At 64.3% G+C, this 56193-nt stretch carries 52 protein-coding genes (2 of these 52 cut by a window edge); 36 read left to right on the top strand and 16 right to left on the bottom strand.

From position 1 onward, the window contains the following. A protein-coding gene (locus CS1GBM3_RS09665; RefSeq protein WP_244534699.1) for a polyprenyl synthetase family protein crosses the window boundary here: on the bottom strand, positions 1 to 864 show its 5' portion. Its footprint begins 72 nt before the window's first position; the window shows 864 of its 936 coding nt (coding positions 1-864); it begins with the start codon at positions 862 to 864; its stop codon lies off the left edge, out of view. Between the two features lie 182 nt (positions 865 to 1046). Between CS1GBM3_RS09665 and CS1GBM3_RS09660 the strand changes: the two genes are divergently transcribed. The 3 genes from CS1GBM3_RS09660 to CS1GBM3_RS09650 are packed head-to-tail and all read left to right on the top strand — an operon-like array spanning position 1047 to position 2978. After that, entirely contained in the window at positions 1047 to 1895 is an 849-nt protein-coding gene (locus CS1GBM3_RS09660) for a tRNA1(Val) (adenine(37)-N6)-methyltransferase (RefSeq protein WP_244534612.1), read from the top strand. 3 nt (positions 1896 to 1898) lie between these two features. After that, a complete protein-coding gene (locus CS1GBM3_RS09655; RefSeq protein ID WP_072394932.1) occupies positions 1899 to 2744 on the top strand; it encodes a S49 family peptidase in 846 nt (281 codons plus the stop codon). Positions 2745 to 2765: 21 nt separating this feature from the next. After that, on the top strand, positions 2766 to 2978 hold the full coding sequence (locus tag CS1GBM3_RS09650) for a hypothetical protein (RefSeq protein ID WP_072394930.1): 213 nt from the start codon (positions 2766 to 2768) through the stop codon (positions 2976 to 2978). 4 nt (positions 2979 to 2982) lie between these two features. On the opposite strand, the gene CS1GBM3_RS09645 is transcribed toward CS1GBM3_RS09650, so the two are convergent. Then, positions 2983 to 3456: an SRPBCC family protein gene (locus CS1GBM3_RS09645; protein WP_072394928.1), complete on the bottom strand. Its 474-nt coding sequence runs from the start codon at positions 3454 to 3456 to the stop codon at positions 2983 to 2985. Next, a complete protein-coding gene (locus tag CS1GBM3_RS09640) occupies positions 3453 to 3809 on the bottom strand; it encodes an ArsR/SmtB family transcription factor (RefSeq protein ID WP_072394926.1) in 357 nt (118 codons plus the stop codon). The genes CS1GBM3_RS09645 and CS1GBM3_RS09640 overlap by 4 nt, the downstream gene beginning before the upstream one ends. A 173-nt stretch (positions 3810 to 3982) precedes the next feature. On the opposite strand from CS1GBM3_RS09640, the gene CS1GBM3_RS09635 reads away from it, so the two are divergent. The 4 genes from CS1GBM3_RS09635 to CS1GBM3_RS09620 all read left to right on the top strand — a co-directional run bounded on the left by CS1GBM3_RS09635 (position 3983) and on the right by CS1GBM3_RS09620 (position 8081). Then, the gene (locus CS1GBM3_RS09635) at positions 3983 to 4939 is read left to right on the top strand and encodes a glycine--tRNA ligase subunit alpha (protein ID WP_072397388.1); all 957 of its coding nucleotides are present in this window, start codon (positions 3983 to 3985) and stop codon (positions 4937 to 4939) included. Further along, positions 4936 to 5325, top strand: a complete 390-nt coding sequence (locus tag CS1GBM3_RS09630; protein WP_072394924.1) for a hypothetical protein — start codon at positions 4936 to 4938, stop codon at positions 5323 to 5325. Before CS1GBM3_RS09635 ends, CS1GBM3_RS09630 begins: the two co-directional genes overlap by 4 nt. Positions 5326 to 5500: 175 nt before the next feature. Beyond that, the gene (gene glyS / locus CS1GBM3_RS09625) at positions 5501 to 7783 is read left to right on the top strand and encodes a glycine--tRNA ligase subunit beta (RefSeq protein WP_072394922.1); all 2283 of its coding nucleotides are present in this window, start codon (positions 5501 to 5503) and stop codon (positions 7781 to 7783) included. Between the two features lie 79 nt (positions 7784 to 7862). Beyond that, the gene (locus CS1GBM3_RS09620; RefSeq protein WP_072394920.1) at positions 7863 to 8081 is read left to right on the top strand and encodes a hypothetical protein; all 219 of its coding nucleotides are present in this window, start codon (positions 7863 to 7865) and stop codon (positions 8079 to 8081) included. An 86-nt stretch (positions 8082 to 8167) separates the two neighbouring features. Here the strand turns inward: CS1GBM3_RS09620 and abc-f are convergent, their stop codons facing one another. The 3 genes from abc-f to CS1GBM3_RS09605 all read right to left on the bottom strand — a co-directional run bounded on the left by abc-f (position 8168) and on the right by CS1GBM3_RS09605 (position 12097). Then, positions 8168 to 10072: a ribosomal protection-like ABC-F family protein gene (gene abc-f, locus CS1GBM3_RS09615; protein ID WP_072394918.1), complete on the bottom strand. Its 1905-nt coding sequence runs from the start codon at positions 10070 to 10072 to the stop codon at positions 8168 to 8170. Positions 10073 to 10183: 111 nt separating this feature from the next. Next, positions 10184 to 10534, bottom strand: coding sequence for a DUF3147 family protein (locus CS1GBM3_RS09610; RefSeq protein ID WP_072394916.1), 351 nt, complete (start codon positions 10532 to 10534; stop codon positions 10184 to 10186). 12 nt (positions 10535 to 10546) lie between these two features. Next, entirely contained in the window at positions 10547 to 12097 is a 1551-nt protein-coding gene (locus CS1GBM3_RS09605) for a DUF4339 domain-containing protein (protein WP_072394914.1), read from the bottom strand. Between the two features lie 374 nt (positions 12098 to 12471). Between CS1GBM3_RS09605 and ndk the strand changes: the two genes are divergently transcribed. Continuing rightward, positions 12472 to 12894, top strand: a complete 423-nt coding sequence (gene ndk, locus CS1GBM3_RS09600; protein ID WP_072394912.1) for a nucleoside-diphosphate kinase — start codon at positions 12472 to 12474, stop codon at positions 12892 to 12894. A 78-nt stretch (positions 12895 to 12972) separates the two neighbouring features. Here the strand turns inward: ndk and CS1GBM3_RS09595 are convergent, their stop codons facing one another. Continuing rightward, positions 12973 to 14337, bottom strand: a complete 1365-nt coding sequence (locus CS1GBM3_RS09595) for a cytochrome P450 (RefSeq protein ID WP_072394910.1) — start codon at positions 14335 to 14337, stop codon at positions 12973 to 12975. Positions 14338 to 14681: 344 nt separating this feature from the next. Continuing rightward, positions 14682 to 15353 (bottom strand): phosphoribosylglycinamide formyltransferase, encoded by a 672-nt coding sequence (purN, locus tag CS1GBM3_RS09590; protein ID WP_072394908.1) that lies wholly within the window; start codon positions 15351 to 15353, stop codon positions 14682 to 14684. A gap of 251 nt (positions 15354 to 15604) precedes the next feature. Between purN and CS1GBM3_RS09585 the strand changes: the two genes are divergently transcribed. After that, complete coding sequence (locus CS1GBM3_RS09585; protein ID WP_072394907.1) at positions 15605 to 17170, top strand: OpgD/OpgG family glucan biosynthesis protein; 1566 nt, start codon at positions 15605 to 15607, stop codon at positions 17168 to 17170. On the opposite strand, the gene purM is transcribed toward CS1GBM3_RS09585, so the two are convergent. Beyond that, a complete protein-coding gene (gene purM / locus CS1GBM3_RS09580; RefSeq protein ID WP_072394905.1) occupies positions 17171 to 18301 on the bottom strand; it encodes a phosphoribosylformylglycinamidine cyclo-ligase in 1131 nt (376 codons plus the stop codon). It lies immediately after the preceding gene. A 176-nt stretch (positions 18302 to 18477) separates the two neighbouring features. Between purM and CS1GBM3_RS09575 the strand changes: the two genes are divergently transcribed. The 7 genes from CS1GBM3_RS09575 to CS1GBM3_RS09545 all read left to right on the top strand — a co-directional run bounded on the left by CS1GBM3_RS09575 (position 18478) and on the right by CS1GBM3_RS09545 (position 27266). Then, positions 18478 to 19590: a DUF2066 domain-containing protein gene (locus CS1GBM3_RS09575; protein WP_072394903.1), complete on the top strand. Its 1113-nt coding sequence runs from the start codon at positions 18478 to 18480 to the stop codon at positions 19588 to 19590. A gap of 139 nt (positions 19591 to 19729) precedes the next feature. Then, entirely contained in the window at positions 19730 to 20260 is a 531-nt protein-coding gene (locus CS1GBM3_RS09570; RefSeq protein WP_083567822.1) for a CDP-alcohol phosphatidyltransferase family protein, read from the top strand. A gap of 59 nt (positions 20261 to 20319) precedes the next feature. Next, positions 20320 to 21414, top strand: a complete 1095-nt coding sequence (locus CS1GBM3_RS09565; protein WP_072394899.1) for an AI-2E family transporter — start codon at positions 20320 to 20322, stop codon at positions 21412 to 21414. After that, complete coding sequence (locus CS1GBM3_RS09560) at positions 21411 to 22142, top strand: P-loop NTPase family protein (protein WP_072394897.1); 732 nt, start codon at positions 21411 to 21413, stop codon at positions 22140 to 22142. Before CS1GBM3_RS09565 ends, CS1GBM3_RS09560 begins: the two co-directional genes overlap by 4 nt. Before the next feature lie 70 nt (positions 22143 to 22212). Continuing rightward, complete coding sequence (locus CS1GBM3_RS09555; protein WP_072394895.1) at positions 22213 to 24399, top strand: RNA degradosome polyphosphate kinase; 2187 nt, start codon at positions 22213 to 22215, stop codon at positions 24397 to 24399. Positions 24400 to 24658: 259 nt separating this feature from the next. Continuing rightward, positions 24659 to 26194 (top strand): Ppx/GppA family phosphatase, encoded by a 1536-nt coding sequence (locus CS1GBM3_RS09550; protein ID WP_348533604.1) that lies wholly within the window; start codon positions 24659 to 24661, stop codon positions 26192 to 26194. Positions 26195 to 26363: 169 nt separating this feature from the next. After that, entirely contained in the window at positions 26364 to 27266 is a 903-nt protein-coding gene (locus CS1GBM3_RS09545) for a DnaJ C-terminal domain-containing protein (RefSeq protein WP_072394893.1), read from the top strand. Positions 27267 to 27284: 18 nt separating this feature from the next. On the opposite strand, the gene rnd is transcribed toward CS1GBM3_RS09545, so the two are convergent. After that, a complete protein-coding gene (gene rnd, locus CS1GBM3_RS09540) occupies positions 27285 to 28442 on the bottom strand; it encodes a ribonuclease D (protein ID WP_072394891.1) in 1158 nt (385 codons plus the stop codon). A gap of 546 nt (positions 28443 to 28988) precedes the next feature. On the opposite strand from rnd, the gene CS1GBM3_RS09535 reads away from it, so the two are divergent. Continuing rightward, a complete protein-coding gene (locus CS1GBM3_RS09535; RefSeq protein ID WP_171946471.1) occupies positions 28989 to 29432 on the top strand; it encodes a hypothetical protein in 444 nt (147 codons plus the stop codon). Positions 29433 to 29641: 209 nt separating this feature from the next. Then, on the top strand, positions 29642 to 31606 hold the full coding sequence (aspS, locus tag CS1GBM3_RS09530) for an aspartate--tRNA ligase (RefSeq protein WP_072397386.1): 1965 nt from the start codon (positions 29642 to 29644) through the stop codon (positions 31604 to 31606). A 9-nt stretch (positions 31607 to 31615) separates the two neighbouring features. Here aspS and CS1GBM3_RS09525 read toward each other — a convergent pair whose 3' ends face one another. Further along, positions 31616 to 32251: a TetR/AcrR family transcriptional regulator gene (locus CS1GBM3_RS09525; RefSeq protein WP_072394887.1), complete on the bottom strand. Its 636-nt coding sequence runs from the start codon at positions 32249 to 32251 to the stop codon at positions 31616 to 31618. A 59-nt stretch (positions 32252 to 32310) separates the two neighbouring features. Between CS1GBM3_RS09525 and CS1GBM3_RS09520 the strand changes: the two genes are divergently transcribed. After that, positions 32311 to 32766 carry a YaiI/YqxD family protein gene (locus CS1GBM3_RS09520; protein WP_072394885.1) on the top strand — a complete coding sequence of 152 codons (456 nt, stop codon included), beginning with the start codon at positions 32311 to 32313 and terminating at the stop codon, positions 32764 to 32766. 27 nt (positions 32767 to 32793) lie between these two features. Here the strand turns inward: CS1GBM3_RS09520 and CS1GBM3_RS09515 are convergent, their stop codons facing one another. Then, positions 32794 to 34503, bottom strand: a complete 1710-nt coding sequence (locus tag CS1GBM3_RS09515) for an ATP-dependent Clp protease ATP-binding subunit (RefSeq protein ID WP_072394883.1) — start codon at positions 34501 to 34503, stop codon at positions 32794 to 32796. Positions 34504 to 34786: 283 nt separating this feature from the next. On the opposite strand from CS1GBM3_RS09515, the gene CS1GBM3_RS09510 reads away from it, so the two are divergent. Together CS1GBM3_RS09510 and CS1GBM3_RS09505 are read left to right on the top strand one after the other, a co-directional pair. After that, on the top strand, positions 34787 to 35212 hold the full coding sequence (locus tag CS1GBM3_RS09510) for a TIGR02301 family protein (protein ID WP_244534610.1): 426 nt from the start codon (positions 34787 to 34789) through the stop codon (positions 35210 to 35212). 188 nt (positions 35213 to 35400) lie between these two features. Beyond that, entirely contained in the window at positions 35401 to 35649 is a 249-nt protein-coding gene (locus CS1GBM3_RS09505) for a hypothetical protein (RefSeq protein ID WP_072394881.1), read from the top strand. Between the two features lie 71 nt (positions 35650 to 35720). Here the strand turns inward: CS1GBM3_RS09505 and CS1GBM3_RS09500 are convergent, their stop codons facing one another. Further along, positions 35721 to 36383, bottom strand: coding sequence for a LysE family translocator (locus tag CS1GBM3_RS09500; RefSeq protein WP_072394879.1), 663 nt, complete (start codon positions 36381 to 36383; stop codon positions 35721 to 35723). Between the two features lie 231 nt (positions 36384 to 36614). Here CS1GBM3_RS09500 and CS1GBM3_RS09495 point away from each other — a divergent pair, with 231 nt between their 5' ends. The 11 genes from CS1GBM3_RS09495 (at position 36615) to CS1GBM3_RS09445 (ending at position 47834) form a co-directional block, all read left to right on the top strand. Then, on the top strand, positions 36615 to 37184 hold the full coding sequence (locus CS1GBM3_RS09495; protein WP_171946470.1) for a hypothetical protein: 570 nt from the start codon (positions 36615 to 36617) through the stop codon (positions 37182 to 37184). Positions 37185 to 37353: 169 nt separating this feature from the next. Beyond that, positions 37354 to 38208, top strand: coding sequence for a L,D-transpeptidase (locus CS1GBM3_RS09490; RefSeq protein ID WP_072394875.1), 855 nt, complete (start codon positions 37354 to 37356; stop codon positions 38206 to 38208). 240 nt (positions 38209 to 38448) lie between these two features. Next, complete coding sequence (locus CS1GBM3_RS09485) at positions 38449 to 39981, top strand: amidohydrolase family protein (protein ID WP_072394873.1); 1533 nt, start codon at positions 38449 to 38451, stop codon at positions 39979 to 39981. A gap of 180 nt (positions 39982 to 40161) precedes the next feature. Next, positions 40162 to 41055: a CAF17-like 4Fe-4S cluster assembly/insertion protein YgfZ gene (locus CS1GBM3_RS09480; protein ID WP_072397383.1), complete on the top strand. Its 894-nt coding sequence runs from the start codon at positions 40162 to 40164 to the stop codon at positions 41053 to 41055. Further along, positions 41042 to 41659: a DNA-3-methyladenine glycosylase I gene (locus tag CS1GBM3_RS09475; RefSeq protein WP_072394871.1), complete on the top strand. Its 618-nt coding sequence runs from the start codon at positions 41042 to 41044 to the stop codon at positions 41657 to 41659. Before CS1GBM3_RS09480 ends, CS1GBM3_RS09475 begins: the two co-directional genes overlap by 14 nt. Before the next feature lie 107 nt (positions 41660 to 41766). Beyond that, complete coding sequence (locus CS1GBM3_RS09470) at positions 41767 to 42342, top strand: HD domain-containing protein (protein WP_072394870.1); 576 nt, start codon at positions 41767 to 41769, stop codon at positions 42340 to 42342. 169 nt (positions 42343 to 42511) lie between these two features. Then, positions 42512 to 43528: an NUDIX hydrolase gene (locus CS1GBM3_RS09465; protein WP_072397382.1), complete on the top strand. Its 1017-nt coding sequence runs from the start codon at positions 42512 to 42514 to the stop codon at positions 43526 to 43528. Positions 43529 to 43777: 249 nt separating this feature from the next. Next, complete coding sequence (gene nadA / locus CS1GBM3_RS09460; RefSeq protein WP_072394868.1) at positions 43778 to 44863, top strand: quinolinate synthase NadA; 1086 nt, start codon at positions 43778 to 43780, stop codon at positions 44861 to 44863. Positions 44864 to 44953: 90 nt separating this feature from the next. After that, entirely contained in the window at positions 44954 to 46627 is a 1674-nt protein-coding gene (locus CS1GBM3_RS09455) for an L-aspartate oxidase (RefSeq protein ID WP_083567391.1), read from the top strand. Beyond that, a complete protein-coding gene (gene nadC, locus CS1GBM3_RS09450; protein ID WP_139247867.1) occupies positions 46624 to 47508 on the top strand; it encodes a carboxylating nicotinate-nucleotide diphosphorylase in 885 nt (294 codons plus the stop codon). The genes CS1GBM3_RS09455 and nadC overlap by 4 nt, the downstream gene beginning before the upstream one ends. A gap of 89 nt (positions 47509 to 47597) precedes the next feature. Continuing rightward, positions 47598 to 47834, top strand: coding sequence for a hypothetical protein (locus tag CS1GBM3_RS09445; RefSeq protein ID WP_072394866.1), 237 nt, complete (start codon positions 47598 to 47600; stop codon positions 47832 to 47834). 53 nt (positions 47835 to 47887) lie between these two features. Here CS1GBM3_RS09445 and ppdK read toward each other — a convergent pair whose 3' ends face one another. Beyond that, positions 47888 to 50599: a pyruvate, phosphate dikinase gene (gene ppdK, locus CS1GBM3_RS09440; protein ID WP_072394864.1), complete on the bottom strand. Its 2712-nt coding sequence runs from the start codon at positions 50597 to 50599 to the stop codon at positions 47888 to 47890. Positions 50600 to 50801: 202 nt separating this feature from the next. Here ppdK and CS1GBM3_RS09435 point away from each other — a divergent pair, with 202 nt between their 5' ends. The 4 genes from CS1GBM3_RS09435 to CS1GBM3_RS09420 all read left to right on the top strand — a co-directional run bounded on the left by CS1GBM3_RS09435 (position 50802) and on the right by CS1GBM3_RS09420 (position 54208). After that, complete coding sequence (locus CS1GBM3_RS09435; protein ID WP_072394862.1) at positions 50802 to 52205, top strand: M20/M25/M40 family metallo-hydrolase; 1404 nt, start codon at positions 50802 to 50804, stop codon at positions 52203 to 52205. Positions 52206 to 52208: 3 nt separating this feature from the next. After that, positions 52209 to 52946, top strand: a complete 738-nt coding sequence (locus CS1GBM3_RS09430) for a ribonuclease T2 family protein (RefSeq protein WP_083567389.1) — start codon at positions 52209 to 52211, stop codon at positions 52944 to 52946. A gap of 132 nt (positions 52947 to 53078) precedes the next feature. Then, entirely contained in the window at positions 53079 to 53573 is a 495-nt protein-coding gene (locus CS1GBM3_RS09425; RefSeq protein WP_072394860.1) for a hypothetical protein, read from the top strand. A gap of 248 nt (positions 53574 to 53821) precedes the next feature. Next, complete coding sequence (locus tag CS1GBM3_RS09420; RefSeq protein WP_072394858.1) at positions 53822 to 54208, top strand: hypothetical protein; 387 nt, start codon at positions 53822 to 53824, stop codon at positions 54206 to 54208. Between the two features lie 40 nt (positions 54209 to 54248). Here CS1GBM3_RS09420 and CS1GBM3_RS09415 read toward each other — a convergent pair whose 3' ends face one another. Together CS1GBM3_RS09415 and CS1GBM3_RS09410 are read right to left on the bottom strand one after the other, a co-directional pair. Further along, positions 54249 to 55007 (bottom strand): hypothetical protein, encoded by a 759-nt coding sequence (locus CS1GBM3_RS09415; RefSeq protein WP_072394856.1) that lies wholly within the window; start codon positions 55005 to 55007, stop codon positions 54249 to 54251. Between the two features lie 497 nt (positions 55008 to 55504). Beyond that, positions 55505 to 56193, bottom strand: partial view of a TorF family putative porin gene (locus CS1GBM3_RS09410; RefSeq protein WP_072397378.1) — the 3' portion only. The gene runs 121 nt beyond the window's last position; only the last 689 of its 810 coding nucleotides appear in the window; its start codon lies beyond the right edge, outside the window; the stop codon is at positions 55505 to 55507.

Raw genomic sequence — 56193 nt, 5'->3', positions numbered from 1 at the left:
CGCGAGCGCGTCGGCGGCGATCGAGCCGTAGGAGCGCGCGCGCTCGAGCGTTGCCTCGATGGCCTTGTGCTTCTGCATGAGGCCGATGGCGTGCTCGAGATCGCCGTCTGCAATCTCACCTTCGACGATAGTGCGGTTCCAGAACGCGCGGTCGCGGTCATTGCCGCGGCGGAACGATAGGATGACCGGCAGCGTGATCTTGCCTTCGCGGAAGTCATCACCAACGGACTTGCCGAGGCGCGAGCTGTCGCCGTAATAGTCGAGCGCATCGTCGACAAGCTGGAAGGCGAGCCCCAGGTTGCGGCCGTAGGAGCGGAGCGCCGCCTGCTCGTCCGCCGGACGGCCGGCGATGGCTGCGCCGACCTCGGCTGCTGCCGCGAACAGGGCAGCCGTCTTGGCGTCGATGATCGAGAGGTAAGCGTCCTCGGTGGTGGCGGTATTCTTAGCGGCGGCGAGCTGCATCACCTCGCCCTCGGCGATCGTCGCCGCGGCGTTGGAGAGAATGCGTAGTACCGGCAGCGATCCGACGTCGACCAGCATGCGGAACGCCTGGCCGAGCAGGAAGTCGCCAACGAGGACGGTCGCCTGGTTGCCCCAGATCAGTCGCGCGGTCTTACGGCCGCGGCGCGTGTCGCTCTCGTCGACCACGTCATCGTGCAGCAGCGTGGCAGTGTGCATGAACTCGATGGCGGCAGCCGTCTGCACGTGGCCGCGGCCCGTGTAACCGCAGAGCTTCGACGCGGCGATCGCGAGCATCGGCCGCAGTCGCTTGCCGCCGGAGGCCACGAGGTGATGGGTGAGCTTCGGAATGAGGTCGACGTGCGAGACGGCCTTGTCGAGGATGATGCGGTTGATCGCATTCATGTCCTCTTCGACCAGCTCGAGGAGGGGGGCCAGGCTTTGTGAGGGCTCGCGTGCCTCGTCGAGGGGGACTACAACTCCCACGGTCGTTTCCTCAGTTTGTTTACAACGGCTTCTTGATATCTAATGAGCCAGCGCACCATAACCAGTGTTGGAGCTGTGCGCACCGAAAAACGAGGTGACGAGTGACCCTGCTGATGGCGGTCAGCGATGACGCGTTCCTGGACGGCCGGCTCAGGATCCTGCAACCCAAGGAGGGTTACCGGGCCGGGCTCGACGCCGTCTTGCTCGCTGCTGCCGTCGCGGAGAGGGCCGGCCGTTCGTTTCGCGTTCTCGACGCCGGCGCAGGGGTTGGAACGGCGGGGCTTTGCGTCGCGTGGCGGTGCCCAAACGCCCGTGTCGTGCTCGTCGAGCGTGAGGCCGAGCTTGTCGCTCTGGCGCGCGAAAATGTGCTCCGAAATGGTCTCGATGGGCGCGTCACCGTCGTGATGGCCGATCTTGCCGATGTGTCGCAGGCTGAGCTTTCCGCACAGGGGATTGCCGAGGCGAGTTTCGATCAGGTGATCGCCAATCCGCCTTATCACGCCGAGGGCGCCGGCACGGCCGCGCCGCACGCCCTCAAGGCTGCCGCGCACGCCATGCCGGAGACGGGGCTCGGAGACTGGTGTCGCTTCCTGGCGCGCATGACGCGGCCTGCGGGTGAAGCGCTGATCGTGCACAAGTCGGATGCGCTTCCGGATCTGTTGGCTGCGCTTTCCGGACGCTTCGGTGGCCTTGCGGCGTTGCCGCTCCATTCCTTCGCCGGCGCGTCGGCTTCGCGCATCCTACTCAGAGGTATCAAGGGGTCGCGGGCACCGTTCCGGCTTGACGCGTGGCTCGTTCTGCACGATGCGGAGGGCCGTTTCACGCCCGGCGCGGAGGCCGTGTTGCGGCTTGGCCAATCTCTGGCAGCCGCCTATGGACTGCCGTCGTTTCCGTCCAATGACGGGCAGAGGCGCGGCCGGACCGCAGAGCAAAAGAGCGAGAGGGTTTGATCGATGGGTTGGTTCAACCGCGGTCCCGTGGTTCCCGTGTTGCGGCTCTCTGGGCCCATCGGCATGGCGGTTCCACTCAGGCCCGGTCTTTCGATTGCCTCACTCGCGGGCCCGATCGAGAAAGCGTTCTCGATGTCGAAGGCGAAGTCCGTGGCGGTGGTCATCAACTCGCCCGGCGGCAGCCCGGTGCAATCCAACCTTCTGTTTCGCAGGCTGCGCCAGCTTGCAGAAGAAAAAGAGAAGAAGGTCTACGTCTTCTGCGAGGATGTGGCAGCTTCGGGTGGCTACTACGTGGCGGCCGCGGGTGATGAGATCTATGCAGATCCGTCGTCTATCGTAGGCTCGATCGGTGTCATCTCGGCGAGCTTCGGCTTCGAGCGTGCGATCGAGAAACTCGGCATCTCGCGCCGCGTGTACACGGCCGGCACGAACAAGGGTTCGCTCGATCCGTTCCGGCCCGAGAACGAGGATGACGTGGAGCGTCTGCGCGCGATCCAGCGCAGCGTGCACGACGTGTTCATCGGCGTGGTGAAGGACAGCCGCGGTGCCCGCCTCAAAGGACCCGATGCCGAGCTCTTTTCCGGGGCGTTCTGGTCGGCGGCGCAGGCGCTCGACCTGGGGCTGATCGACGGCATCTCGGACGTGCGCACGAAGATGCGCGAGATCCACGGCGAGAATGTGCGGCTCAAGGTGGTGCCGGTCGAGCGCGGCTGGCTGGCCTCACGTTTGCGGCGGCTTCCGTCCATATTTGGCGGGGGCGGCTCCGATAGTGTGCTGGGTCTTGCTTTCGCCGATGAACTGGTGTCGGCTGTGGAAATCCGGGCGCTTTGGTCGCGCTTTGGATTGTGAGGTGCAAGCCCGGAGCTGGTTATGCCCCACGTTTTCGCCCTTCTGATCGCAGGCGCCGGTCTCTATGCGGGCTACCGGTGGCTGTCGCGCACGCTCGCCGACGCGCAACGCACGGCGGTCAAGCGCGAGGCTGAGCTGCGTGACGCCATGGCGCGGCGCGGCGGAGCACCAAAGGATCTCGGGACGCTCGAGTACGATCCCGAGACCGGCGTCTACCGCCCGCGCTCCGAGTAGCTGGCTACTTTTCACCCAGCTCCCGCGCGAGGGCTTCGTAGAGCTGGCGCGTCCCTTCCTCGCGTTCAGACACCGCGTCGTGTCCGTCGAGATAGGCGCCTTGCTCTGTGAACAAGAGCTTGGTGCCTTTGCCATTCGATCTCAGCTCCGTGGTCGCGAGCGACGCCGAGATACGCGTGTCGCCGATCATCATGGCGTAGCTCGCAATGATGCGTTCGTCAGGAACGATGTCGTAGAAGACAGCATCGTAGCGGATGAGGTCACCGCCCTTGAAGCGGAAGCTCGACGACTCGGTGCCGCCGATGCGGAAATCCAATTCGTAGGTCTCGATATCCCAGCCCTCGCCTTCGGCGAACCAGCGCCGCTTGATGATGGGATCGGCGAAGGCGTGGAACACCTTCGCGCGGGGTGCCTCGTAGGTGCGCTCGATCTTGAACGTGGCATGCGTGACGGAACGGATGATGGCACGATCACTCATGACTTGGTTTCCTTCCCTTGCTCGTCATCCGGTAGCGTCGCCAGAAGATCGCCGAGGCGGTCGAAGCGGCGCTCCCACAGCCCGCGGCGCTGATTGATCCACTTCTCGGCCATGCTGAGTGCCTTCGGCTCGACGCGGCAGGTGCGCACGCGGCCGACCTTTTCCGTGCGCACGAGCCCGCTTTCCTCGAGCACCTTCAGATGCTGGACGACGGCCGACAGCGTCATGTCGAGCGGCTCGGCAAGCTCGCTGACCGAGGCCGGGCCTTTGATCAGGCGGTCCAGCATGGCGCGGCGGCCCCCGTCTGCGAGGGCGTGATAGAGGCGGTCGAGCTGGGTCGATTGCTGAAGCATACGCTTAAGTATCCTATCCGACGGATAGGTGCAAGAACAGTTTAGCGATCTCTTTAGTGTTTTGGTTTGGAAGCCCCTGGGGACGTGGCCTTTGTCCTCCGTCGGGCCGGGGTGACAGGGCGGTGCGAATGCGTATAGTGCGCCGCTTGCAGCAAATCGCGGCCGCATCCCCCATGTCAAAATCCTCGACCCGGACTGCCGAACCAAAACCTGCCGCCGGCCTGCCGGCGCTCAAGCCCAAGGAGAGCTTTCAGGATCTGATCCTGACGCTCGAGCAGTTCTGGGGAGCGCAAGGCTGTGTCGTGCTGCAGCCCTACGACATGGAGGTCGGCGCCGGCACGTTCCATCCGGCGACCACGTTGCGCTCGCTCGGCCCACGCCCATGGAACGCCTGCTACGTGCAGCCGTCGCGGCGGCCGAAGGACGGGCGCTACGGCGAGAATCCGAACCGGCTTCAGCACTACTACCAGTTCCAGATGATCATGAAGCCGTCGCCGGACAACATCCTGGACCTCTATCTCAAGAGCCTCGATGCTATCGGTATCGATACGCGCCTGAACGACATCCGCTTCGTCGAGGACGACTGGGAGAGCCCGACGCTCGGCGCGTGGGGGCTCGGCTGGGAGGTCTGGTGCAACGGCATGGAGGTGACGCAGTTCACCTACTTCCAGCAGGTCGGCGGGTTCGACTGCAATCCGGTCGCCGGTGAGATCACCTACGGGCTTGAGCGGCTCGCCATGTATGTTCAGGGTGCTGATCGTGTCTTCGATCTCAACTTTAATGGTCGCCACGACGACAAGAAGCTGACCTACGGAGACGTTTTTCTCCAGGCGGAACAAGAATATTCGCGTTTCAACTTCGAGTACGCGGATACGGCGCTTCTGCTGCAGCACTTCCGAGATGCTGAAAAGGAGTGCAAGGCACTGCTCGAACGGGGGGCGGCCGACGGCAGGCATCTTCTTGCGCTGCCCGCATATGACCAGTGCATAAAAGCATCACACATCTTCAATCTTCTCGATGCACGGGGTGTGATCTCCGTTACCGAGCGACAGGGGTATATCCTCCGTGTGCGTGAGCTCGCCAAGGCGTGCTGCGCTGCGTGGCTTGAGACTGATGGAGGCCGTTCGTGACGGAAACTCATATTGGCTTACTTGTAATTGGCGTGCCGGCGCTCCTGATCGGCGGCATTCTGCTCGGCCGCTGGCGGCCCGTGCTGTGGTTCTACGTCGTGGCTCTGGCGGTTGGCCTTGGCTATCTGGTGACGACTGGCGCCGTCGAGGACGTCGGCAAGACGGTGATCGAGACCATCGGAACCGAGCCGGAGGCGACGCCTGCTGCGGCACCGGAACCGGCGGCTGCTCCTGAGCCGGCCCCCTCGGCCGCGCCGGAACCTGAACCCGCGCCTGCTCCCGAGCCCGAACCGACACCCGCTCCGGAAGCTGCTCCGGAGCCAACTCCCGCTCCCGAGCCAACGCCGGCCCCGGAGACCCCGCCAGCCGAGGCTCCGGCGCCGTAACCGTTCGCCGATATTTGCGACTTTTTGCTCAGGGCCGGGAACGTGCTTGCCGCACGTTCCCGGCCTCTTTCCTTCCGGCGTCCATGTTGCGGGTTGCCCGGCCGCAGCGGCGCCCGTATGTCTCTTGCTCGCTCCCGCTTCGCGCGGCGCAAATGCGGTTTTTCAAGAGGCGTCCATGGCCGAACTTCTGCTCGAGCTCTTCTCCGAGGAAATTCCCTCGCGCATGCAGGCGCGGGCGGCGGAGGATCTCAAGCGCCTGGTGACGGAGGGGCTTGTCGCGGCAGGGCTTGCGGTCGGCGAGGCACACAGCTTCGCGACACCGCGGCGTCTCGCGCTCGCGGTCGAGGACGTGCCGGCGGAGTCGCCTGCCGTCTCCGAGGAGCGCAAGGGGCCGCGCGTCGGCGCGCCGGAAAAAGCCGTCGAAGGTTTCCTGAAAGCGGCCGGGCTTGCTTCTCTCGATGAAGCCGAGATCGTCAAGGACGAGAAGAAGGGCGACTATTACGTCGCGCGCACCAACAAGCCGGGGCGGCCTGCGGCGGAGATCGTCTCCGAGGTGATCGCGGCAGTGGTCGGCCGCTTTCCGTGGGCAAAGTCCATGCGCTGGGGCTCGGGCACGTTTCAGTGGATCCGGCCGCTGAAGTCGATCGTGTGCCTGATCGACGGGCGCGTGGTGCCGCTGGAGGTGGCAGGGCTCAAGGCGTCGAACGAGACGCGTGGACACCGCTTCCACGGCAACGAGCCGTTCGTCGTGTCGAGCTTCGAGGACTATGCCGAGAAGCTTGCCGCTCATGCCGTGGTGCTCAACGCGGCCGAGCGCACCGAGGAGATCCGCGAGCAGGCGGAGTCGCTCGCGCACAAAGCCAAGCTCGAACTGATCGCAGACGAGGCGCTGCTCGCGGAGAACGCCGGACTCACCGAATGGCCGGTCGTGCTGATGGGGACGTTCGATGAGGAGTTCCTCGACGTGCCGGCTGAAGCGCTGATCACGTCGATGAAGGCGCATCAGAAGTGCTTCTCGCTGCGCGATCCGAAAACGGGCAAGCTCGCCAACAAGTTCATTCTGGTTTCGAACCTCACGGCGCCGGACGGCGGGGCGCAGATCGTGGCCGGCAACGAGAAGGTGATCCGCGCGCGGCTGTCGGATGCGAAGTTCTTCTGGGAGCACGATCTCAAGCGTCCGCTCGACGAGATGGCGAGCGCGCTGGAGGGGATCACGTTCCATGAGAAGCTCGGCACGCAGGCCGAGCGCGTGGCGCGCATCAAGGAGCTCGCGTTTGAGATCGCGGGCGCGGTGGATGCCGATCCGCAGGACGCGCGGCGCGCGGCGGAGCTTGCCAAGGCCGATCTCGTGTCAGGCATGGTCGGCGAGTTCCCCGAGCTGCAGGGGCTCATGGGCCGACGCTATGCGGAGCATGCGGGCACCAAGCCCGAGATCGCGCGCGCCATCGAGCTGCACTACAAGCCGAAGGGCCCGACCGACACGGTGCCGAAGGAGGAAGAGGGCGACGCGGTGGCGATCGCCGTGGCGCTGGCGGACAAGCTCGACACGCTCGTTGGATTCTGGGCCATTGACGAGAAGCCGACGGGCTCGGGCGATCCGTATCAGCTTCGCCGCTCGGCGCTCGGCGTGATCCGGATCGTGATCGAGAACGACCTCAGGGTGCCGCTTACGCGCGCGTTCGATCTGGCCTACGGCCAGCTCAAGCAGGCCGTTTCCAAGAAAGGCAATTTGTTCCTGTTCGCCAAGGTGGCGAACGACCAGACGCAAGACGAAGCGCTGCGCTCGACCTGGGCGGACGCAGAGGGCGGCACGGGTTGGGACAGCGTCATGGTTTGGTCCGTTCCGACGCCCGATGTGTATCTGAAGGACAGGAAGATAGAGATCCCGCGCGAGACGCTGGTCGGGAGCTACACGCCGCAGCCTCTGCTTGGACAGGATCTGCTGTCGTTCTTTGCGGATCGGCTGAAGGTCTATCTCAAGGACAAGGGCGCGCGGCACGATCTCATCGACGCGGTGTTCTCGCTCGGCGGACAGGATGACCTGGCGCTGATCGTGAAGCGCGTCGCGGCGCTCGGTGCGTTCCTGCAGACGGACGATGGCGCGAACTTGCTGGCGGGCGTCAAGCGCGCTTCGAACATCCTCGCCATCGAGGAGAAGAAGGACAAGACGAGCTACGCGGGTGAGCCCGACGCGACGCTGATGACAGAGCCCGCCGAGCGTGGCCTCTACGCTGCCATCGCCAAGGTCAAGTTCGACACGCAGGCGGCGATCAACGTCGAGAACTTCGCCGGCGCGATGAAGGCGCTCGCCGAGCTCAGGGCTCCGGTCGATCTCTTCTTCGATAAAGTGACGGTCAACGACGCCGATCCGCGGCTGCGGGAAAACCGGCTGAAGCTGCTCTCTGAGATCCGTGCCGCGACCCTCACGGTTGCCGATTTCTCCAAGATCGCCGGCTGAGGGCGGTACGTAGTAGTCCGTACGTTCCCAAGAACGCGATTCAAGGTACCCTTCTTAGGTCTTGAAGAGGGGGCGAAAAATGGGAAACGCCTGCCAACCGACGACGTTCAGCATCGCCAAGGACGGCAAGTACCACGATGCTACGTACACCGTAGAGGGAGACGTTGTTTCCGTTCTTTATTGGGGGCGTGACGGCGTCACCCGGCGCGAGGCGCAGACCACCGATCCTTTGCAGCCGCAGCAGACGGCTTGCCAGCTGCTCAGCGAGATGATCGAGACGCAGCCCCAGATGAGCTAGCCTGAGGGTCAGCGCATATAGAAAGCCCCGCAGTCTTCGGAGCGCTGCCGGGGCCTTGTGCTTTTCTCAGGCCCCGCGTGAGTGTCTTACGCTGTTATCTGTTGCTCGGCGTCCTCGTAGGCGGCGGTCGCGCTGAGCCAGGCTTCCTCCGCATCCGCGAGCCGTTTTGCCGTCTGTCCGCGCTCCTGCGACATGCGGCTCGCCTTCGCGGCGTCGGCGTAGAGATCGGGCGAGGCGAGCTCGGCGTCGAGCTTCGCGAGTTCCGTGGTCAGCTTCTCTACGGTCTTCTCCGCTGCCTGCATGGCCTTCTTGAGCGGCGCCAGCTCGGCGCGCTTGTCGGCTGCAGCCTTACGCTGCTCGGCGCGGCTGGTGCGTGTGTCTGAGTTCGCCTCGGTGCTGGACGCGCGGCGTTCGGCGCGCGGCGAGCGAGACTGCAGCAGCTCGGCGCGGTAGCTGTCCATGTCGCCATCGTAGGATTTCACCGTGCTGTCGGCGACGAGCCACAGCCGGTCGGCGGTTGCTTCCACGAGATGGCGGTCGTGGCTGATCAGGATGACCGCGCCTTCATACTCGGCGATGGCGTGGATCAGCGCCTCGCGGCTGTCGATGTCGAGGTGGTTGGTCGGCTCGTCGAGGATCAGGAGATGGGGCGCATGGAAGGCGGTCAGCGCCAGCAGCAGACGCGCCTTCTCGCCGCCTGACAGGTTCCCGCATTTTGTATCGGCCTTGTCGGCACCGAAGCCCCAGGTGCCGAGGCGGGCGCGCCGCTGCGCTTCCGTTGCCTCCGGCATTAGCTTGACGACGTAGTCGAACGGCGTTGCGAGGGGGTTCAGCTCGTCGAGCTGATGCTGGGCGAAGTAGCCGACGGTGACGCGGCCGGCGCCGAACGCGTCACCCGAGAGCGGTGTGAGCTTGCCGGCAACAAGCTTGGCGAACGTCGACTTGCCGTTGCCGTTGGCGCCGAGCAGCGCGATGCGGTCGTCCTGGTCGATGCGCAAGTCGAGGCCAGTGAGGATGGGGTGCGCAGGATCGTAGCCGGCGGACGCCTTCTCGATGCGGATCAGCGGGCTTGCGAGCGGCTTCTCGGGGCTCGGCAGCGCGAACGGCGCGACGCGATCCTCCACCTGCGCGGCGATGGGCTGCATCTTGGCGAGATACTTGACCCGGCTTTGGGCCTGCTTGGCCTTCGTGGCCTTGGCCTTGAAGCGATCGATAAAGGCCTGGATGCGCCGGCGCTCGTCATCCTGCTTCTTCTTCAGCTTCAACTCGAGGCGCTGCTTGGCGCGGCGCGTTTCCTCGAAGTCGTCGTAGCCGCCGCTGTAGAACGTGAGCTTGCCGCGGTCGAGATGCAGGATGGCTTCCGCGGCGCGGTTCAGGAGATCGCGGTCATGCGAGACGATCAGAACCGTATGCGGGTAGGACTTCAGATAGCTCTCGAGCCATAGCGTGCCCTCGAGATCGAGGTAGTTGGTCGGCTCGTCGAGCAGCAGCACGTCGGGCTCGAGGAACAGGATGGACGCCAGCGCGACACGCATGCGCCAGCCGCCCGAGAAGGCGCGGCAGGGCCGCTGCTGGGTTGCTTCGTCGAAGCCGAGGCCGGCGAGGATGCTGGCGGCGCGCGCGGGGGCTGCGTGGGCGCGCATGTCGGCGAGGCGGATCTGGATCTCGGCGATGCGATGGGCGTCAGTCGCGGTTTCGGCTTCGGCGAGAAGCTGGACACGCTCGGTGTCGGTCGAGAGCACCCAATCGATCAGGCTTTGCTCGCCGCCCGGCGCCTCCTGCGCGATGCGGCCAATGCGGGCGCCGCGCGGAATGGTGATGCCGCCCTGGTCGGCGTGAAGATCGCCGGCGATCAGTTTCAGAAGCGTCGACTTGCCGGCGCCGTTGCGGCCGACGAGCCCGACCTTATATCCCGTCGGAATGGCGGCGGTGGCGTCTTCGAGGATCGGCTTGCCCTCGATGCGGTAGGTCAGATCGTTGATGTGCAGCATGTCCGGCTTTTTTTGGAGTCTGGGTCACGTTTTCGCGCGAGCATAGGCGCTCGCGTCTCGCACGATCCGGCTCCAGGCCAATAGCCGGTCAGGACGTGGTTGTCACGCCGGCTAGGCTTGAATGTTGAACCACTTGAGGAGAGCCCGCATGGCGAGATAGCTGGCGGTGGTCACGGCGATGGAAATCGCCACGCTGGGAACAAAGGCGATGCCCCGGCGCAGCAGCAGCGGCAGCACGAGCAGCAGCGTCAACGAGGGCAGGATCAGCCAGAAGATGCCATTGGCGAGAGCCGCGACCTTTTCGGTGTCGCGGGTATCGGCGTAGAGCCAGATCATCGCCAGAAGCGAGGTCAGCGGGAGAGAGGCGAGTGTCGCCCCTAGGACGATGTTGCGCTTCGCAGCTTCCGAGGCGGCGACGACCAGGACGCTCGTCAGGGCGACCTTCGCGAGCTGCTCGATCATGGCATTGCTCGGCTAGCCGGAGATCACAGGCTTCAGGGTTTCGAACAGAAGCCGCTCCTGTGTGCTTGGATCCTGGATGGCAAGGTGTGCCGTGAACCAGTCCTTCAGCATGTTGCAGACCCGGGAGCGCGGGGCTTGGGCCAGCGCCTTGGGATTGGCGAAGAGCTGCATGTCGGCCTGCGTCCACCCGAGACGCCCAAGCTCTCCCGCGAGCACGTCGTAATCGGTCTTGATCGGCGCCGCATGCTCGGCGGGCTGCTTCTTGCCCTCGGCGATGGCGCCGACGATGGCAACGATCTGCGCATCGATTTGCGTGCTGCGCGACGGGTCGTCGAAGCGGGCGACGATCGTCGGGCTCGATTCCCCCTTGGAGATGAAATCGTAGCAGCCGTCGCCGCTTTCCTTGGACAGCGTGTCTAGGTTGGCAAGGAAGGCCGAGGCCAGCTCCTTGTGGCGCGGCGTGCTGGCGGCGAGCGCATGCTTGGCGTTCTCACGACGCAGCGTCACCAGCTCGCTCACCAGATAGCGTGTGATCTCCGATTGGTCGGTCTGCTGGGCGGAGAGACGCGCGATCTCGGCGAGGCGGGTCTGATACCAGTCCGGGAACTCTTGCTTCACCGCGATCCACATGTTGCGGCCCTGCAGCCGGCGATCGATGTCCTCGACCGAGGGGGCCGCAGTCGCGGCCGTCTCCATGGGCGATGCCTCGGGCGTGGCCTGCGGAGGCGGCTGCGGTGGACTTCCGGACGGCACTAGGTTGGCCGTCGCAGTGCTCGTCTCGACGTCCGAAGAGCCGTCGTCGAGCATGTAGCTGAACATCTCGTCGGAGTACTGGCTGCTGAGCCAGGCGCCGGCACCCGTCAGGGCCAGGAGCGATGCAGCGATGAGCGCGAATTTGCGTCCGCGCGAGGGGGTGGGTGTGGGCTCGCGCGTCTGGGCGGCGAAATCCGCGGGCCGGCGGCTGTCGGTGGTGAGGCGTGGGCCGGGACCGGGGCCGATTGTTCCGGTCAGCGCGGGATTTGGGCCGGGAGCTGGTCCCGCACCGGGACCGGGGCCAGGGCCGATGCCTGCCGGTCTTGCTGCTCCGGGCGCTGCGGCGAAGGCCGGTTCTGCGCGGGTTGTCGGCGAGCCGAGCGGGCGCGATGCGGGCTGACCCGTGCGCGGGGTCTCATTTTGTGGGCGCCAGCTCTCCTGAGCTGCGGCCGGTGCGAAGCTCGCGAACTGCGGCTCGGGGCTTTTTGGTGCGGGCGATGCGGCCGGCTGGTCGGCGGCCGTCGCTGCCGGCTTCGCGGTTGGGGCCGCGGATGGCGACGGCGCGGCGGACGCCGGAGCGGTGGAGGTGGGCTGAGCCTGCGTCGGGGCTTTGGGTGCGGCTGGCGCCACGAGCTCGGGGAACACGGACGATGCTGTGCGCCAGTCGGTGAAGCCTTGGCGCCAGACGAGGTCCGTCCCTTTCAGATGCGTGAGTTCGAGCAGTTTCTTGAGCTCGAGGTCCGATACGGGCCCGTGCTGCTTGCCGTCACGGGCGATGAACCATTGAATGTCTGCGTCTGATCCGCTCATACCTGCTCATACCATGAAGTCAAAAAGCCGGTCCAAGACTTCACCGCCTCGAACCGATGCAGGCCGATCCTTATGAACGCGTTCCTCTTCCCCGGTCGCGCCCTTCGTGCGTTCAACGATCCACAATTGTCCCTCGCAGCTCCAGTTGTTTTTCACACGGAAGTCATGGACGGCGGGGACAGTCTGTGCATTCTGCGCACTTTGAGGTCTGATCAACATTGAATCCGGGCTTTTGCAGGGCATTTGAGGCCGTTTCCCGGCTTCAAATGCAGCCTGCGTTAAGGCGCCGCCTTCTGGCGAGTCAGCAGGCATCCTATAAGCCGCCCCGACTCACTCAAAAAATCAGACCGCAACGAGGCATAAAGAGACGAAAGATGGCCAAAGAGCGCACATTCTCAATCATCAAACCCGACGCGACCAAGCGCAACCTCACCGGCGAGATCAACGCCGTGATCGAGGGGGCGGGCCTGCGCATCGTTGCGCAGAAGCGCGTAAAATGGACAAAGGCTCAGGCCCAGGAGTTTTACGCCGAGCACAAGGAGCGCCCCTTCTTCAAGGAACTTGTCAGCTTCATGACCTCCGAGCCGATCGTTCTGCAGGTGCTCGAGGGCGAGGATGCCGTTGTCAAGTATCGCGAGATCATGGGCGCAACTGATCCGGCAGAGGCCAAGCGCGGCACCATCCGCAAGAAGTTCGCGATCTCGAAGGGTGAGAACTCCGTTCATGGCTCGGACAGCCCGAAGTCGGCTGCGCGCGAGATCAAACTCAATTTCATAGCCAAGGAAATTGTCGGCTAAGCGCGGTTCGTGCTTCGCATATGAAAACGGGCCCTTTGCAGGGCCCGTTTTTGTTTATCAGACGTTCTGATCGCGCGATCAGCTCAATTCGCGGACGCGGAAGTGGAGGCCGCCGCGCGGCGTCAGCGTCACCGTCGCGTTGAGGCGCGGCGGCTCGGACCCCACGTACTCGGGACGGAAGCGACGCAGCAGGATCGAGAGCGCCAGGGTGTTCTCCACCTGGCTCATGGCGCCGCCGATGCACGAGCGCTTGCCGGCGCCGAACGGGATGTAGCTGTACTTCACCTGCTTCTGGGACTTGTCCATCCAGCGCTCGGGAACGAACGCGTCGGGATCCTTCCAGAACTTCGGATTGTGGTGGGCGCCGTAGCTGAAGAGCACGATACGGTCGCCCGGGCGGATTTCCTTCCCGGCGATGACGTCATGCTCGGTGGCGACGCGGATCAGGCTCCACACAGGCGGGTAGAGACGCATGGTCTCCTGGATCACCGAGCGCGTGTACTGAAGCGCTGAATAGTCGGCCGCCGTCGGCTCACGATCTCCGCATACGGCCTCGCCCTCGCGGCGAACGCGCTCGGCAGCCTCTGGATTCGTGGCGGTCAGATACATTGCCCAGGCGAGGGTAAGCGCCGTGGTCTCGGTGCCGGCCCACAGGTACTGCTTGATCTCGTCGACGGCTTGCTGCTGGTCGAACTCCGGGATGCTCGGATCGGCGGCCGCGGCCTCGATCATTTTGAGCAGCGTTTTCTCGCGCTCCTCGCGCGGATCGGCGGCGAAAACGGCGGGTGGCACGCTCCACCAAGCCTCAACGGCCTTGGCGGTGTCCTCTTCGCTGACTTCGAACAGAGCGTCGGCCTGACGCTTCAGGCGAATGTCCTTATGGTTCGATACGTCGGTGTAGGTCTTCACGCACTTGAACACGAAGTGCGGATTGAACGGCATATCGCGATCGAACAGCGCCTTGCAGATCATGTCGGCGGCGAGCGTCCAGGTCTGCTCGACCATCTCGAACGACTCGCCGGTCTTTGCGAGTTCGCCCCAGTTGGCCATCTTCGTTTTGATGGCCTCGATGAAGTAGGGGATGTAGTCGCCGAAGGCGTCCGGATGGAATGCCGGCTGTTGCGGCATGCGGATCTTCTGCCAGAGCGCGCCGTCATGCGTGATCATGGACTTGCCGAAGATCGGCTTCAGGCCGTCGAAATACTTGATGTAGCTGTCGACCTTGGTCACCAGCACGTGCTTGAAGTATTCGGGCTCGGTGACGAGCACGACGCGCTGGTTGGCCATGTTGACGGGAATGACGGGGCCGTAGCGGTCCGCCATCTGCATCAAGAGGCGCATCGGGTTTTCGGGGTCCTTGAGCAGTGGCGTCAGGTTGAACCAGACGCTGCTCTCGTCGCCGAGGCCGAGGCCGGAATGTTGCTCAGTCGATTCTGCAGTCATTCGAAGTCGTCTCCGGATCGGTCGGTGGAATCCCTCAGCCGGCCCGATCAATACGTGATGCCTTGGCGATATGTGCTCTCGCGGCCCGCGATGCACGCGCGAGGACGATCGCCCGGCTTCGGCTCATTCAGCGGCTCGCCTTGATGGCACACCGGCCGCCGGCTCACGGTTCACGTTCAAAGCCTTACACTAGCACACGAGCGCCAGAGCCTGGGTGTTCCAGCGGTTACGGTTGGCGAGGTTTGAATAACTTACCTTACCGTCTCGTTTTTTCCCGTGTCCATGCGGCAGCATCACCCAGCCTTGGCTCGTCGACGTGCCGCACGTCGTTCAGTATGCGCCGCTCACAGCGATGGCGAGAACAGCGCCTCCGGGTGGTTAATCCCAGCAGCTCCAAAGCTTTGCCATACTACCGTGGTTTCGCGGAGGGAAGCTTGATCGTTCGCAACTAACGCCAAAGCCGCAGGATAAAGTTTGTGCTCCGCGGTCAGCACCCGAGCGGCCAAATCTTGTTCTTTATCTGAGCACAAGATCGGGACCGCCGCCTGCGCGATGATCGGGCCGGCATCCATCTCGGCGCTCACGAAGTGGACGGTGCAACCCGAAATCCTGACGCCGGCAGAAAGGGCCTGGCGGTGCGTGTCGAGCCCCTTGAATGCCGGCAGCAGCGAGGGGTGGATATTGATCATGCGCCCGTACCAACGGGCGACGAAATCGGGCGTCATCAAGCGCATGAAGCCCGCCAATGCGATGAGGTCGATGCGCGACAGCTCGAGCAGGCTTTGAAGCTGTCCCTCGAAGTGCGGGCGGCTTTCGTAGCGTTTGTGGTCGAGTGCCACCGTGGGGAGGCCCTGCTCCCGCGCCCACGCGAGGCCCGGTGCCTCGGGGCGGTTCGAGATCACGAGTGCAATTTCGGCCGGATAGTCCGGCTCCCGCGCAGCGGCAACGAGCGCCTGCATGTTGGAGCCGCGACCGGAGATCAGGATGGCGACGCGTTTTTTCACAACTTGATTCATGCTCGAGTTCCTGCGCGCTCCTTAGCACGGCGTGTGAACCGCGTGCACGTGATCGTTGAAGAATGGGGCTGCGGTTTTCGCGCATGGTCGCGGTGCCGGTATCGCGTGCGCTGCCTGCACGCAAGTTAGGCACGCCAACAGAGTGTTTTACGTGTACGTAATCGTCCGAGATTGAAAGGATTTCTCGCGGCTGGATAGTCGCCTCTGACGCGCCTCGTGAGCGTTAAAAATCGCTAACGTTGGGAGCAGTGATGGAGCGCCGTACCTTTCTCGCCTCTGGGCTTTCTGCGCTTGCCGTCATAGGCGCGCCGCAGACCGGGCTCGCGGCGGCAGGGTCCGCGTCACGCTCGGCGAGCGTGCCGAATGCCACCGCGCGATACGTGCTCGGGCTCGCGCGCAGCCTTGCCCGACGTCCGTTCGCCGCACCGGCCGAGCGTCTTCCGGCGGCACTCGCGAACCTCGACTACGATCAGTACCGCCAGGTCTCGTTTCGCGGCGAGAAGGCCGTGTGGAACAAGGAGGACCTCGGTTTCGAGGTTCAGTTCTTCCCGTCCGCCTATCTCTATACGATGCCGGTTTCCATCTTCCTGGTCGAGGATGGGCGCAGCCGGCGTCTTCGGTCCGATGCCTCGCTCTTCGACTTCGGCCCGTTCGCCGAAAACGTGCCGCCTGGGACGCCCGTCGGGTTCTCGGGCTTTCGCATCCATGCGCCGATCAACCGGCGCGACTATTACGATGAGTTTCTGGTGTTCCAGGGCGCGAGTTACTTCCGCGGGCTCGGCAAGGGGCATCGCTATGGCTTGTCGGCGCGGGCGCTGGCTCTGCACACGACCGGAGACGAGGTCGAGGAGTTCCCGATCTTTCGCAGCTTCTGGATCGAACGCCCCGCAACATCGGACGCGATCACGGTGCACGCGCTGCTCGACAGTCCGTCTGTTGCGGGTGCCTTCACGTTCGTGATCCGGCCGGGGCGCGCGACGGTGATGGATGTATCGTCCGTTCTCTTTCCGCGGCAGGATCTCCAGAATGTCGGCATCGCGCCGTTGACCAGCATGTTTCTGAAGTCCGCGCACGATCCCGATGGGCCGCTCGATTTCCGGCCGTCCGTGCACGATTCGGACGGTCTTGCCGTCTGGAACGGGCAGGATGAGCGACTCTGGCGCCCGCTGCTCAGTCCGTCGACCTTCCAAGTCAGCGCGTTCGTCGACAAGGGCCCGCGCGGGTTCGGCCTCATTCAACGGGAACGTCGCTTCGACGATTACCAGGATCTCGAAGCCTTCTATGAGCTGAGGCCGAGCGGTTGGGTGACGCCCGTGGGCGACTGGGGCGCCGGCAGCGTTGAACTGGTCGAGATTCCGACCGATACGGAGTACGTCGACAACATCGTCGCGTACTGGAAACCCGATTCGCCGCTTCGCGCCGGGCGCAGCTACAATTTTGCGTATCAGCTCGCCTGGTGTGCCGATGCACCGGCGCTGGGCCGTATGCAGGTGCGCGACACGCGCATCGGCGCGGGCGCGCGGCCGGGCACGGTGAGGTTCGTCGTCGATTTCGCGGAGAACAGGGCGCGGGAGCGGATCGCGGACAGCGCCGTGATCCTCAGCGACGCGCCGCCGGTGGCGCTGGTCGATCCGGACCTTTCCGCGAGCGCGGGAACGCTCAGCGGTCCCTTCGTGCAGCCCAATCCGCATATGCCGGGGACGCGGGTCGTCTTCGAACTCGATCCGGGGCAGGAGCCCGTCGTCGAGCTCCGCCTCACGTTGCGCGACCAGGGCGAGCCGGTCTCGGAGACGTGGCTTTACCGCTGGTGCGCCTGATCAGCCGTTGAACTTGAGGATGCCTTCGTAGGTGACGGCCCATGCATCGCCCTTGCCTTTGGCGGCGCTGCGTTCGCCGGCGGGTGGCGTGATCTCGCCGATGATGACCGGGCATTCGCCGGCCGCCGTCAGGCTCGCCAACACGGCATCGGCGCCGTCCGTCGCGACGACTGCGATCATGCCGATGCCGCAGTTGAAGGTTCTGAGCATCTCGGTATCCGGCAGGCGGCCCGCCTTTGCGAGCCATCCGAAGACGGCCGGCGCTCGCCAGCTCGTGAGGTCGACGGTCGCGGCGACGGTCGGGGGAAGCACGCGCGGCAGGTTCTCGGAGAGGCCGCCGCCCGTGATGTGGGACAGCGCCTTGATCGGGCCGTCGGCGGCGCCGCCGGTTTCCTCGATAGCGGCCAGGACCGGCTTTACATAGATGCGCGTTGGCGTGAGCAGCGCGTCGGCGAGCGTCGAGCCCGGCGCGAACGGGGCCTCGGCATCCCAGCCAAGCTTCTCCTCCGCGGCGAGCCGGCGCACGAGCGAATAGCCGTTCGAATGGATGCCGGACGATGGCAGCCCGATGATCAGATCACCAATTGCGACATCCGGCCGGGGCAGGATCTCACCGCGCTCGACGGCACCCACTGCGAAGCCCGCGAGATCATAGTCGGCGCCCTGATAGTGGCCGGGCATCTCCGCCGTCTCGCCGCCGATCAAAGCACAGCCGGCTTGCCGGCAGCCTTCGCCGATGCCTGAGATGACGGCCGTGGCCGTTGCAACGTCGAGCTTGCCCACGGCAAAATAATCTAGAAAAAACAATGGCTCGGCGCCCTGCACGACGAGATCGTTAACGCACATGGCGACGAGGTCGATGCCGATGGTTCCGTGGCGTCCGGTGTCGATGGCAATCCTGAGCTTGGTGCCGACGCCGTCGTTGGCCGCAACCAGCACGGGATCGCGAAATCCCGCGCGCTTCAAATCGAACAGGCCGCCGAAGCCGCCGAGGTCGGCGTCCGCACCGGATCGGCTCGTCGAGCGGGCCACGTGCTTGATCGCCTCGACGAGCGCGTTTCCGGCGTCTATGTCTACGCCAGACTCACGATACGTGATGGGCTTGGCTGAACCGTCCGTTGGTTGGCTCATGGTTCCTCGGAGCTGCCGGGCGCGGGATTGGTCTTACGATCCCTACTTTCGCCCGAATGTGCACGGGAGATGGGCCTCCTACCAGCTTGCAGCCGGGTCGGCAACGGACAACGGAGGCCGTGCGCCATGCGGCCGCCCCTGCATGACATTCGAGGATAGACGTGACCTTTCGCCCCATGATTGTTTCGTTAGCGCCGGGCCTCCTGCTCGCGCTGTCCATGGGCGTGTCAGGGCCTGTCGCCGCGGCCTCGAGCAAAGTGTTCACAGTTGCCAACTATCCGGTCGAAGCGACAGCCAAGGATGCCGTTGCGGCCAAGGAAAAGGCCCATGCTGAAGGCCAGCAGGCCGCGTTCGGCGCGCTTCTCAAGCGGATTGTGCCGGTAACGGCTTACAACCGCATCGACCACATCAAATCCATTCCGGCCGCCAACCTCGTCGATGGTGTGGCGGTGCGGTCCGAGACCAACTCGCGCACGCAATACATCGCGAGCCTCGACTTCTCGTTCCAGGCCGATGCGGTTCGCGATCTCTTGAGTCGGCAAGGCGTACCGTTCGTCGAAGATCAGGCGCCGCGCATGGTGGTGGTGCCGATCACCGCCGAGAGCGCCGAAGGCAAGACGAGCTACCGGCCGGCAAGTGGGGCGTGGGCTCAGGTCTGGAAGGGCCTCGATCTCGACAATACGCTGACGCCGCTGCGCATCGAGGCGCTGCGGCCCACGATCCACGAGGATACGGTTGTTGCCGCGCTCAATGGCGACGACAGCGTCGAACGCATCCTGACCGGCGAATACAAGGTGGATTTCGTGTTGCTGGCAATTGCGGAGGTCGACAAGGCGAGCGGTGTGCTCAATGTCTCGATCGCGGGCATCGACGGGGCGGGGCTCGTGGCGTGGCGCCGCGGCTATCGAATTGAAAATGGAGATGTCGGTTACGCGATGGAGTTTGCGGCCGTCGTCACACAGGGTGTGCTCGAGGGCCGCTGGAAAGTCGCCAAGCTCGAGGATCGCGGCGGTGGAGGCTTTGCCTATTCGGTTGGCGGCGGTGCGGGTGGCAGTGAAGTGCGCATGGCTGTCGAATACGGAAGTATCGGCGAGTGGGACGATCTGCGCCGTGTGATCCTCGACACGCCTGGTATCGACGACGTGCGCATCGGGTCTGTGTCGGATACCTCGGCCGAGGTATCCGTGCGCTTTCCGGGCGGGGCCGACCAACTGGCCTCCGTGCTGTCGCGCCAGGGGCTCGTACTGTCGGGCGGCGGGGGCTATTGGACGCTGCGCGCAGGCTATTAGTCGCCCGCGCTTGCCGGCAAATTTTGTTCAGAATCAATGATACACGGCATCCGCAGGCCGAAAATTGATTTGTTCGACAGAGGAAAGGCCGAGATAAGCTAGAGAAATGGTTGTCTTTCGTGTTTCAGGCCCAAGCCACTTGAACATCCCGAACCTCATCACGCTCGGCCGGGTCATCCTAGTGCCCGTCGTGTTCTGGCTGCTGGTCTCCGGCCAGACGCAGCTGGCGTTCTTCGTGTTCGTGCTCGCGGGCGTCTCGGATGCGGTGGATGGGTTCATCGCAAAGCGCTTCGGGCTCACGACCGAACTCGGCGCCTACCTCGATCCTCTCGCCGATAAGCTGCTTATCGTATCGATCTTCGTGGCGCTCGGCGTCATGGGTGCGCTGCCATCGTGGCTCGTCATCGCGGTCGTTTCGCGCGATATCCTTATCGTGCTCGGCGTCATGCTCTCCTGGCTGCTCGATCACCCGGTTCGTATCGCGCCGCTCATCGTCAGCAAGGCCAACACCGTGGCGCAGATCGTGCTCGCAGGTACGGTGTTGGCCGACGAAGGTTTCGGGTTCGGCCTCGGAACGCTGCGGCTGGTGCTGGTGTGGATTGCGGGTGTGCTTACGGTCGCCTCGCTCGCGGCGTATCTGCGCGCTTGGCTTCGCCATATGTCTGGGTAAAAGTCCCGACAGGGCGAACCGCGCCCCGTGCTTCAAGGCCGATCGGAGACCGAACATCAATGCGCGCGGAACGGCAGGTCCTGTTCTGGGTGACGGCAGCGGTGCTGCTCATCCTGACGATCGCACTGTTGAAGGATATTCTGCTGCCGTTCGTCGCCGGCATCGCCCTCGCGTATTTTTTGAGTCCGCTCGCCGACAGGCTCGTGGCGCTGGGGCTCAATCGCATCGTGGCCTCTTTCCTAATCGTGGTGACATTGGCGGTGGTCGGAGTCGCCGCACTGGTCTGGATCGTGCCGATTATCGTCGCACAGGCGCTGGAGCTGGCAGCGGCGTTGCCGGCAGAGCTGACGCGGTTGCGCACCGCATTCGATGGATGGGTCGGAGCGCAGTTCGGGCCTGGCTATGTCGGTCTCGATGGACAACTCGACAAAGCGGCAGCGGCGCTTGCCGAGAATTGGGCCAGTCTTGCCGGCTGGGCGGCGACATCGATCTGGAGCCGCAGCCTCGCCATCGTCAACTTTCTGGCGCTGTTGCTCGTGACGCCCCTCGTCGTTTTCTATCTGCTGATCGATTGGCATCCGATGCTCGAGAAGGTCGATCGGTGGCTGCCGCGGGAGCACGCGGCATCCATCCGCACGCTGGCGTCGGACATGAACGATGCGGTGGCGGCGTTCGTGCGCGGCCAGGGCACGGTGTGCATCATTCTCGGCGCCTATTATGCGCTGGCGCTGTCGCTGATCGGGCTCGACTACGGGCTCCTCATTGGGGTGGTGACGGGCGTGCTTGCGTTCGTGCCGTTCGTCGGCTGGGCGCTCGGGTTCATCACGGCGACCGCCGTTGCCGTCATCCAGTTCTGGCCGGAGATAATTCCGATCCTGCTCGTCGTGGCCGTGTTCCTTGGTGCGCAGGCGCTCGACGCAGGATTTCTAAGCCCCACGATCGTCGGCTCCAAGATCGGGCTGCATCCTGTGTGGCTCATCTTTGCGCTGTTCGTGTTCAGCTATCTGTTCGGCATCGTGGGCACGCTGGTGGCCGTACCGCTCGCCGCTGCGCTCGGCGTGCTCATACGTTTTGCACTCGACGTCTATCTTAAGAGCGTCGTCTATCGTGGGCGGGCTCTTCCATCGAGCCCGGCGCCGGGGTCGATGCCATGACGCTTCGCGCCAATGTCCCGCCGGAGCAGCTCGTGCTGGAGCTGCCGCACCGGGCCGCGCAGGAGGCGGAAGACTTCCTCGTCAGCCGCTCGAACACGGCGGCGGTGGAACTCGTCGACACGTGGCCGGGTTGGCCGCTGCCGACCGCGCTCGTGGTCGGTCCGGCAGGGGCCGGCAAGAGCCATATCGCCAACGTGTGGCGCCTGCGCTCGGGGGCGGACGTCATCACGGCGGGGCGCCTCGACGAGACGGCGGTTGGCGCGTTCGAGGCGCGGCGCGCGCTCGTGGTCGAGGACATCGAGCGCGGTGTCGGAAGTGAGCAGGTGCTGTTCCACCTGCTGAACCTCGCTCGCGAGAAAGCGGGCTCGATCCTGCTCACGTCGCGGGTGGCGCCGGGCGAGATCGAGATCACGCTGCCGGATTTGCGGTCGCGGTTGAGGGCGATCCCGCCGGTATTCATCGAGACGCCGGACGAGGATCTTATCCGCTCGGTGCTGGTTAAGCTTTTCGCCGATCGGCAACTCGTGGTCGAGCCACACGTGGTGAGCCACATCGCGCGGCATATGGATCGCTCGATGGCGGCCGCTCTCGAAGTTGTCGCGGCGTGCGACAGGCTCTCGCTCGCCATGCAACGTAAGGTGACGCGGGCGGTGGCGGCAGCGGCGCTGGCGGAAGTCGGTAAGGATGCGGACGACGATCAGGATGTGGACGACGGGGGACCCGGGTAGACTGTCATCATGCTGTCGCGTTTGAGCCTGAGGTCATCACGGCATCCAATCGAGTGCAGGAAGAAACGACATGGTCTCCGCTAAAGGGAAGCTCAAGACGGACGCTCGCGCCGCCGCCGCACCGGCCACGTTTGGCCCGGAGCGCTTCTACAACCGTGAGCTTTCCTGGCTGCAGTTCAACAGGCGCGTGCTCGAAGAGGCGCAGAACACCCATCATCCGGTTCTCGAGCGGCTGCGGTTCCTGTCGATCTCGGCCTCGAACCTCGATGAATTCTACATGGTGCGCGCTGCCGGCATCTATGGGCAGATCGCGGCGGACGTGACGACGCCAAGCCAGGATGGGCTGACACCCAAGCAGCAGCTTGTCGAGATCAACCGCTTCGCAGCCAAGCTCGTTGCCGACAAGCAGGCCTGCTGGAACGTGATCAAGAAGGACATGGCGGCTGCTGGCATCGAGCTTGTCGTACCGGCACAGCTTTCGGAGCAGGAGAAAGCGCGGCTCTCGCAACACTTCATGAGCTACGTGTTTCCGATCCTGACGCCGATCGCCGTCGATCCGGCGCACCCGTTCCCGTTTATCCCGAACCTCGGCCTCACCATGGTCGTGTGGATGCAGCGCAAGAGCGACGCCAAGGCGATGAGCGGGCTCATCCCGATCCCGGGCCAGCTCGAGCGCTTCATCCGCCTGCATGCCGAGGACGGCGCTCAAAAAGGCGTGCTTCGCTTCATTCAGCTCGAAGAGCTGATCGGCATGTTCATCTCGGAGCTGTTCCCCGGTTTCGACGTGAAGAGCCAAGGCGCGTTCCGCGTGCTGCGCGACAGCGACGTGGAGCTGCAGGAGGAAGCCGAGGATTTGGTCCGCTCGTTCGAGACGCTGCTCAAGCGGCGGCGGCGCGGGCACGTGATCCGGCTCGAGCTCGATGCGCGCATGCCGGATCGGCTGCAGAAGTTCGTGATCGAAGAGCTCGAGGTCGGCGAGGATTCCGTGTTCCTCAAGGAGGGGCTCCTGGGTCTCGCCGACACGGCGCAGTTGATCGTCGCTGACCGGCCGGACCTCGTTTTCAAGGTTTACAATCCACGCTTCCCGGAGCGCATCCGCGAGTTCAATGGCGATTGCTTCGCGGCGATCAGCAAGAAGGATATCCTCGTCCACCATCCTTACGAGAGCTTCGACGTGGTGGTGCAGTTCCTGCGCCAGGCGGTGGCGGATCCCAACGTCATGGCCATCAAGTGGACGCTTTATCGTACGGGGCGCGACAGCCCGATCGTGCAGGCGTTGAAAGAGGCGGTCGAGGCCGGCAAGTCGGTGACGGCGGTCGTCGAGCTCAAAGCGCGCTTCGACGAGGCGGCGAACATCCGCTGGGCGCGCGATCTCGAAAAAGCAGGCGTGCACGTTGTCTACGGCTTCATCGAGCTCAAGACGCACGCGAAGCTCGGGCAGATCGTGCGGCGCGAGGGCTCGGAGCTTGTCACGTACTGCCACATCGGCACGGGCAACTATCACGCGCAAACGGCGCGCATCTACACGGATCTTTCGTTGTTCACGACCGACCCGGTCATCGCGCGGGACGTGACGCGGGTGCTCAACTTCGTCACGGGATACGGAGAGCCCGCCGCACTCGACAACATGGCGGCGAGCCCGCACGGCATTCGCCACCGCATCCTCGATCACATCCAGCGCGAGATCGAGCACGTCAAGGCCGGGCGGCCGGGCGCGATCTGGATGAAAATGAACTCGCTCGTCGATGGGCAGATCATCGATACGCTCTACGAGGCGAGCCAGGCGGGGGTTGAAGTCGATCTCGTCGTGCGCGGCGTATGCTGCTTGAGGCCGGGGATCCCGGGTCTCTCGGAGAATATCCGCGTCAAGAGCATCGTCGGGCGCTTTCTCGAGCACGCGCGCATCTATTGCTTCGGGCAGGGTGAAGGACTGCCGTCACCCAGGGCGGCGGTCTACATCAGCTCGGCCGATATGATGCCGCGCAATCTCGACCGGCGCGTGGAAGCGATGGTGCCGATCAAGAACGCGACCGTGCACGAGCAGGTGCTCGACCAGATCATGGTCGCGAACCTCAAGGACAACCAGCAGAGCTGGGAGATCAACGCGGACGGCTCGTCGACGCGAATTGCGCCGGAGGCCGGAGAGGAGCCGTTCAACGCCCACAAGTACTTCATGACGAATCCGTCGCTGTCGGGGCGCGGCCGAGCCCTGAAGGAGGATTTTCCGCCACGGTTCAAGTTCGTGCAGAAGGATTGAGGCGGGCCCTCTCCTCATCCCGGCCGGGTGCACTGTTTACGAATTTTCTACTGTGCGGTGCGATTGGCCATGGGCGACGCCCTGTCGCAACTCTCGGCGGATTTCTGAAGCTCGAGGGTAGACCGCGGTCGGTTCTGTCCTTATCAAGCAGGCGTGCACGCGCACCGATGTGCATGGTCGGGACTGTCGGTTCCGGTCTTCGCATGGCAACCGCACTCTTCATCGCAATGGCACACGGATTCCTTCGAGGCAGGTCACGGTGAGCTTGACGCAGGTGTTCAGCGGGCGCGGGAAAACAACGGATCTCGAGCCGCTCGGCGTGATCGACATCGGGTCGAACTCGGTGCGTCTCGTCGTGTATGAGGGCGCGGTGCGAGCCGCGATGCCGATCTTCAACGAGAAGGTGCTGGCCGGGCTCGGCAAGTCCGTCGCCTCGACCGGGCGGCTCGGCGAGGAGAGCGTGATCCGCGCGCTCGAAGCGTTGCGCCGCTTCCGGGCCATCGCGCGCATCCTCAAGGTGAAGAACCTGCGCGTGCTCGCCACAGCGGCCGTGCGCGAAGCCGAGGATGGGTCGAGCTTCATCCAGGACGCTGAAGCGATTCTCGGGAGTCCCGTCGAAGTGCTCTCGGGCGCCAAGGAGGCGGAGCTTGCCGCCTACGGCATTCGCATGGGGTTTCTCAACGCGGATGGTCTCGCAGGCGATCTCGGCGGCGGCAGCCTCGAGATCATCGATATCTATAAGGATCGCCTCAACGACGCGACGACGCTGCCGCTCGGCGGGCTGCGCCTCATCGATCAGACCGGAAACAAGATCGAGCGCGCGCTGCCGCTCGTCGATGAGGTGGTGGCGCAGGTCGATTGGCTCAGCAAAGGGCGCGGGCGGCCGTTCTATGCCGTTGGCGGCACGTGGCGCGCGCTGGCCAAGCTGCATATGGAGCAGACCAACTATCCGCTCCGCGTCATGCATGGCTATTCAATCCCGACGCGCGAAGCGATCGAGTTCTGCCAGTTTGTAAGGCGTACCAAGAAAGTCTCGACGCTGCCCGGTATGGACGAGGTGGCCCGCGCGCGGCGCGACGTGGTGCCGTTCGGCGCGCTCGTGCTCGAGCGCGTGCTCGAGTCACTGGCGCCCTCGGAAGTCGTGTTCTCGGTCTACGGCATCCGCGAGGGGCTCCTATTCAGTCTCATGCCGCGCCATGAGCAGGCGAAGGACCCACTGATCTCGTTCTGCGAGGACTATGCGCGCTATCGGTCGCGCTCCATTCAGCACGCAAGGGAACTCTGCACTTGGACTGATGCGCTGTTCACAGGCGATGGGCCTAAGGAGACCGAGGAGGACCGGCGGCTCCGGCATGCCGCCTGCCTCCTGTCGGACGTCGGCTGGCGGGCGCATCCGGATTATCGCGGGGAGCAGAGCCTCAACGTCATCGCGCATGCGGGGCTCTCGGGGATCGATCATCCGGGGCGCATCTTCCTAGCGCTGGCCGTCTACTATCGTCACGTCGGCGCCGACGAAGGGAAGGCCGACGATTTCTCGGCCCGGCTCAGGCTCGTGGTCAGCAAGAGGGCGCAAAAGCGGGCCCGCATCATCGGTGCGGCGATCCGCGCCGCTCATATGCTCTCGATCGGCATGCCCGGCGTCATCGACGAGACGCGGCTCTTCTACGAGGGACAGAAGCTCGTTCTCGTGGTTCCCAAGGCCTACACGGCTCTCGACGGGGAGCGTCTCAGGCGCCGATTCGCGGTGCTTGCGGCGCTGCTGGCCCGGGAGCCGGATATCCGGCTCGCGACGTGATGGCGGTGGGGACCCTCAAGCCCCTTTTGATCTGATCTCGGTCTTACGATATCCCGTATCTATCGAGCCTGCCGGTTCTTCGGCTGATGGATGTCCCCGTTGCCGCCTTCCATGCCCGCCATGCGCCTGCATTTGACCATGCTGACCTCTGTTAGGATGCCATACGATCATGGCTGACGATCCCTACGAAATCCTGGGCGTTCCGCGCTCGGCGACGGACGATCAAATCAGGAAGGCCTACCTCAAGCTCGTCAAAGAGCTGCACCCGGACGTCAATCCGTCGAAGGAGGCGGAGGAGCGCTTCAAGAAAGTCACGGGCGCCCACGACATCCTCGGGGATGCCGATCGGCGGCGGCAGTTCGATGCCGGCGAGATCGACGCCTCCGGAGAGGCGCGCCGTCCGACCTGGCAGACCTATGGTGCGGGGGCAGGCGCCGCTGGCGGTCGAGGACGCGGCGGGCCGATCTTCGAAGACTTCGGCGAGATGTTCTCGGACATCTTCTCAAGCGCGGGGCGCGGCGGTGGAGGGCGCCCCGGGTTCGCGATGCGCGGCCGCGACGTGCGCTATACGCTTGACGTCGATTTCCTCGAGGCAGTGCAGGGCGCGAAGAAGCGCGTGACGCTGCCGGACAACGGCGTGCTCGACCTCGTCGTGCCTGCCGGCGTCACCGACGGGCAGGTGCTGCGCCTTCGCGGGCGCGGCGAGCCCGGCGTCTCGGGTGGTGAAACAGGCGATGCGCTGGTTGAGATCCATGTGCGGCCGAATCGCGAATTCCGCCGCGAGGGCGACGACATCCTGGTCGAGCTGCCGATCACGATCGACGAGGCGGTGCTCGGCAGCAAAGTCGAGGTGCCGACGGTTGGCGGGCGTGTGCAGCTCACGATCCCCAAAGGGACCAGCTCCGGGCAGGTGCTGCGGCTCAAGGGTAAGGGCGTGCGCAACGCGACGACAGGGGCCACGGGCGATCAGCTGGTAACGGTCAAGATCGTGCTACCGGAGGTGATCGACGACGGCCTGTCCTACTTCCTCTCAGAGTGGCGGCAGAAGCATCGGTATGACCCGAGAAAGTAGGGCGTTGTTTAGTGCCGCTCAGCGTTCTTCAGGCCGAATGGTTAGAACCTCGCCTTTGGAGAGTGTCAGCGCCAGCTCGCCGCGCTTCAAGCGCAGCGCATCCTCGCCAAACAGCTGACGGCGCCAGCCTTTAAGAGCCGGCACGTCCGGGTCCTGCTCGCTGGCGATGCGCTCGAGGTCGTCCGAGTCCGCGATCAGGCGAGGGGCCACGCGGTGGCGGGCCGCTGAGGCCTTGAGCAATACTTTCAAGAGCTCGATCGTCGCCGTCGCTTCGGCCGACATCGGCTGGCTGTGCTGCAGGGGCGGCAGGGTCTTGGGATCGCGCTCGAGGCCGCGCTGCACGGCCTCTATGATGTCCTTGGCGCGCTGGGAGCGCGCGAAGCCGTCGCTCAGCGTCCGCAGCTCGGACAGCTTCTCCGCGCTCGTCGGCTGCTGGTTGGCAATATCGTAAAGCGCCTCGTCGCGCAGGATGCGTCCGCGCGGCACGTCCTGAGCCTGGGCGAGGCGCTCGCGCCAGGCCGCCAGCTCGATCAGGACCGCCAGCGCCTTGCGGTTCTTGACGCGCATCTTGAGACGCCGCCAGGCGTTCTCCGGATGGCTCTCATAGGTGGAGGGGGCCGTTAGCTCGGCCATCTCCTCGTCCAGCCAGGAGGCGCGGCTGGTAACCTCAAGCTCCGACTGCAGGTGCTTATAGATGTCGCGCAGGTGCGTGACGTCGCCGATGGCGTAGTGGAGCTGCTTGTCGGACAAGGGCCGGCGGCTCCAGTCGGTGAAGCGGGAGCTTTTGTCGAGGTCGCGGCCGGTGACCTTCTTGACCAAGTTTACGTAGCTGACGCTCTCGCCGAAGCCGCAGACCATGGCGGCGATCTGTGTGTCGAAGACGGGGGTCGGGATCAGGCCAGCTTCAGAGTAGACGATTTCGATGTCCTGGCGGGCGGCGTGGAACACTTTGACGACGCGCGGGGCCGCCATCAGGTCGTAGAACGGTTTGAGGTCGATGCCCGGGGCCAGCGGGTCGACGATGACCTCGTCCTGAGGTCCCGCGAGCTGGATGAGGCAGAGGTCCGGCCAGAAGGTCTGCTCGCGCATGAATTCGGTGTCGACGGCGACATAGTCGCCGGTGGCAAGCCTGGAGCAGGTTTCTGTAAGGGCTGAGGTCGAGGTGATAACGCGCATTGCGCGACGGTTATAGACAGGTGAGGGGCGGCTGTCGCTAGTTCGTTCGCGGGGCCGAGCATTTTTCCCGGCAGGTGCGGCGGGGCAAGCAGCTCCTTGCGGGCACGCGCCGAGCGCTACGTAGTCCACCTTAGCTTTGAAGCGCCGCTTGCCTTGCCGGGCGAGTTGCAAACAAAAATTCGGCAAAACCGTAAATTCAGGCGGCTCCAAGCCTAGCCATGATACCACCTCTGATGTATAAATTTTGGCGGATGCGGGGTTGAATTTCGGGCGCACTTCGTGTGCATACGAAGCAGTCGTCGTTGTGACTGTTTTCGACCCTCCATTCCCGGGTTCATTTGTCTGCGTTTGCTTTTGTGCGGCTTTTTCCTGCTGCGCAAGATCGGTGCTGCACGCACTTCGTGCGATGATCCCGGTCCGTGCTGAGGCGTTCGTCGCGTGGCGTGGGAGTTTGGTGTGCAAGAGCTCGGCAGGCGCGTTCCGACCAAGGGTCGGTCTTCTGCGATCCAGCGTTATCCTTTTGAAAGCAAAGCGCTCGACCGGCCGGTGAACGGTCCGGCCGTGCAGCTCATTGCACGCGACACGTTCGTTGCAGAGACGTCAATCAAGCTCGATCAGATGGCTATCGAGATGAAGGCGCTGGCGCGTGAGCTTCAACTCATCAAAGGCGATGTCTCCGAATTGCGAGACGAGGCGTCGCGAAATTATCGCTTCACCGAATTTCTTGACCGTGAGCACAAGTCGCGCGGAAACAAGCTCGATGATTTAGGGCGCCGTTTCGATTATTTAAAATCTCGATTTGATGCAATTCATGGAAATGCAAAAGGCGATTATCACGCTTTTCAAAATTTCGAGGCGGTGAGCCGGCGTTTGACCGAGCTTGGCGCGCTCGAGCGCGATTTCCGCCACATCTCCTGGAAGCTGAAGCTCAGCGTCGGTTTGTTCGCCGCATCGCTCGTCCTGTGGTTCGTCGTTCTGGTGACCAGCTAGACCAGGCCGGGTTTGCTGCGTCCCGATCCGCCTTCCAAACAGTGTTCACAAGGGTGGCGGGCTGCCGCGCTCCAAAGCCTTGACTTTGGGGGGGCGGCGTGCGCTTTTCCGCCACTTCGACGGGGTTTTTCAGGCGGATCCGACGGCAGATGGCAGCGGGTAATCTATCGGTTGTGAAGGGCAAGCAGGCGGGCGCGGGCGGCGAGGGGCTGCACCGCTATCGGTCGCATACGTGCGGAGCACTGCGCGCGTCCGATATCGGCTCCGTCTCACGGCTGTCCGGCTGGGTGCACCGCGTGCGCGACCACGGCGGCGTGCTGTTCATCGACCTGCGCGACCACTATGGGGTGACGCAGGTGGTCGCCGATCCGGACAGCGCCGCCTTCAAGACGGCGGAGGCCGTGCGCTCCGAGTGGGTGATCCGCGTCGACGGCCGCGTGCGCCAGCGGCCCGAGGGCACGACGAATGAAGAGCTGCCGACGGGCGAGGTCGAGCTCTACGCGTCCGAGATCGAGGTGCTGTCGGAAGCCAAGGAGCTGCCGGTGCCGGTGTTCGGCGAGCCGGACTACCCGGAGGACCTGAGGCTCACCTATCGCTTCCTGGATCTCCGGCGCGAAACGCTGCACGGCATCATCATGAAGCGGCTCGCTATCACGCGGTCGATCCGCACGCGCATGCATGAGGCTGGCTTCAACGAGTTCCCGACGCCGATCCTTACCGCCTCCTCACCGGAGGGCGCGCGCGACTTCCTGGTGCCGTCGCGCATCCATGCGGGCCGCTTCTATGCGCTGCCGCAGGCTCCGCAGCAGTACAAGCAACTTTTGATGGTGTCGGGATTCGACCGCTACTTCCAGATCGCGCCGTGCTTCCGCGACGAGGATCCGCGCGCGGACCGTCTGCCGGGCGAGTTCTACCAGCTCGATCTCGAGATGAGCTTCGTCGAGCAGGAAGACATCTTCCAGACGATGGAGCCGATCCTCACCGGCCTTTACGAGGAGTTCAGCGACGGCAAGCGCGTCGATCGCGGCTGGGCGCGCATCCCCTACGACACGGCGATTGCGAAGTACGGCTCCGACAAGCCGGACCTGCGCAACCCGATCGAGATGGCCGACGTCACCGAGCATTTCCGCGGCTCGGGCTTCAAGGTCTTCGCGGGTATGATTGAGAAGGATCCGAAGGTGCGTGTGTGGGCGATCCCCGCACCGGGCGGCGGATCGCGCGCGTTCTGTGACCGTATGAACGCCTGGGCGCAAAAGGAAGGCCAGCCGGGGCTCGGCTACATCTTCTGGCGTGATCCTGAAAAATTCGATCTTGATGAGCGTCGAAAGGCGATTCAGGAACTAATCGGGAACTACGAAGCTCGTGGGCAGACAGACCGTGCTGCGGACTTGCACGCTTCTCTCGCAAAGGCGGAAGCTGAGCTGACGCAGCATGTGAGCAAAGTGGAGCGTTATCCAAAACTCTTCTTGGAGGCCGCTGGCCCTATTGCGAAGGCCCTCGGTGCGGTTAGGTCGCTAGATTTGCGCGAACAGTTCGACTTGGGGAATGGAGACGCATTGTTCTTTGCGGCCGGCGATCCGGCGCGCTTCTACAAGTTCGCCGGGCTCGCACGTGACGAGATCGGCCGCGAGCTGAAGCTCATCGACGAGGGGCGGTTCGCGTTTGCGTGGATCGTCGATTTCCCGTTCTACGAGTGGAGCGAGGACGAGAAGAAGATCGACTTTTCGCACAACCCGTTCTCGATGCCGAAGGGCGGCCGCGAGGCGCTGGAGGCGGCCGAGAAGGAAGGGCGCGACGCGCTGCTGGGGCTCAAGGCCAACCAGTATGATGTCGTCTGCAACGGCTACGAGATCGCGTCGGGCTCGGTGCGTAACCACAGCCCGGAGACGATGGTCAAGGCGTTCGAGATCACGGGGCTGGGGCGTGAGGAGGTCGAGGCGCGCTTCGGTGGCCTCTATCGCGCGTTCCAGTACGGCGCACCGCCGCACGGCGGCATGGCGGCCGGCATCGAGCGCATGGTGATGCTGCTCACGGGTACCAAGACGGTGCGTGACGTGGCGCTGTTCCCGATGAACCAGCAGGCCGCCGACCTCCTGATGGGAGCGCCGAGCGAGGTGACGCCGAAGCAATTGCGCGAGCTTTCGATCCGGGTCGTTGCGCCGGAGAAGAAGTAGGTTCGGCGCTCAGCGGCCGCCGAGGCCATCGAGGTAGATCAGCACGGCGGCTTCGAGCAGCTCCTCGGGGCGCATGGGGATCGGGCGGCGGGCGCGGTCGCCACGGGCGAAGAGCGCCGCGATGCCATGCGACAGCGACCAGATATGCAGGGCCATCATCAAGGGCGGCGGACGACGATCCTTCGGCAGCGTGCCGATGATCGCTTCGCACGCGGTGCGCAGCACGGCGAAAGCGCGGTCTCCTTCGGCGCGAACTTCTGGGTAGTCCGAGAGCGGGAGGCCGGATTCAAACATGGCCGAGAAGTAAGCCGGCTCGTCGCTGGCGAACGCGAGATAGGCTGCTCCGAGGCGATTGAAGGCTTCATGCGGGTTCGGCCGACCTTCGTTCCAGGCGTGTGTCAAAGCCTGCGTGAAGGCCTCGAAGCCGCGGCGGGCAACGTCGGCCAGAAGCGCGTCGCGGTCGCGGAAATGGCGGTAGGGGGCTGCAGGCGAGACGCCAGCGGCGCGGGCCGCTTCGGCAAAGGTGAAACCGGCGGGGCCCTTCTCGCGAATGAGATTGAGCGCGGCCTCGATCAAGGCCTCGCGAAGGTTGCCGTGATGATAGCCGCGGCGTGCGCCGGGGCCGCGGTCTTTGTCCCATGTCATGGGGCGGTTGTAGCTTATTTGCGGACAGTGGGCAGCAGGCAGGCAGTAGGAGGAAAAGGGTGACGGTCATTTACGTTGATGCCGATGCCTGCCCGGTCAAGGACGAGGCGTTGCGGGTGGCGGACCGCCATGACTTTCCGATTGTCTACGTCTCGAATGCGTGGATGCGCCTTCCCGAGGGCGCCAACGTGCAGCGTGTGGTCGTGGCGGATGGCCCGGATGCGGCGGACAACTGGATCGCGGAGCGGATCGGGAAGGGCGACATCGCGGTGACGGCGGACATTCCGCTGGCCGCGCGCTGTCTCAAAGCGGGGGCGCAAGCGATCGGCCCGACGGGCAAGCCGTTCACGGATGCCAGCATCGGCATGGCGCTCGCCATGCGCGACCTCTCGCAACACTTGCGTGAGACCGGCGAGAGCCGCGGCTTCAACGCGTCCTTCACGCGACAGGATCGCTCGCGCTTCCTCGAAGCCCTCGAGCTTGCCGTACAGCGCGTGAAGCGCGGGCAGGCGTGACAGTGGCCGGGCGGGGTGCGCGCGAGGTTACGACTTGATGGTGCGCAGCTCCTCGGCGATACGGGCCGACTGGGACGGCCAGCTCGCGGCTAGCCAATCGTCGGTGCCAAACAGCCAGTACCAGAGCCGATTGCGCCGGTAGTACCGCTCGACGGTGACCTTGTGCATCTTGTCCATCGTCGCCGACAATCCTTCGAGCAGCTCGATCGGCTTGGCGGCCGCCTTCTCGAGGGCGTCAATGCGGGATGCGAGCGTTGCGAACGCATTTCCGGCGCCCTGGATCTCGGTGTCGAGGGTGCTCGCAAGCGCCTGATGCTCGGAGTGCACGCGGGAGAGACCGTCGTGCACCTCGGTGAGGTCCTGCGTGATGTTCTCTGTCAGGGTCGAGAAGCCGGCCTGATTGTGTTCCGTCAGGCGCTCGAGCAGAGCACGCAGCTCGCTGCGCTCGCGGGCGGCGGCTTCGGCCGCGGCCTCGGCACGGGCCATGTGGGCGCTGAGCGCCTGCTCCAGCGCTTCTAGCCGGCGGTGGGTTTCGGACACCCCATCGGTTGCTGCGGCGTGGTGCGTGTCGCGGGTTACGGCGAAGGCATTCAAGTGCTCGACGAGCGGCTGCGTTACGAGCGCGGAGAGTTCCTGCGGCTGGCGCTCGACGGTGGCCGCCAGCGTCTGGATGCCTTCGGTGAAGGCACGCTCGGCAGTTGCGGCGCGGTCCCGCTCGCTGCCCGCTGCGGCTTCGATGGTGTCCAGCCGTTGCAGAAGCGGGCCAAGATCGATCCCGGGTTTGTCAGCCAGCGCTTCGACGGCGGCGCGCGTCACGGAGATTTCGCCCTGCAGAGCGCGCTCTAGCAATCCGAGGCGCTCCTCCAGTGCGCCGGCCTCGCCGCCGCGGCCGGAATGGAACGCCTGCTCCAGGCGATGCAGCCGGTCGCCGAACACGGCCTGGATCTTGTCCTGCGGTATCCCGCCGAGGCGTGAGGTGTCTTCGCGCTGTGCCATGAGCTCTCGCTGCAGGTCTTGCAGCACTCCCGATAAGATCTGCCGTTCGTTTGCGAGTTCGAGGGTGAGGGCGTGGAGCGAGCGTTCGAGCGCATCGATCCGCGTGTGCTGGGGTGCTGCCGCCGGACTGGACGGCAGCAGGGCGGTGTAAGGCGCGGGCGGGCCGGTCCGGAACAGGTCATCAAAGGCGCCGACGGGCGATGCCGCTTCCTGCTGGCGGGGCAGGGCCGGTGCGAGATGGATCAGCGTCGGGAACTCGCGACCGCTATCGAGCAGCACATGCACGAGGTCTGCTATGCCGGCGGGTGCCTGCCGGCGCGCTGCATGAGCGGCTGCGAGGCGCAATGCCTCCTCGACGATCTCGGTCCGTCGCGGCTGGGTTCTCATGTTGCTGGGCGCGGCCGGGATTTCGGTGGCGACAACGGTTGCAGCCTCGCGGCGCATGCTCGCGACGGTTAGTCCGTGCGCCTGTAAAACCTCGGTGGCCGCTTCGTTGCGCGTCAGGGCGTAGATCAGGTGTTCGAGCCGCACTTCGGTGGCCCGGTGGGCAGAAGCGACGTCGTAGGCGTGATTGCAGCAATCGAGCAGGGTCTGGTCGACCCAGATCGGGGCGGCTCGAGCCGAACCCTCAGTCGATCGGGGCCGCGATGGCGGAAATGGATCTGCCGCTTGCGGCGGTGCGGTGGCTGCTGGCGTTTTGCCTGGCGTTTTCAGGTTCAGATCGTCGCCACGGTACGCCATTCTCAGCACCCCTCACGCGACGCTTCTTGCGCCTCGTGTACACCTTCACCCCTGTCAGGATATGGTCGTGCGGGTTCCGCTCTTCAGGCCGGCCGCTCGTGACCACCTCCCTCGCGTCGCTAAACCATACCGCCTTCTCGCGTTGCACGCGAGAGGCGGAGCCACGGGTGCGTGAATTTGATAAATCTCAGACCGAGGAGATTCGATTTTTTATGGCAGCCCGCCGGCCCCGTCATGACGTCGGCGGAATCGGCGGCCAATTTGCAAGTGTAAAGAGACGCCCGTGACCGAGCCGAAAGACCAGCAGCCCCGTTTGAGGAGATCGCGCGCCGCGCATGCGGCGGTCGCGCTTATCGCTGTGGCTTGCCTCCTGAGCATCGACAGCGGGGCCTCAGCCGCGCCCGGCGACGCCAAACCCTATGACGACAAACTCATGCGGCTCGCGGAGATACTCGGCGCAGTTCACTACCTGCGCGAGCTATGCAGTGCAAACGACGGACAACTCTGGCGCGAGAAGATGAAGGAGCTGCTCGATAGCGAGGGTAGCACGGCGATCCGCCGCGCCAGGCTGACGCGCAGCTTCAACCAGGGCTACCGCAGCTATCGGCGTACCTACGTCACGTGCACGCCCACGGCACAATCCTCCATCGAGCGCTTTCTCGCCGAAGGCATCCAGATCGGAGACGGCTTGACCAATCGCTCGCCGTAATCGTGTGTTCGTGTCGCGCGCGTTGCGCCTGTCCGGTGCGGTCCGATTTGTACCCGCGGTTTACTGTGAATTGCTGGAGGATCTGGCCGTGCAAGACTCGCGTGATAGGTATAGCCTCGCAGTTTGAGAGCTGGGGCGCGGGGGTTCGCCGCCGATCTCGCGTTGGTATCTTGGGGGAAGGCACTAAGATGGACTCTGGCTTCGATCTAACAACGTCCGACGATCTCAGCTTTCGGGCGTTGAGCCTGATACTTGCAGCGTGGGACGAAGGAACCGAAAGCGGCGTAGCGCCCGAGCAGATGGCTTATGCGGCTTTGTTCACGGCATTAACCGACCTCGTCTCGCTCTATGGCGAGGATGCGGTCAAGAAGCTCGCCGGGGGGCTCGAGCGGCGGATCGAGATGGGTGAATTCACCCTGGATCGCAGCATCCAATAGACGTTTTGCATCGCGCGCAGACACGGCCGGGGCTTCCCAAAGAGGAAGCTTCGGCCGATTTCAATTCAGATTCAGTTCAGGGCCTGCCAGACCATTTCGCCGACAAGCAGGGCGCCGAAGCCGATGAGCAGGGCGCCCGCGATGCAGTTCGTGTAGGCGAGGTGGTCCGGGCTGAAGCGATGGCGCAAGCGGCCGATCAGGTGCGATAGGCTCAGCCACCAGAGCAGGCTGCCGGCCATGATCGAGGCCACCATGGTCAAAGCGTCGATTTTGCTGTCGACCTCGACGAACGAGCTGACGCCACCGAAGATAGCGAACAGGCCGAGAACGGCACCGGGGTTGGTGATCGTAAGGAAAAAGGTCTTCGGAATGTCCCAGGCGTAGTCGCGCAGGGACGATCCGGCGTGGAAGGTCTCGGTCTGCACGGCAGCGAGCTTCGGGGGTGCCTTGTAGAGGATGACGCCGAAGGCCATGAGCGCGATGCCGCCGACGACCTGAATTGTGTTGCGATGATACTCGATGGCGCCCGAGATGGCGCCGACGCCGAGCGCGGCGAAGAGCGCGATCAAGCCATCGCCGAGCGTGGCGCCGATGCCGGCTGCGAGCCCACCCCAAAATCCCCGCTCAATGGCGCGCTGGATGCAGAGAACGTTGACGGGGCCTACGGGGGCCGCGACAAGAACCCCTATCAGCATTCCTACGGGGATGATGAGCAGGTTCGGGACTAACTGCATGCGCGCCACCGCAGCAGCCGCGCTCTATCGCGTTCCGGCATTGCACCTCGAATGGGACCCGGGATGACCGGGACAAAGGAAGGACCAGCGAACCTCATGGGCTACGAGCAAAGGGTGCTTCAAGGCGATGCCGGCAGGGGCCGATGCACCCGCTTTCCCGAGTTCACGGTTCCGAAGCATATCTCCGCCATGCGACACCCACGGCTCGCGCCGGCCGGAGCCTTATTCGTTTTGCTATTGGTAGCGACGGCCATTTACCTTGTCCATGGCCATGGCCCGACGAGCGCCGCGCATGCGGGGGAAAAGGAAACTACCTCAGTAGTCGGCGACCAGCGCAAGGAGCGGGCCTTTCACGGTGCGCTTCCGCAAAGCGTTGTCGACATGCGCGAAATGATCCTGGCCGCTGTTCATGCCGGCGACGTGGGTGAGCTGCGGGATGCGATCGAGTGGAACGAGATCCAGCCCGACTTCGGTGAGGGGAACGACGATCCGATTGCTTACTGGAAGCGCGTGTCTGCGGACGGAGAAGGACGCGAGGTGCTCGCGACCATCGCCAATTTATTGGCGTTGCCGCCGGCGCGGCTCGCTATCGGGAAGGACCCCGAGAATGCGCTCGTCTACGTGTGGCCTTACGTCGCCGAGCTGCCTCTCGACAAGCTCCGAGCGGCCGAGGTGGTGGACCTCTATCGCGTGATGTCGGCAGAGGAGGGGAAGGCCGCTCGGGCTCAGAAAAAGTGGACGGGCTGGCGACTTGCGATCGGTGCCGATGGAACTTGGCACACGTTTCGGAAGTATGATTAATGCGGGCGACGAGGCCACTATGCCGCTGATTTTGCGGGCGGTGTATGCGGTTCGTTATCAATACGTTCCGGCCAAAGGGTAGACCGGATCGGAAGGTTGGCTATAGTGCGCCGCGTTTGCGATGCCGGCCAGTCGGCCGCGTTGAGGTTGCGTTCTCAGAGGTTGAGTTATGTTGCGTTTCTACTCTCGCGCCCTTGTCCTGGGGGCCGCCTTTGCTCTCGGCGGCGCATCGTCCGCCTCAGCGCAGATCAATCAGTTTGGCATGTGGGGCGAGGCGCCGGAGCGATCCGCCCGGCCGTCCTACCTTGGTGCGCCTCCTGCCGTTGCCACAAAGCCCGCCGTGGGCCTCGCCTCGGGCGGCTCGCGGCCAAGCATCGGCGCCAAGGCGCCGCAGACAGCCGCCTTCAAGAACGGCTTCAAGCCGGGGTCTATCATCATCGATACCGCGGGGCGGAAGCTCTACTACACGCTCTCGCAGAGCAGCGCGTACGTCTATCCGATCGCGGTCGGCAAGCAGGGCTTTGCCTGGACGGGCGTCGAGCGCGTGTCGCGTATCGAAGAGTGGCCTGACTGGTTTCCGCCGGCCGAGATGCGCCAGCGCCAGCCGACATTGCCTGTGCGCATGACCGGGGGCGTCCGGAACCCGCTCGGCGCCAAGGCGATCTATCTCGGCAACACGCTCTATCGCATCCACGGCACGAACGACGCCAAGTCGATCGGCTCGGCGTCCTCCTCGGGATGCTTCCGCATGCACAACGGGCACGTTGTCCATCTGGCGCAGCACGTCGGCTCGTCGACGATGGTGTACGTCATGAAGCGGCTGCCGAAGTCCGGCACGGTGATGCCTCCTGGAGGCGGTTACCAGGAGGTCAAGCAGGCGCCGCCTGCTCAAGCGGCTCCCGCTGCTGCCCAGGACGCTCCGGCTGAGGCCGGGGAGCAGCCGCCTGCGCAGGAGGCTCAGCCCGAGGCTCCGGCGACAGGTGCCCCGGCCGCGGATCAGCAGCCGGCAGACCAGGGCATTTGAGCCCTTCGCGGCTCGGCGTGCGACGATTGCGACGCATGCCAGCCGTTTCTCTGCTCCTCGCTCCCGCCTATATAGCCGTCCCAGTGTTTTGCACCGGTCCGTGGACGGGCGCCGCATTCCGGTGGTGCGAAGGGGACAACTACAATAAGGTGCGATTCTGACCACCGCGCGGGGACCGATGTCCCGCGGGGTAAGACGCGCACAAAAAGCGCTTATCCGAATTAGCGAGGTCAGGACCCAATGAGCAATTCCATCTCACTCGAGCTTCTGGCTTTCAACCTGAAGCTCCTCGGACGCCAACGCCGCAAGAACCTCTTGATCAGCGCCGGGCGGCCCGAAGATAAAAAGCGGATGCTGCCGGCCATTCGGCGCATTCTCACTCTCGACGTCGAGCTCTACGCGACGCCAGGCACCTACCGCTTCTTCAAAGAACACGGCATCGAGAGCACCGAGATCCACAAAATCACCGACGGGCGCTCGCCGAACATTCTGTCCTTCCTCAAAGCCAACCGCTTCGATCTCGTCATCAACGTGCTCACGGGTGACGAGGACTACGACGAAAGCTCGGACGCCAAGCTCATCCGCAAGCTCTCGATCGAGAACGGCATTCCGCTGATCACCGACGCCGACGTCGGCATCGCGACGCTCGAGCAGATCATCATCGACGCGGAGCGCGGCACCTACCGCTATCGCCTCGCCGACGACAGCGAGCCCTGGAACCTGCGCCTGCGCTTTCTTGCGGCGGCGGAGAAGCTCGGCGGCCTCGCAAACCATCATGCGCACTTCGACAAGGCCTACCTGATCACGCACGAGAACCTGCGGCTCAGCCAGGTCGACATGCAGAAAAAGTGGGAGCTTTATCGCTACCTCAAGGAGAACTACACGCACGACGATCTCGTCGAACGCATCAGCCGTGGCCTCGAGACGATGATCCAGCAGGGCGCGACCTACTGCCGGACCATGGTGGACGCGGACAGCACGGTTGGGCTCTTGCCGGTGAAGGCGGCGCTCGAGGTCAAGAAGCGCTACGCGGACCGCATCCAATTCGAGATCGGTGTGCAGCCGCTGCAGGGCGTGCTGGACCCGGCTTCCTTCGCGCAGTATGCCGAGGCGTGCGAGCTTGCCGACTATTGCGGCGGCCTTCCATCGCGCGACCGGCCGACGCCGGAGAAGCATCTCGATGTCATCCTGTCGCTTGCCAAGAAGCTCGGTAAGCCCGTCGACGTGCATATCGACCAGGAGAACAATCCGCTCGAGAACGAGACGGAGCTGCTCGCCGAGAAGACCATCGAGCACGGCATGCAGGGGCGCGTGTTCGGCGTGCACGCAATCTCGCTCTCGGCCAAGGAAGATCGCGAGCAGGACCGCATCATCGAGAAGGTCAAGGAAGCCGACATGGGCATCATCATCTGCCCTTCGGCGGCGCTCAGCATGAAGCAGCTGCCGATGACGGCGCCACTGCACAACTCGATCGCGCCGTTCGTCAAGCTGCGGGAAGCTGGCGTGCGAACCTACCTCGGCGTCGACAACGTGCACGACCTCTTCATGCCGATGGTCGACGGTGACATCTGGACCGAGTGCCGGATGCTGATGGAGACAACTCGCTTCTACGACATCGACGCGGTCGCGGAGTGGGCATGCCAGAAACCCGCCCCGGCGAAGGTGCAGCAGGTGGCGAGCGCAAGCGCGGTGACACCGATCGCTGCGGCCGCGCGTGGCGGGGAGAAGGAGCCGGCGAAGAAGCGTGCAGCCGGCGGGCGGCGCAGCCGCTAACTTGCGGGCCTCCGAGATATCGGAAGCGGTGCGCTATTGCGCGGGCTGCGCACCGCGATCATGGCCCTTGATCCAGTTCCGGCCTTGTGATCGTTGAAGCTTGCGTGGATGGTCGCGCCTGGGCCCTTTCATCGGGAGCGGCGCGGCTGGTGCAACGCATCGTTTCAAGAGGGCATGGGTATGTCTGCGGCGCCGAAACAAGTTGCCGTGCTCGATGATCGCGGCGTGGTCTCGGTCACGGGGCCCGATGCCGAGAAGCTGCTCGCTGGCCTCGTGACCAACGAGATCGCCGAGCTTGCCGAGGTGCCGGCCGTTTACGCGGCATTGCTGTCACCGCAGGGCAAGGTTCTGTTCGATTTCCTGGTCGTGAAAACCGACGCCGGATTTCTGCTGGACACGGCGCGTGCGCGGGCGGGAGACCTCGTCAAGCGGCTCTCGATCTACAAGTTGCGCGCCGATGTGCAGATCCGGGACGTATCCGAGGATTTCGTGGTCGCGGCGGCGTGGGGCGGCGAGGTCGAGGCTCTCGCCCGAGCGCATGTGTTTCCCGATCCGCGCCTTCCGGCGCTCGGCGTGCGGGTGCTCGTGGCCGCGAAGGATGCCGATCCTGTGCTGGCAGGACTCGGTGGAGAGCGTGTGTCGGCACAGGCGTACCACGCTCATCGCATCGCGCTCGGCGTTCCCGAGGGCGGGCGCGATTTCGCATTCGGCGATACGTTTCCACACGAGGCGCTGCTCGACCAGCTCCATGGCGTGTCGTTCACGAAAGGCTGCTTCGTCGGGCAAGAAGTGGTCTCGCGCATGCAGCACCGGACAACAGTGCGCAAGCGTGTTGTGCCGGTCGTGGGCAATCGCGTGTTGCCGACAGAAACGCCGCCGGTGCTGGCGGGCGAAGTCGAGATCGGCCGCCTCGGCTCCGTTGCCGGCGCGCGTGGGCTGGCGCTGCTTCGGATCGACCGCGCGGGCGAAGCGCAGCGTGACGGCGTGGCGCTGACGTCAGGCGGCGTGCCTCTTGCCGTTGAATTGCCTGCGTTTGCGACATTCCGCATCGAGGTGGCGCATGGCAGCGCGTGAGACGGTCACGCTCGAGCGCTGTCCGTGGTTCGGGATCAGAGACCCGCTCTATGCGCGTTATCACGACGAAGAATGGGGCGTGCCGCACGCCGACGAGCGCCGCTTGTTCGAGAAGCTCGTGCTCGAAGGGTTTCAGGCTGGGCTCTCGTGGCTCACCATTCTGCGCAAGCGCGACGGTTTCCGCCGCGCGTTTCATGATTTCGACCCGGCGCGCATTGTGCGCTATTCGTCACGCGATGTTGCGCGGCTGATGGCCGACGAAGGCATCGTGCGCAACCGCCTCAAGATCGAGGCGACGATCGACAACGCGAAGGCGTACCTCAAGCTCAGGGAGACGCAGACGCTGGCCTCGTTCCTGTGGCAACACGCGGGTGGCGGGCGGGCTGCGAACGCGTATGCTGCATTCGGCGAGGTGCCGGCCGAGACGGACGCTTCGCGCCAGCTTTCGAAGGCGCTCAAGAAGGCGGGTTTCCGTTTCGTCGGGCCGACCACGGTCTATGCCTTCATGCAGGCGACCGGCATGGTTAATGATCACCTCGTCGGATGTCCACGCCATCGCGTCTGTGCGAAACTGCAGAGCGAATTCAAACTTCCGGCGTTTTGATCTCTATGACTATATCTCGATCCGAATCTCCCGCTTCGCGCGGTTCGAACGATTTATCCGCGCCGCGGCATTCAGAACCTTTGTCCGCTCCGCGTGCGTGGCAGCGCATGCTTTCGGGGCGGCGGCTCGACCTGCTCAATCCGTCGCCTGCCGATATCGATATTGCAGACATTGCGCACGGTCTTGCGCGCGTCGCGCGGTGGAACGGGCAGACGGTCGGCGCACACGCATTCTCGGTTGCGCAGCACGTGCTGATCGTCGAGGAGATCGCGGGTGCGCTCAATCCCGCGTGGCCTGACGCGTGGCGGCTCGCGGCGCTGTTGCACGACGCGCCCGAGTACGTCATCGGCGACTTGATCAGCCCGTTCAAGACGGCGATCGGACTCGATTACAAGGCCTTCGAGCTCAAGTTGCTCGAGGCCATTCATGTGCGGTTTGGGATCCCTGTGCCAATTTCGGACGCTGTCGAAGCGGAGATCAAGCGTGCGGATCGGGTTGCTGCGTTTTACGAGGCGACCCGGCTCGCAGGGTTCTCAACGGACGAAGCCCACATTTTTTTTGGGCATCCCGAAAACGTGAATGCCGAACTTACGCAGCGGCTCGAGCGGCTTCAGGCGCTGCCTGCGTCAGATGCGCAACGGCTGTTTTTGGAGCGTTTCGTGGCACTCGCGCACAGGCGCTAAGTTGCGCCAGCGGAGTGCTTTCTCCGGTTTCGTTTTTATTCCCTGTTTCACCAATAATATCTTACGCTTGGAGTTCCGAAAATCGCCACGATCCGCGTTTAGCCGGCAAAACTCATCAGGAGCTTGTGCCATGATCGCAGATATGAATTTCAGGCGACAGGATCAGGAAATGGATGGCGACGCTGAGCCCGCTCGCCACGTGGCTTCGCGTAGCGAGCCAGCACGTGTCGAGATAGGGCTGAATGCTGCAATCGTTGCTGTCATCGATGACGAGCCAGTTGCGCTCGTCATTCGCAACGAAACGGAAAATGGCGGTTCCGACGGTTTGCCGTTTGGACCGTTTTCGCCGGTGGTGCATCGCACGCTTGAAAGCGGGTTGCGTACGTGGGTCGAGGAGCAGACCGGCCTCGGTCTCGGATATGTCGAGCAGCTCTACACGTTCGGCGATCGCGGGCGGCATGCCGAGCCTGGCGATGCAGCGCCTCACGTGGTGTCCATCGGTTATCTCGCGCTCACCGAGACGGGGCATGCGCGCGATCTCGCGCACGGCTCCTGGCGGAGCTGGTACCAGTACTTCCCGTGGGAGGACTGGCGCAAAGGCAAGCCCGACATTCTGGCGACCGAGATCGAGCCGCGTCTGAGGCAGTGGGCGCAAGCGCCCACTTCGCGCTCGACGCCGGTGAGGCCCGTGCCGCGCGAGGATCGGGCCCGTATCTGCTTCGGTCTTGATGGCGGCGCGTGGGACGAGGAGAAGGTACTCGACCGTTTCGAGCTGCTGTACGAAGCGGGCCTCGTCGAAGAGGCGCGCCGCGACGGGCGGGAGGCAGCTGCAGTCTGGGGGACCCTGCCGCGCCTCGGCACGCCGATGAAGTTCGATCACCGCCGCATCCTTGCGACGGCGATTGGGCGCGTGCGTGCGAAGATCAAGTATCGTCCGGTGATCTTCGAGTTGATGCCTGATGTGTTCACGCTGTTCGAGCTTCAGAAGACGGTCGAAGCGATCCTTGGGCCGCATTTGCACAAGCAGAATTTCCGTCGGCTCGTCGAAAGTGCTGGGCTCGTGGAGCCGACGGGCGACGTCAAGACACAAACTGGTGGGCGTCCGGCAAAGCTGTTCCGTTTCCGGCGCGAAGTCGTGCTCGAGCGTCCGGCGCCGGGCGTGCGCGTGAAAGCTGTCCGTGTTTGAACCGTCTGATAACGGTTGGAATTGCAGCCGCGGCGGCTTAGCTGCCCGGCTGCAATTATTTTCAGCGTCGGCCTGGAAAATCGACAGCATCTCAATTAGATTCGTTTCAGACGTTCTATGCTCTCGTCGAGCATAACGAAGGGAACTACTGGCGTTCCAAGAGCGTAGGAGTGACTGGCCTAAGGCGGCCGGTATTTTTCAGGGCCCAAATATACTCAAGTGGAGTATATCTGGTGAGGAGGTGAAAAAATGGTGCTCGGTTCAGCCCATTCGGTTCTCTCTCGTTCTGGCTCGGCGGAGGCTTGTCCGCCCCGTGTGCTGGATCAGGACGTGGTTAGCTCTCCGTTGGCGTTCACGCCAGCGCTGAAGCGGGAGCTGGAGCCTCTCTACGAGCGCGTGAAGCACGTCGTGACGCCGATGGAGTGGGTGCACTACGCGCCTATCATCAAGGCGATCAACGAGCTCAAAGCCGAGCGCAACGCCGTGATCCTGGCGCACAACTATATGACGCCGGAGATCTTCCACTGCGTGGGAGACTTCCGTGGCGACAGCCTGCAGCTCGCCAAGGAGGCGGCGCGGGTCGATGCCGACGTGATCGTACAGGCCGGTGTGCATTTCATGGCCGAGACATCGAAGCTGCTCAGCCCCGACAAGACGGTGCTCATCCCCGATCCGCTGGCGGGCTGTTCGCTTGCGTCGTCAATCACGCCCGAGGACGTGCGCGCTCTGCGCGCCGCCTATCCCGGCGTGCCGATCGTCACCTACGTCAACACGAGCGCGGCTGTGAAGGCCGAGTGCGATATCTGCTGCACTTCGTCGAACGCGGTGAAAATCGTCGAGAGCCTGGGTGTGCCGCGCGTGCTGCTGATCCCGGATCAGTATCTCGCCAAGTACGTGCAGACCAAGACCAAGGTCGAGATCATCGCCTGGAAGGGAGCGTGCGAGGTGCACGAGCGCTTCACTGGCGAGGAGATGGAGACGATGCGCGCGGCGGAGCCCGGCCTCAAGATCATCGCGCATCCCGAGTGCCCGCCGGATGTCATCGCGGCGTCCGACTTCACCGGTTCGACGGCCGCCATGATCGATTGGGTCAAGACCAAGCGTCCGACGAAGGTGATGCTTGTCACCGAGTGCTCGATGGCGTCCAACGTCGCCGCCGAAACTCCGGATGTCGAGTTCATCCGGCCGTGCAACCTCTGTCCGCACATGAAGCGCATCAGTCTCGAGAACATTTACGAGGCGCTGCTCTACAACCATTACGAGGTCACGGTCGATCCGACGGTTGCGGCCAAGGCGCGTCGTGCCGTGGAGCGGATGGTCGAGGCGTCGACCTGACGAAGCCCGCGCGGGCGCATGTGCGCCCACGCGTTCGCTATCGCTTCCGTCGAATGTTCGCGTGACGGAAGCCTGAGGGGAGGTCCGCTCATGGACTTCGATCGTATCCGCCGTCTGAGCCGGGGCTTCGCCGATCCGGCGACTGCGCTCGGCAAGGGCGACATCGTGATCATCGGTGCCGGTCTGGCCGGGCTCTTCACAGCGCTCCGGCTTGCGCCGCTGCCGGTTACGGTCGTCGCGGCTGCGCCGCTCGGACAGGGCGCTTCGAGTGTTTGGGCGCAAGGCGGGATCGCGGCCGCTGTTGGCGAAGGCGATACACCCGAGCAGCATGCCATCGACACCATCGCAGCCGGGGGCGGCATCGTCGATCCCCGCGTGGCACATGTCGTTGCGGCCGAAGCGCCGGCGCGCATCGCGGATCTCCTGCGATATGGCGTGCCGTTCGATCGCGATCTCGCGGGACATTTTTTGCTCTCGCGCGAGGCGGCGCATTCGGAAGCGCGCGTGGTGCGCGTCTCGGGTGACCGCGCCGGTGCTGCTATCATGCAGTCGCTCATTGCCGCCGTGCAGGCAACGCCGTCGATCCGCGTGCTCGAGGGCTACGAAGCGCTCGATCTCATTCTCGATGCCGGCTCAGGCGCGAGCGAGCGCGTCGCCGGCGTGCGGCTGGTGCGCACGGAGGCGAAGGGCATCGGCACGTTCGATTTCATGCCGGCGAGCGCGGTGGTGCTCGCAACGGGTGGCGCTGGCGCGCTTTACTCGGTGACGACGAACCCCGTCTACGCCCGAGGTGAAGCGATTGCGTTCGCGGCACGCGCCGGGGCCGTCATCGCGGACGCGGAGTTCGTGCAGTTCCATCCGACCGCGATCGACGCCGGGATCGATCCGGCACCGCTCGCCTCGGAGGCGCTGCGCGGTGAGGGCGCCGTTCTGATCAACCGCGACGGCGTGCGCTTCATGCAAGAGCGCGACCCTGCCGGGGATCTTGCGCCGCGCGATGTCGTGGCGCGTGCGGTGTTTGCTGAGATCGCTGCCGGGCATGGCGCCTTTCTCGATTGTCGTGAGGCGATCGGCGCGGCGTTTCCGGAGAAGTTTCCGACGGTCGCGGCGCATTGCCGTACAGCCGGCATTGATCCGGTCCGTGAGGCCATTCCGGTGGCGCCTGCCGCGCACTATCACATGGGCGGCGTAGCGACCGACCTGGCCGGTCGGACCTCTCTCGAGGGCCTGTGGGCCGTCGGCGAGGTCGCTTCGACGGGCCTGCACGGGGCCAATCGATTGGCGTCGAACTCGCTGCTCGAAGCGGTGGTGCTCGGTGCGCGGGCCGCTGACGACATCGCCCGGCTGGTGACGCCGAAGATGGCGCATCCGATCGCGCGCACGTACCGCACAGGCTCCGAAAAGCCGCTCGATGTCGCGCGTCGCGCGCAACTCGTCACCGAACTCAGGCAGACGATGAGCACGTATGTCGGTGTCGTGCGGAACGGCGCAGGGCTCGAAAAAGCGCTCGCCGCTCTGCGCGGGATTGGCGCTGCAGCAGGCGATGACCGCATGGTCGCCAACATGGCGCTTGCCGCCGAGGTCATCGCGGGCTCGGCGCTTCTGCGCACCGAGAGCCGCGGTGGTCACTATCGCTCGGACTTCCCGCGCGCGGAGTCCGTGCTTCAGCATCGTAGCGCCGTGACATTGCGCGATATACGCGCCGTCGGAGCGTCTGGCCAGCGTGCGGCGGCTGAGCCGTGCTGTGTGGAGCTTTCATCGTGAGCAGTTCTTCGTTCGATGGCGCGTTGCCGCGTCTTCTGATCGCGCGCGCGGTCGAGCAGGCGCTGGCCGAGGATCTGGGCACGCGGGGCGATGTTACGACAGACTCCATGGTGCCGGCGCACGCCATGGCGGCGGCGACGTTCGGAGCGCGCCGCGAAGGTGTGATCTCGGGGCTCGCAGTCGCGGAAGCGGCGTTTCATGCGGTCGATCCGCGCGTCGTGTTCAAGGCCGAGGTTCATGACGGCGATCGCGTCGGCGCGGGCGCAGTCGTGGCGCGGGTCGCGGGACCGGCGCGGGCGCTGCTGACGGGCGAACGCGTGGCGCTCAACTTCCTCTGTCACATGAGCGGCATCGCGACGCTGACGCGCCGCTATGTCGATGCGGTAGCGGGGACACGGGCGCGTATCGCGGATACGCGCAAGACGACTCCGGGCCTGCGCGCGTTCGAGAAATATGCTGTCAGATGCGGTGGGGGCGTCAATCACCGCTCGGGCCTCTTCGACGCCATCCTGATCAAGGACAATCACATCGTCGCGGCGGGGGGCGTGACGGCTGCAATCTCAGCCGCGCGCGCGCACGTCGGTCATATGGTCAAGATCGAGGTTGAGGTCGACGATCTCGAGACGCTTGCGACGGCACTTCAGCAGCCGATCGATGCGGTGCTGCTCGACAACATGGATATTGCCTCTCTGCGCAAGGCGGTGGCGATGGTGGCGGGACGCTCGCTGACGGAGGCTTCGGGCGGCGTAACGCTCGATACCGTGCGCGGCATCGCGGAAGCGGGCGTCGACCTTATTTCGGTAGGAGCACTGACGCATTCGGCACCGATCCTTGATCTCGGGCTCGATTTTCTGCCTCAACCCGCCGACATCGCGTGTTAACCGCAAGTCGTGCTTGATTTCGCCTCAGTTGCCCGACATGTCTCGCGGCGGAGCGAGGCGTGGGAATAACCGAGAAGGTGAAGATCCCGATGTCAACGGTGACGGTGATTGTGATCTGGGGTTTGGCGGCGATGACGGCTGCTGCGCTTGCCGGATTCGTTGCCGGTTGGAAAAACCGCGACTACTCGTTTTGGATGGCTTGGTGTTTCATGGTGCCGCCGCTGCTGCTGTGGTTGCTCGTGATGCCGAAACGAAAAGGGCCGCGGCCACGGCAACCGAGCCTCGATGAGCTCGACCGCCTCGAAAATCGCGATCATCCGCATTGAACCTGATCCATTCCGTGCGAGCGGCGGCTTGCCGGCTTGGATAGCGGGCGGGTTCAGCTCTTGAGTTTGGCACGGATGGCGGCCTGGGCCGCGGCGAGACGTGCGACTGGCACGCGGAACGGCGAACACGAGACGTAGTCGAATCCTGCGGCGTGGAAGAACGCGACGGAGGCTGGGTCTCCACCGTGCTCGCCGCAGATCCCTACCTTGAGCGCGGGCTTCGCCTCGCGTCCGCGTTCGACGCCGATGCGAACCAGCTCGCCCACGCCCTCCTGGTCGATCGAGACGAACGGGTCCTCCTCGTACACGCCTTGCGCCGAGTAGGCGGAGAGGATGGGGGCAGCGTCATCGCGGCTCAGGCCCAGGACCGTCTGCGTGAGGTCGTTGGTGCCGAAGGAGAGGAAGTCGGCACCGTGATCTCCGGCCGTCAGCTCGCCGGCCTTGAGGCAGGCTCGCGGCAGCTCGATCATGGTGCCGAGCTTGTAGGAGAGCGGCTTGCCCGATTCACGGCCGATAGTCTCGGCAACGCTGCGGATGACGCCGGCGAGAATGTCGAACTCGTGGCGGTAGGCGACGAGCGGGATCATGATCTCGGGCTCTACGACAGCGCCAAGGCGCTTCTCCGCTTCGATGGCTGCTTCGAAGATAGCGCGCGCCTGCATCTCCGTGATCTCAGGATAGCGGATCGCGAGGCGGGAGCCGCGCATGCCCAGCATGGGGTTGAATTCCGCGAGTTCGGCGATGCGGGCTTTCAGCTTCTCTGTCGGCATGGCGAGCGCCGCTGCGACGGCTTCGATCTCGCGCTCTTCGCGCGGCAGGAACTCGTGCAGAGGCGGGTCGAGCAAGCGGATGGTAACCGGTAGCTCGTCCATGATCTCGAACAGCTCGATGAAATCTGCGCGCTGCACGGGCAGAATCTTGGCGAGCGCCGCGCGGCGGCCGTCCTCGGTCGTGGCGCAGATCATCTCGCGCATGGCGAGAATGCGTTCGGCATCGAAGAACATATGCTCGGTGCGACAAAGTCCGATGCCCTGGGCGCCGAAGGCGCGCGCCTGCTTGGCATCCTTCGGCGTGTCGGCGTTGGCGCGAACGCCGAGAACGCGCGCCTCGTCCGCCCAGGCGATGAGACGGGCGAAGTCGCCCGAGAGCTGAGGTTGGCGCATCGGCACCGCGCCGGCGTAGACGCGACCCGTGGCGCCGTCGATGGTGATGACGTCGCCGGCCTGCAGCACATTCTTGCCAACGCTCAGTGTGCCGGCCTTCTCGTTGATGCGAAGCGCGCCGGCGCCCGAGACGCAGGGAACGCCCATGCCGCGTGCGACGACAGCCGCGTGGCTCGTCATGCCGCCGCGCGCTGTCAGGATGCCCGCGGACGCGTGCATGCCGTGGATGTCCTCGGGGCTGGTCTCGGTGCGCACGAGGATGACGTCGCGTCCCTGCTGCTTCTGCTTCTCGGCCTCGTCGGACGTGAACACGATGCCGCCGGCTGCGGCGCCGGGCGAGGCCGGGAGCCCCGTGGTCAACAGCTCCTTGTCGGCGTCGGAATCGATGGTCGGATGCAGGAGTTGCGTGAAGCCGCCCGGGTCGACGCGCAGAACGGCTTCCTCGCGTGTGATGATGCCTTCTTCCGCGAGGTCGACTGCGATGCGAACGGCGGCCTCGGTGGTGCGTTTGCCGGAGCGCGTCTGAAGCATCCAGACCTTGCCGTTCTGGATCGTGAATTCGATGTCCTGCATGTCGCGGTAGCGTTGCTCGAGCGTCGCGAAGATGCTCTCGAGCTGCGCGAACGCCTCGGGCATCTCCTCCTCGAGCGAGGGGTTCGGATCCTCGGCCTCGCGGCGCGCCTTGGCTGTCAGGGGCTGCGGCGTGCGGATGCCGGCCACCACGTCCTCGCCCTGGGCGTTGACGAGGTATTCGCCGTAGATTTCGTTGACGCCGGTAGAGGGATTGCGCGTGAAGGCGACGCCTGTCGCGGACGTGTTGCCCATGTTGCCGAACACCATCGCCTGCACGTTGACGGCCGTGCCCCAGGAATCCGGAATGGCGTGCAGGCGGCGATAGGTGACGGCGCGGGCGTTCTGCCAGGACCCGAACACGGCGCCGATGGCGCCCCAGAGCTGCTCGCTCGTGTCTTGGGGGAAGGGCTTTCCGGTCTCGTTCTCGATGGCCTTTTTGTAGAGCGCGATGATCTTCTGCCACTCCTTCGCGCCAAGCTCGGTGTCGTACGAGAAGCCGTTGAGGTTTTTGTAGTTGTCGAGAATGTCCTCGAATACCGTGTGATCGACGCCGAGCACCACATCACCGTACATCTGGATGAAGCGTCGGTAGCTGTCGTAGGCGAAGCGGTCGTCGCCGGAGTTGCGCGCAAGGCCGGTGACGGTGCGGTCGTTGAGCCCGAGGTTCAGAATCGTGTCCATCATGCCGGGCATGGAGGCGCGGCCGCCCGAGCGCACGGCGACGAGCAGCGGGTTCTCCTCGCTGCCGAAGACGGCGCCTGTCTCATTGCCGATGAGCTCGAGCGCCTGATCGACCTGCGGCCCGAGTCCTTCCGGGAGGCTCTTGCCGTTCTCGTAATAGAGGCCGCAGACCTCAGTGGTGATCGTGAAGCCGGGCGGAACGGGAAGTCCCAGGCACGCCATCTCGGCGAGATTGGCGCCCTTACCGCCGAGCAGATCGATCATCGCGGCGTTGCCCTCGGCCTTGCCGGCGGCGAAGACATAGACCCACTTGGGCGTTGCGTCGCGGGATAGCTCAACCGCTGCCATTACGCCTCTTTCGTTTTGCCTGCCTGCGGCAGGACTTTACGGGCTCGGCTCCGCAGGATCAGAGACCGAGGCTCTTGTCTAGATTACCCGGAGCGCCGGGAGGCCGGACTGTGGCACAGGCACGCTCATGCGCCAACACTCCCTTTGACTGCGAACGATCGATCCCGCACTCTCGGCGCCTTCCAATTAAGACAGGGTTGCCATGACGGATCAGGTTGCAAAGGTTCTGGAGCGGCTCGACCGCAATTTCGATGCCGGTCTCGAGCGGCTGTTCTCTCTGCTCAGAATCGAGAGCATTTCTACAGACCCTGCCTACAAGGCCCAATGCAGCAAAGCGGCCGATTGGTGCGCCAAGCAACTCAGCGAGTCCGGCATTCCCGCCTCGGTGCGTCAGACGTCGGGGCATCCGATCGTCGTCGGGCATGACCGTGAGAAGGTCGCCAAGGGAACGCCGCACGTTCTGTTCTACGGCCACTACGATGTGCAGCCACCGGATCCACTCGAGCTCTGGAAAGCGCCGCCGTTCGAGCCGCGTATCGCGAACGAAAAGACGAACGGCAAGGTGATCGTGGCGCGCGGAGCCGAGGACAACAAGGGTCAGCTGATGACCTTCCTCGAGGCGGCGCGCGCGTGGACGGAGGTTACCGGAGAACTGCCGGTTGCCGTGTCGGCGATGATCGAGGGCGAGGAGGAGTGCGGGTCGCCGTCGCTCCCGGGTTTCCTCAAGAAGAGCGGCAAGGAAATCAAGGCCGATCTCGTACTGGTGTGCGACACGGGCCAGTGGGACAAGGATACGCCGGCGATTACCACCATGCTGCGCGGGCTCGCGGGGCTCGAGGTTATCGTGAAGGGCCCAGTGCGCGATCTCCATTCCGGGATCTATGGCGGACCGGCGATGAATCCGATCCGGGCGCTCGTCGGCGTGCTCGGCAAGATTCACGACGCGAAAGGGCGTATCCGCATCCCGGGTTTCTACGACGGGGTGGCAAAGCCGACCAAAGCTCAGCTCAAGCAATGGCAGGCGCTCGGGCTCGATGCCAAGCAGTTGCTCGGCCCAGTGGGGCTCTTGGTGCCCGCAGGCGAGGCCTCCGTGTCGCTGGTCGAGCAACTCTGGTCGCGGCCGACGATCGAATTTAATGGCATTACGGGCGGCTATCAGGGCGCGGGGTCGAAAACGATCATTCCGGCGGAGGCGTCGGTGAAGATCACGTGTCGGCTGGTGCCGGGGCAGGATCCCAAGCATGTGCTCGGCGCGGTGCAGCGCTTCGTTAGCGACAATCTGCCGGCCGACTGCAAGGCCGAGTTCCGAGGTGTTCACGGCAGCGAGGGAATTGGCTTCGACACGTCGGCGCCCGCTGTGCAGGCGGCTGCAGACGCGCTCGCTGCGGAGTGGGGCGTGCCGCCCGTGCTGATGGGATGTGGCGCATCGATCCCGATCGTGACCTCGTTCAAGCAGGCGTTAGGAATGGACAGTCTTCTGATCGGATACGGTGTCGACGACGATCGCATCCATTCACCCAATGAGAAATACAACCTGAAGAGTTTCAAGAAGGGTGCGCGGAGCTGGGTGCGCATTCTCGATGCGCTGGCGCGGCAGGCGGCTTGAACAATGCGTTCTCCATCGCAACTGACGCTGCCAGGCTTGGTCGCGCTTATCGTCCTCGCCGGTGTGCTGCTCTACCTCGAGCGGCAAGAAGAAACCGCTCCTCCATCGCCTTCGCGCGAGAGGGTGAGCGACACGGTGGCCGCACCCCCAGACGCTGCGCCTGGAAATTTCGACTACTATTCGCTTGTGCTGTCGTGGAGTCCCACCCATTGCGAAACGCCCGAAGGCCAGGACGACCATCCGCAATGCACGCGCGGTCGGCGCTACGCGTTCATCCTGCATGGGCTGTGGCCGCAATACGCGCGCGGCTATCCTGAGGATTGTCCGGCGGGAACACGTTACGTTCCACAGCCGGTGATCGACGACATGCTCGACATCATGCCGAGCAAGGGCCTGATCATTCACGAGTACAGGAAGCACGGTACCTGCTCGGGTTTGTCTCCAAAAGGCTATTACGACCTCTCTCGGAAGCTGTTCGAGAGCGTCTCGGTTCCTCAGCGGTTTCGTAGCCCGACCGCGGAGCAGTTCGTTGGTCCGCGCGATGTCGTCGACGCGTTCGTCGCGGCCAATCCGCAGCTCAAGCCAGACATGATTGCTGTCGCGTGCCGTGGTCGCGGCAACAGGCTGCGTGAGGTGCGCATCTGTTTTTCCAAGACGGGCGTTCCGGTTTCCTGCGGAGCCAATGAGACGCAGAACAGGCTCTGCCGCGCCAACAACATGCACGTGCCGCCGGTACGTTGAGACTGGGCCACGGCTCCTGTGGAAAACTTCCGTGGCGTCCTGCGGTCGCCACATTGAGGCTTGCCGCGCCGGGTGCGTGTCCGCAAGCTTCGAGTCGTGCTGCGTTCGGTTTTCGCACTGCGGGCTCGACGCATGCTGGGATCTGCCAAAGGACAGGGTTTCGCGCCGATTTTCGACGACCGGCTTCGGGCGGGTGGGTGCGGGAGTGAGTCGTCGCGTTTTGACCGGGGAAGCCTTGGGGCGCATCCCACTCGGCGTGGTGAGCGGCGCGGGCTTAGCGCGGTCACGAGGTTTCTGGACGGTGTCAGCGGGCTCGGCTGGAGCGTCATTGGGTTCGTTGGCGGCGCCGTTTTCTGGCACTTCGTCGGCTTCTGGGGCTTTGTATCGGACGTAGTGCTTTCCGGCGGCGCGCCGTCGGCAGCGGAGCGGGCCGCGTGGCATTCCGGGCCCCCGGCGCAGGACACGGCCGTGGCGCAGGTGACCAGCACGGCGTCCCATGGGTGCACGCTGCTGTCTCTCGACCGGCTCACGGGGCGCACGTCGGCGCGGCCATGCGATGTGGGGCATCAGGCGCTTGCGCAGGACGCCTTCCAAGGACGCGAGGATCGTGTGGGAGCCCGCCGCTAAAATCGACGGCGGCAGATCTGCGTACGGACAGACTTATCCATAAGCAATTTCGGTCGTGCGTACCCTTTTTCAGGCAGCATGTGGCAATGTCTACAAGTGCCTTTTTAAACAATGTACTGACGTCGTGTGTGAAATCTTCGTGTGAAGATTGCGACGCGAAATGCCCGAAAGCTGCCCTCAACGAGGGTTATCAGCGCGCCCCGTTTGGCCCAAGATACCGGGGCGCAGTTCTCAAGTGGAGTTATGGAATGAAGTTCGCGGCCGGACAGAGCTGGACCTATCGCGCGCCCCAGGGTTTCGAGTCCTCCAGGCTGCTGATCGGTGCGATCGCGACCTTCGATACGGGCGCTCACATCGTATGCTGCTCCGTTGTGCACGCGCCGAAGCGCCATGCGGAGGGGCATCTCGAGCTGGTCACGATTCCCTTCCTGCCGATGACGGAGGCCGCGTTCGAGGCGAGCGTTGTCTCGCTCGATGCCGAGGCGGAAGACCTTCCGGAAGGCTTTGTCGGCAAGCTCCAGGATTGGTCCAACGATCCCAGAGGGCTTTCGGTGTTCACCGTGCCGTTCGAGGGGTTTCTCGATCAGATGATCACGCACCAAATGGCGGCGAGCGCCGGGCTCTCGGCGGCATAACGGCCGGTTTCGGTTGCTAAGAGCCTTGTGATGCCTGCGGTCAGCCGGCTTTGCGTAGGCGCTCGGGACGCCAAGCGGCGGGAGCGAGCGCGATGTAGCCAAGTCCCGGGCTTGGAACGTCGGCTCGTTCGAGCTTGGTTGGATCGAGGCTCCAGCGTCCGGCCAGTTTCAGCACGTGTTCTTCGGTCGGATAGAGAATCATCTCGCCGCCGGCATCGCCTTTGCGGCCGCGCACGCCGCGAAAATCGAATAGTTTCAGGCCAAGGGCCCGCTCCTCCTTGGTCGTGCGTCCCTTGTTCCAGACCACGCCCACATCCGTGATGGCAAACGCGCGCACGATGCGGCCCTCGATGAGGCGGGCCCACGCAAAGACGTCGATGGGCGGATAGGCGAAGAAATACTGAACCTCTCCGAAGCGGCGACCGAGGCGATTTATGAGCGGCATGGCCTTGTCGGTGAAGGTGCGGCCCACGGGATAAGGTAGCGCCAGCCCGACGACGAACGTCCAGCCATTGACGGGTGGAGAGACGAAGATGTGATCGGCGCCTAGATGGTTGTCGTAGACGGTGCCGATCCCCGACCGCCAGTTGCATGGCTCGGCAGTGGGGAGCTCCAGCTCGTCGAGCACGGCCTCGGTGTCGCGCGTGCGCACGGCGAGCCACGCCATTCGGTAGCCGAAGGCTGAGGGCCGGTCAGGATGCTGCTCGAATATGATGCGTTCCTCGCCCATGCGCGGTGCGAGTGCAAAGGCCGCAATTGCGATGGTCAGAGTGACCATGATGGCAATCGTCAGAATCACGGCAAGCCCATTTGTCGCTTGTCCGCGTTTCTAGTGCGCGCTCGGCGGGCCAATCAAGCGGCGGGGCATAAGATCCCGGGGAAATCCTGCGGAACTTCTGCAGGCAAGCGAGGCCAGCCTGCTTCTATCACCGACAGCGGGGAAGCCGACGATCTCGGCAAGCTGGCCTCTCTTAATCCGCCGCGGTCGACCCTTGGTCGGGCGTGGCGGCCGCAAGACGGACGCGCGATTTGAGGGCGTGCGCGTCCCTCTTCTGGCCCTCTCAAGTGGGTCGCCTGAGCGTAGCAACCCGCGCCCCGCGAAGAATGTGGGAAGGGGGCGAGAGGAACAGTCCAGAGGTGATCTGGCGAGACCCTAGACCGGCACGATGACAGGCAAATGAAGAGTGTGCGACGGAGGCATATCAAGCTATCCGTAGCGCTGGCGCGCGCAATTTTCGCGCGAGGGACAACGGTCCCCCAGGTTCTTTTATGCGATGATACGGAAACGAGGCGAGCTTACGGCAGCGTGACCTTGGCGGTGAAGACGAAGCGCTCGTCCGCGAGACCACCAAGGCCGCCACTGATGTCCGTATCCCAGTAGCGGAAGTCGAAAGTAAACTTTTCGACGGCGAGCGCCAGACCGGCGTTCCAGTAGGAATACTCGTCGTCTCCGCCGAAGTTGAAGCCGTCGTCGCTATCGCCGTAGACGGTGCCATAGGCGCCGCTCACGGACGGGCTGAAGATGCCGATCTGCGGCAATGCGTAAGAGGCGGCGCTCTCCAGTGTGAAGACCTCGCCGGTATCGCCCGTGTTCTCGGGCGTCCAGTAAAGCGTTGTGCCGGTAGTCAGGCCCTTGATCCAAGGCGATTCCATGCTGTAGCCGGCCTTCAACTCGACGTAGTCGAGGTCAGCGCTGCTTCTGGCGCCGGGATAAGCATAGTAGATCACGCCGAGGTCGAACGTGATAGGGCCCCAGAACGGACCGGGACCTAAAGTGGGTTTGAAGCCGGCGTAGAAGTCGACCTCCGCGTTCGCGCCGCTACCGTCACTGAAATCAACGTTCGACGCCCAGATGCCAGCGTAGAAGATGCCGTAGGTGAGGTCGACGGAGCCCTGTGCGGCGGGGTCCTCGTCCGTCTGGGAGATGCCGCGGAAAACGTAGTCGCTTGTGGCACCGAGCGTGATCGAGAGGTCGAGCTTGCGGC

Origin of the sequence: Hyphomicrobium sp. CS1GBMeth3 (assembly GCF_900117455.1) — a bacterium.
Taxonomy (GTDB): Bacteria; Pseudomonadota; Alphaproteobacteria; order Rhizobiales; family Hyphomicrobiaceae; genus Hyphomicrobium_C.
Note: the sequence above shows the minus strand (reverse complement) of the source record. Positions and strands in the feature narration are given on the sequence as shown.

Coding starts and splice junctions, on each gene's coding strand:
- CS1GBM3_RS09515 (WP_072394883.1), bottom strand. CDS start 34,503: ATGGCGTACCGTGGCGACGATCTGAACCTGAAAACGCCAGGCAAAACG.
- CS1GBM3_RS09435 (WP_072394862.1), top strand. CDS start 50,802: ATGACGGATCAGGTTGCAAAGGTTCTGGAGCGGCTCGACCGCAATTTC.
- nadA (WP_072394868.1), top strand. CDS start 43,778: ATGGTGCTCGGTTCAGCCCATTCGGTTCTCTCTCGTTCTGGCTCGGCG.
- CS1GBM3_RS09525 (WP_072394887.1), bottom strand. CDS start 32,251: ATGACATGGGACAAAGACCGCGGCCCCGGCGCACGCCGCGGCTATCAT.
- CS1GBM3_RS09555 (WP_072394895.1), top strand. CDS start 22,213: ATGGTCTCCGCTAAAGGGAAGCTCAAGACGGACGCTCGCGCCGCCGCC.
- purN (WP_072394908.1), bottom strand. CDS start 15,353: ATGAATCAAGTTGTGAAAAAACGCGTCGCCATCCTGATCTCCGGTCGC.
- CS1GBM3_RS09430 (WP_083567389.1), top strand. CDS start 52,209: ATGCGTTCTCCATCGCAACTGACGCTGCCAGGCTTGGTCGCGCTTATC.
- CS1GBM3_RS09470 (WP_072394870.1), top strand. CDS start 41,767: ATGCTTTCGGGGCGGCGGCTCGACCTGCTCAATCCGTCGCCTGCCGAT.
- CS1GBM3_RS09605 (WP_072394914.1), bottom strand. CDS start 12,097: ATGAGCGGATCAGACGCAGACATTCAATGGTTCATCGCCCGTGACGGC.
- abc-f (WP_072394918.1), bottom strand. CDS start 10,072: ATGCTGCACATCAACGATCTGACCTACCGCATCGAGGGCAAGCCGATC.
- CS1GBM3_RS09500 (WP_072394879.1), bottom strand. CDS start 36,383: ATGCAGTTAGTCCCGAACCTGCTCATCATCCCCGTAGGAATGCTGATA.
- CS1GBM3_RS09620 (WP_072394920.1), top strand. CDS start 7,863: ATGGGAAACGCCTGCCAACCGACGACGTTCAGCATCGCCAAGGACGGC.
- CS1GBM3_RS09575 (WP_072394903.1), top strand. CDS start 18,478: ATGATTGTTTCGTTAGCGCCGGGCCTCCTGCTCGCGCTGTCCATGGGC.
- CS1GBM3_RS09455 (WP_083567391.1), top strand. CDS start 44,954: ATGGACTTCGATCGTATCCGCCGTCTGAGCCGGGGCTTCGCCGATCCG.
- ndk (WP_072394912.1), top strand. CDS start 12,472: ATGGCCAAAGAGCGCACATTCTCAATCATCAAACCCGACGCGACCAAG.
- glyS (WP_072394922.1), top strand. CDS start 5,501: ATGGCCGAACTTCTGCTCGAGCTCTTCTCCGAGGAAATTCCCTCGCGC.
- purM (WP_072394905.1), bottom strand. CDS start 18,301: ATGAGCCAACCAACGGACGGTTCAGCCAAGCCCATCACGTATCGTGAG.
- CS1GBM3_RS09445 (WP_072394866.1), top strand. CDS start 47,598: ATGTCAACGGTGACGGTGATTGTGATCTGGGGTTTGGCGGCGATGACG.
- CS1GBM3_RS09505 (WP_072394881.1), top strand. CDS start 35,401: ATGGACTCTGGCTTCGATCTAACAACGTCCGACGATCTCAGCTTTCGG.
- CS1GBM3_RS09650 (WP_072394930.1), top strand. CDS start 2,766: ATGCCCCACGTTTTCGCCCTTCTGATCGCAGGCGCCGGTCTCTATGCG.
- CS1GBM3_RS09420 (WP_072394858.1), top strand. CDS start 53,822: ATGAAGTTCGCGGCCGGACAGAGCTGGACCTATCGCGCGCCCCAGGGT.
- CS1GBM3_RS09655 (WP_072394932.1), top strand. CDS start 1,899: ATGGGTTGGTTCAACCGCGGTCCCGTGGTTCCCGTGTTGCGGCTCTCT.
- CS1GBM3_RS09465 (WP_072397382.1), top strand. CDS start 42,512: ATGGATGGCGACGCTGAGCCCGCTCGCCACGTGGCTTCGCGTAGCGAG.
- CS1GBM3_RS09485 (WP_072394873.1), top strand. CDS start 38,449: ATGAGCAATTCCATCTCACTCGAGCTTCTGGCTTTCAACCTGAAGCTC.
- CS1GBM3_RS09610 (WP_072394916.1), bottom strand. CDS start 10,534: ATGATCGAGCAGCTCGCGAAGGTCGCCCTGACGAGCGTCCTGGTCGTC.
- ppdK (WP_072394864.1), bottom strand. CDS start 50,599: ATGGCAGCGGTTGAGCTATCCCGCGACGCAACGCCCAAGTGGGTCTAT.
- CS1GBM3_RS09480 (WP_072397383.1), top strand. CDS start 40,162: ATGTCTGCGGCGCCGAAACAAGTTGCCGTGCTCGATGATCGCGGCGTG.
- CS1GBM3_RS09425 (WP_072394860.1), top strand. CDS start 53,079: ATGCTGGGATCTGCCAAAGGACAGGGTTTCGCGCCGATTTTCGACGAC.
- CS1GBM3_RS09640 (WP_072394926.1), bottom strand. CDS start 3,809: ATGCTTCAGCAATCGACCCAGCTCGACCGCCTCTATCACGCCCTCGCA.
- CS1GBM3_RS09595 (WP_072394910.1), bottom strand. CDS start 14,337: ATGACTGCAGAATCGACTGAGCAACATTCCGGCCTCGGCCTCGGCGAC.
- CS1GBM3_RS09565 (WP_072394899.1), top strand. CDS start 20,320: ATGCGCGCGGAACGGCAGGTCCTGTTCTGGGTGACGGCAGCGGTGCTG.
- CS1GBM3_RS09585 (WP_072394907.1), top strand. CDS start 15,605: ATGGAGCGCCGTACCTTTCTCGCCTCTGGGCTTTCTGCGCTTGCCGTC.
- rnd (WP_072394891.1), bottom strand. CDS start 28,442: ATGCGCGTTATCACCTCGACCTCAGCCCTTACAGAAACCTGCTCCAGG.
- CS1GBM3_RS09490 (WP_072394875.1), top strand. CDS start 37,354: ATGTTGCGTTTCTACTCTCGCGCCCTTGTCCTGGGGGCCGCCTTTGCT.
- CS1GBM3_RS09635 (WP_072397388.1), top strand. CDS start 3,983: ATGTCAAAATCCTCGACCCGGACTGCCGAACCAAAACCTGCCGCCGGC.
- CS1GBM3_RS09545 (WP_072394893.1), top strand. CDS start 26,364: ATGGCTGACGATCCCTACGAAATCCTGGGCGTTCCGCGCTCGGCGACG.
- CS1GBM3_RS09645 (WP_072394928.1), bottom strand. CDS start 3,456: ATGAGTGATCGTGCCATCATCCGTTCCGTCACGCATGCCACGTTCAAG.
- CS1GBM3_RS09560 (WP_072394897.1), top strand. CDS start 21,411: ATGACGCTTCGCGCCAATGTCCCGCCGGAGCAGCTCGTGCTGGAGCTG.
- CS1GBM3_RS09475 (WP_072394871.1), top strand. CDS start 41,042: ATGGCAGCGCGTGAGACGGTCACGCTCGAGCGCTGTCCGTGGTTCGGG.